At 72.3% G+C, this 56,109-nt stretch carries 56 protein-coding genes and 1 tRNA gene (2 of these 57 cut by a window edge); 23 read left to right on the forward strand and 34 right to left on the reverse strand.

The window, feature by feature from the left end; genetic code table 11:
- The 4 genes from BJK06_RS01785 to BJK06_RS01800 all read right to left on the reverse strand — a co-directional run.
- A protein-coding gene (locus tag BJK06_RS01785) for a sugar phosphate isomerase/epimerase family protein (protein ID WP_083294977.1) crosses the window boundary here: on the reverse strand, window positions 1-242 show its 5' portion. 682 nt of this gene lie to the left of the window's left edge; only the first 242 of its 924 coding nucleotides appear in the window; the start codon lies at window positions 240-242; its stop codon lies off the left edge, out of view.
- Window positions 239-1,450 carry a DUF993 family protein gene (locus BJK06_RS01790; RefSeq protein WP_070416466.1) on the reverse strand — a complete coding sequence of 404 codons (1,212 nt, stop codon included), beginning with the start codon at window positions 1,448-1,450 and terminating at the stop codon, window positions 239-241. The genes BJK06_RS01785 and BJK06_RS01790 overlap by 4 nt, the downstream gene beginning before the upstream one ends.
- On the reverse strand, window positions 1,447-2,631 hold the full coding sequence (locus tag BJK06_RS01795) for a Gfo/Idh/MocA family protein (protein ID WP_070419113.1): 1,185 nt from the start codon (window positions 2,629-2,631) through the stop codon (window positions 1,447-1,449). Before BJK06_RS01795 ends, BJK06_RS01790 begins: the two co-directional genes overlap by 4 nt.
- Before the next feature lie 346 nt (window positions 2,632-2,977).
- Complete coding sequence (locus BJK06_RS01800; RefSeq protein ID WP_070416467.1) at window positions 2,978-4,018, reverse strand: LacI family DNA-binding transcriptional regulator; 1,041 nt, start codon at window positions 4,016-4,018, stop codon at window positions 2,978-2,980.
- A 248-nt stretch (window positions 4,019-4,266) separates the two neighbouring features.
- Here BJK06_RS01800 and BJK06_RS01805 point away from each other — a divergent pair, with 248 nt between their 5' ends.
- The 6 genes from BJK06_RS01805 to BJK06_RS01830 all read left to right on the forward strand — a co-directional run bounded on the left by BJK06_RS01805 (window position 4,267) and on the right by BJK06_RS01830 (window position 11,666).
- On the forward strand, window positions 4,267-5,550 hold the full coding sequence (locus BJK06_RS01805; RefSeq protein ID WP_070419114.1) for an extracellular solute-binding protein: 1,284 nt from the start codon (window positions 4,267-4,269) through the stop codon (window positions 5,548-5,550).
- Between the two features lie 78 nt (window positions 5,551-5,628).
- Window positions 5,629-6,603 (forward strand): carbohydrate ABC transporter permease, encoded by a 975-nt coding sequence (locus BJK06_RS01810; RefSeq protein WP_219810648.1) that lies wholly within the window; start codon window positions 5,629-5,631, stop codon window positions 6,601-6,603.
- Entirely contained in the window at window positions 6,600-7,514 is a 915-nt protein-coding gene (locus BJK06_RS01815; protein ID WP_258027680.1) for a carbohydrate ABC transporter permease, read from the forward strand. Before BJK06_RS01810 ends, BJK06_RS01815 begins: the two co-directional genes overlap by 4 nt.
- Window positions 7,514-9,205 (forward strand): hypothetical protein, encoded by a 1,692-nt coding sequence (locus BJK06_RS01820; protein WP_070416468.1) that lies wholly within the window; start codon window positions 7,514-7,516, stop codon window positions 9,203-9,205. The genes BJK06_RS01815 and BJK06_RS01820 overlap by 1 nt, the downstream gene beginning before the upstream one ends.
- Window positions 9,202-11,184, forward strand: a complete 1,983-nt coding sequence (locus tag BJK06_RS01825) for a DUF6807 family protein (protein ID WP_070416469.1) — start codon at window positions 9,202-9,204, stop codon at window positions 11,182-11,184. Before BJK06_RS01820 ends, BJK06_RS01825 begins: the two co-directional genes overlap by 4 nt.
- Entirely contained in the window at window positions 11,181-11,666 is a 486-nt protein-coding gene (locus BJK06_RS01830; protein WP_070416470.1) for a tetratricopeptide repeat protein, read from the forward strand. The genes BJK06_RS01825 and BJK06_RS01830 overlap by 4 nt, the downstream gene beginning before the upstream one ends.
- Window positions 11,667-11,679: 13 nt before the next feature.
- Here the strand turns inward: BJK06_RS01830 and BJK06_RS01835 are convergent, their stop codons facing one another.
- Both BJK06_RS01835 and BJK06_RS01840 read right to left on the reverse strand, forming a co-directional pair.
- A complete protein-coding gene (locus BJK06_RS01835) occupies window positions 11,680-13,068 on the reverse strand; it encodes a serine/threonine-protein kinase (protein WP_070416471.1) in 1,389 nt (462 codons plus the stop codon).
- 76 nt (window positions 13,069-13,144) lie between these two features.
- Window positions 13,145-15,025, reverse strand: coding sequence for a family 43 glycosylhydrolase (locus BJK06_RS01840; RefSeq protein WP_083294978.1), 1,881 nt, complete (start codon window positions 15,023-15,025; stop codon window positions 13,145-13,147).
- A gap of 89 nt (window positions 15,026-15,114) precedes the next feature.
- Between BJK06_RS01840 and BJK06_RS01845 the strand changes: the two genes are divergently transcribed.
- Window positions 15,115-15,717 (forward strand): dihydrofolate reductase family protein, encoded by a 603-nt coding sequence (locus BJK06_RS01845; protein WP_070416472.1) that lies wholly within the window; start codon window positions 15,115-15,117, stop codon window positions 15,715-15,717.
- Here the strand turns inward: BJK06_RS01845 and BJK06_RS01850 are convergent, their stop codons facing one another.
- From BJK06_RS01850 to BJK06_RS01860, 3 genes are all read right to left on the reverse strand, one after another.
- The gene (locus BJK06_RS01850) at window positions 15,718-16,200 is read right to left on the reverse strand and encodes a hypothetical protein (RefSeq protein ID WP_070416473.1); all 483 of its coding nucleotides are present in this window, start codon (window positions 16,198-16,200) and stop codon (window positions 15,718-15,720) included. It lies immediately after the preceding gene.
- 70 nt (window positions 16,201-16,270) lie between these two features.
- Window positions 16,271-17,116 (reverse strand): ABC transporter permease, encoded by an 846-nt coding sequence (locus tag BJK06_RS01855; RefSeq protein ID WP_070416474.1) that lies wholly within the window; start codon window positions 17,114-17,116, stop codon window positions 16,271-16,273.
- Window positions 17,113-18,030, reverse strand: coding sequence for an ABC transporter ATP-binding protein (locus BJK06_RS01860; protein ID WP_070419118.1), 918 nt, complete (start codon window positions 18,028-18,030; stop codon window positions 17,113-17,115). The genes BJK06_RS01855 and BJK06_RS01860 overlap by 4 nt, the downstream gene beginning before the upstream one ends.
- Window positions 18,031-18,186: 156 nt before the next feature.
- On the opposite strand from BJK06_RS01860, the gene BJK06_RS01865 reads away from it, so the two are divergent.
- Window positions 18,187-18,735, forward strand: a complete 549-nt coding sequence (locus BJK06_RS01865; RefSeq protein WP_070416475.1) for a putative immunity protein — start codon at window positions 18,187-18,189, stop codon at window positions 18,733-18,735.
- Window positions 18,732-19,142, forward strand: a complete 411-nt coding sequence (gene arr, locus BJK06_RS01870; protein WP_070416476.1) for an NAD(+)--rifampin ADP-ribosyltransferase — start codon at window positions 18,732-18,734, stop codon at window positions 19,140-19,142. Before BJK06_RS01865 ends, arr begins: the two co-directional genes overlap by 4 nt.
- A 136-nt stretch (window positions 19,143-19,278) precedes the next feature.
- On the opposite strand, the gene BJK06_RS01875 is transcribed toward arr, so the two are convergent.
- Complete coding sequence (locus BJK06_RS01875; protein ID WP_083294979.1) at window positions 19,279-20,103, reverse strand: helix-turn-helix domain-containing protein; 825 nt, start codon at window positions 20,101-20,103, stop codon at window positions 19,279-19,281.
- A 106-nt stretch (window positions 20,104-20,209) separates the two neighbouring features.
- Here BJK06_RS01875 and melA point away from each other — a divergent pair, with 106 nt between their 5' ends.
- From melA to BJK06_RS01895, 4 genes are all read left to right on the forward strand, one after another.
- Entirely contained in the window at window positions 20,210-21,634 is a 1,425-nt protein-coding gene (gene melA / locus BJK06_RS01880) for an alpha-galactosidase (RefSeq protein WP_070416477.1), read from the forward strand.
- 127 nt (window positions 21,635-21,761) lie between these two features.
- On the forward strand, window positions 21,762-23,066 hold the full coding sequence (locus BJK06_RS01885) for a sugar ABC transporter substrate-binding protein (protein WP_070416478.1): 1,305 nt from the start codon (window positions 21,762-21,764) through the stop codon (window positions 23,064-23,066).
- Complete coding sequence (locus tag BJK06_RS01890; protein ID WP_070416479.1) at window positions 23,050-24,009, forward strand: carbohydrate ABC transporter permease; 960 nt, start codon at window positions 23,050-23,052, stop codon at window positions 24,007-24,009. The genes BJK06_RS01885 and BJK06_RS01890 overlap by 17 nt, the downstream gene beginning before the upstream one ends.
- Entirely contained in the window at window positions 24,009-24,887 is an 879-nt protein-coding gene (locus tag BJK06_RS01895) for a carbohydrate ABC transporter permease (protein WP_258027681.1), read from the forward strand. Before BJK06_RS01890 ends, BJK06_RS01895 begins: the two co-directional genes overlap by 1 nt.
- Before the next feature lie 42 nt (window positions 24,888-24,929).
- Here BJK06_RS01895 and BJK06_RS01900 read toward each other — a convergent pair whose 3' ends face one another.
- Complete coding sequence (locus tag BJK06_RS01900; protein ID WP_070416480.1) at window positions 24,930-25,562, reverse strand: TetR/AcrR family transcriptional regulator; 633 nt, start codon at window positions 25,560-25,562, stop codon at window positions 24,930-24,932.
- A 49-nt stretch (window positions 25,563-25,611) separates the two neighbouring features.
- On the opposite strand from BJK06_RS01900, the gene BJK06_RS01905 reads away from it, so the two are divergent.
- The gene (locus BJK06_RS01905) at window positions 25,612-26,568 is read left to right on the forward strand and encodes a zinc-binding dehydrogenase (RefSeq protein WP_070416481.1); all 957 of its coding nucleotides are present in this window, start codon (window positions 25,612-25,614) and stop codon (window positions 26,566-26,568) included.
- 70 nt (window positions 26,569-26,638) lie between these two features.
- Here the strand turns inward: BJK06_RS01905 and BJK06_RS01910 are convergent, their stop codons facing one another.
- Both BJK06_RS01910 and BJK06_RS01915 read right to left on the reverse strand, forming a co-directional pair.
- The gene (locus tag BJK06_RS01910; RefSeq protein ID WP_070419121.1) at window positions 26,639-26,851 is read right to left on the reverse strand and encodes a cold-shock protein; all 213 of its coding nucleotides are present in this window, start codon (window positions 26,849-26,851) and stop codon (window positions 26,639-26,641) included.
- A gap of 14 nt (window positions 26,852-26,865) precedes the next feature.
- Window positions 26,866-27,975, reverse strand: a complete 1,110-nt coding sequence (locus tag BJK06_RS01915) for an acyl-CoA desaturase (RefSeq protein WP_070416482.1) — start codon at window positions 27,973-27,975, stop codon at window positions 26,866-26,868.
- A gap of 167 nt (window positions 27,976-28,142) precedes the next feature.
- Between BJK06_RS01915 and BJK06_RS01920 the strand changes: the two genes are divergently transcribed.
- Window positions 28,143-29,180 carry an LLM class flavin-dependent oxidoreductase gene (locus BJK06_RS01920; protein ID WP_070416483.1) on the forward strand — a complete coding sequence of 346 codons (1,038 nt, stop codon included), beginning with the start codon at window positions 28,143-28,145 and terminating at the stop codon, window positions 29,178-29,180.
- Between the two features lie 39 nt (window positions 29,181-29,219).
- Here BJK06_RS01920 and BJK06_RS01925 read toward each other — a convergent pair whose 3' ends face one another.
- A complete protein-coding gene (locus BJK06_RS01925; protein ID WP_070416484.1) occupies window positions 29,220-29,969 on the reverse strand; it encodes an alpha/beta fold hydrolase in 750 nt (249 codons plus the stop codon).
- Between the two features lie 53 nt (window positions 29,970-30,022).
- Here BJK06_RS01925 and BJK06_RS01930 point away from each other — a divergent pair, with 53 nt between their 5' ends.
- Both BJK06_RS01930 and BJK06_RS01935 read left to right on the forward strand, forming a co-directional pair.
- Window positions 30,023-30,454 carry a MarR family winged helix-turn-helix transcriptional regulator gene (locus BJK06_RS01930; RefSeq protein ID WP_070416485.1) on the forward strand — a complete coding sequence of 144 codons (432 nt, stop codon included), beginning with the start codon at window positions 30,023-30,025 and terminating at the stop codon, window positions 30,452-30,454.
- Between the two features lie 111 nt (window positions 30,455-30,565).
- Window positions 30,566-31,165 (forward strand): GNAT family N-acetyltransferase, encoded by a 600-nt coding sequence (locus tag BJK06_RS01935; protein ID WP_070416486.1) that lies wholly within the window; start codon window positions 30,566-30,568, stop codon window positions 31,163-31,165.
- Window positions 31,166-31,304: 139 nt separating this feature from the next.
- Here BJK06_RS01935 and BJK06_RS01940 read toward each other — a convergent pair.
- Window positions 31,305-31,378 (reverse strand) — tRNA-Pro (locus tag BJK06_RS01940).
- Between the two features lie 188 nt (window positions 31,379-31,566).
- Between BJK06_RS01940 and BJK06_RS01945 the strand changes: the two genes are divergently transcribed.
- Complete coding sequence (locus BJK06_RS01945; RefSeq protein WP_070416487.1) at window positions 31,567-33,075, forward strand: hypothetical protein; 1,509 nt, start codon at window positions 31,567-31,569, stop codon at window positions 33,073-33,075.
- Window positions 33,076-33,198: 123 nt separating this feature from the next.
- The gene (locus BJK06_RS01950) at window positions 33,199-35,337 is read left to right on the forward strand and encodes an ATP-dependent DNA helicase RecQ (RefSeq protein WP_070416488.1); all 2,139 of its coding nucleotides are present in this window, start codon (window positions 33,199-33,201) and stop codon (window positions 35,335-35,337) included.
- Between the two features lie 8 nt (window positions 35,338-35,345).
- Here the strand turns inward: BJK06_RS01950 and BJK06_RS18415 are convergent, their stop codons facing one another.
- A complete protein-coding gene (locus tag BJK06_RS18415) occupies window positions 35,346-35,540 on the reverse strand; it encodes a hypothetical protein (RefSeq protein WP_156794732.1) in 195 nt (64 codons plus the stop codon).
- Between the two features lie 255 nt (window positions 35,541-35,795).
- Complete coding sequence (locus tag BJK06_RS01960) at window positions 35,796-36,665, reverse strand: oxidoreductase (RefSeq protein WP_070416490.1); 870 nt, start codon at window positions 36,663-36,665, stop codon at window positions 35,796-35,798.
- A 102-nt stretch (window positions 36,666-36,767) separates the two neighbouring features.
- On the opposite strand from BJK06_RS01960, the gene BJK06_RS01965 reads away from it, so the two are divergent.
- A complete protein-coding gene (locus BJK06_RS01965) occupies window positions 36,768-37,688 on the forward strand; it encodes a helix-turn-helix domain-containing protein (RefSeq protein WP_070416491.1) in 921 nt (306 codons plus the stop codon).
- 127 nt (window positions 37,689-37,815) lie between these two features.
- Here BJK06_RS01965 and BJK06_RS01970 read toward each other — a convergent pair whose 3' ends face one another.
- From BJK06_RS01970 to BJK06_RS18420, 6 genes are all read right to left on the reverse strand, one after another.
- A complete protein-coding gene (locus BJK06_RS01970) occupies window positions 37,816-38,355 on the reverse strand; it encodes a hypothetical protein (RefSeq protein WP_070416492.1) in 540 nt (179 codons plus the stop codon).
- A 99-nt stretch (window positions 38,356-38,454) separates the two neighbouring features.
- Window positions 38,455-39,108, reverse strand: coding sequence for a hypothetical protein (locus BJK06_RS01975; RefSeq protein WP_070416493.1), 654 nt, complete (start codon window positions 39,106-39,108; stop codon window positions 38,455-38,457).
- Window positions 39,109-39,128: 20 nt separating this feature from the next.
- Window positions 39,129-40,649, reverse strand: a complete 1,521-nt coding sequence (gene der / locus BJK06_RS01980) for a ribosome biogenesis GTPase Der (protein ID WP_070416494.1) — start codon at window positions 40,647-40,649, stop codon at window positions 39,129-39,131.
- 68 nt (window positions 40,650-40,717) lie between these two features.
- Entirely contained in the window at window positions 40,718-41,401 is a 684-nt protein-coding gene (cmk, locus tag BJK06_RS01985; RefSeq protein ID WP_267484435.1) for a (d)CMP kinase, read from the reverse strand.
- Between the two features lie 167 nt (window positions 41,402-41,568).
- Window positions 41,569-42,693, reverse strand: a complete 1,125-nt coding sequence (locus BJK06_RS01990) for a prephenate dehydrogenase (protein WP_070416495.1) — start codon at window positions 42,691-42,693, stop codon at window positions 41,569-41,571.
- 19 nt (window positions 42,694-42,712) lie between these two features.
- Window positions 42,713-43,468, reverse strand: coding sequence for a pseudouridine synthase (locus tag BJK06_RS18420; RefSeq protein ID WP_070419123.1), 756 nt, complete (start codon window positions 43,466-43,468; stop codon window positions 42,713-42,715).
- Window positions 43,469-43,702: 234 nt separating this feature from the next.
- Here BJK06_RS18420 and BJK06_RS18425 point away from each other — a divergent pair, with 234 nt between their 5' ends.
- Window positions 43,703-44,668 carry a hypothetical protein gene (locus tag BJK06_RS18425; protein ID WP_156794733.1) on the forward strand — a complete coding sequence of 322 codons (966 nt, stop codon included), beginning with the start codon at window positions 43,703-43,705 and terminating at the stop codon, window positions 44,666-44,668.
- Window positions 44,669-44,735: 67 nt separating this feature from the next.
- On the opposite strand, the gene scpB is transcribed toward BJK06_RS18425, so the two are convergent.
- The 9 genes from scpB to BJK06_RS02040 form a co-directional block, all read right to left on the reverse strand.
- Window positions 44,736-45,272: an SMC-Scp complex subunit ScpB gene (gene scpB, locus BJK06_RS02000; RefSeq protein ID WP_258027737.1), complete on the reverse strand. Its 537-nt coding sequence runs from the start codon at window positions 45,270-45,272 to the stop codon at window positions 44,736-44,738.
- Window positions 45,273-45,414: 142 nt separating this feature from the next.
- The gene (locus BJK06_RS02005) at window positions 45,415-46,155 is read right to left on the reverse strand and encodes a ScpA family protein (RefSeq protein ID WP_070419124.1); all 741 of its coding nucleotides are present in this window, start codon (window positions 46,153-46,155) and stop codon (window positions 45,415-45,417) included.
- A 187-nt stretch (window positions 46,156-46,342) separates the two neighbouring features.
- The gene (locus tag BJK06_RS02010) at window positions 46,343-47,221 is read right to left on the reverse strand and encodes a ParA family protein (RefSeq protein ID WP_070416496.1); all 879 of its coding nucleotides are present in this window, start codon (window positions 47,219-47,221) and stop codon (window positions 46,343-46,345) included.
- Window positions 47,222-47,310: 89 nt separating this feature from the next.
- The gene (locus BJK06_RS02015; protein ID WP_083294984.1) at window positions 47,311-48,147 is read right to left on the reverse strand and encodes an SseB family protein; all 837 of its coding nucleotides are present in this window, start codon (window positions 48,145-48,147) and stop codon (window positions 47,311-47,313) included.
- 4 nt (window positions 48,148-48,151) lie between these two features.
- Window positions 48,152-48,898, reverse strand: coding sequence for a bifunctional 1-(5-phosphoribosyl)-5-((5-phosphoribosylamino)methylideneamino)imidazole-4-carboxamide isomerase/phosphoribosylanthranilate isomerase PriA (priA, locus tag BJK06_RS02020; protein ID WP_070416497.1), 747 nt, complete (start codon window positions 48,896-48,898; stop codon window positions 48,152-48,154).
- Window positions 48,899-48,962: 64 nt separating this feature from the next.
- Window positions 48,963-49,604, reverse strand: coding sequence for an imidazole glycerol phosphate synthase subunit HisH (gene hisH / locus BJK06_RS02025; protein WP_070416498.1), 642 nt, complete (start codon window positions 49,602-49,604; stop codon window positions 48,963-48,965).
- Window positions 49,601-50,203, reverse strand: a complete 603-nt coding sequence (gene hisB / locus BJK06_RS02030; protein ID WP_070416499.1) for an imidazoleglycerol-phosphate dehydratase HisB — start codon at window positions 50,201-50,203, stop codon at window positions 49,601-49,603. Before hisB ends, hisH begins: the two co-directional genes overlap by 4 nt.
- The gene (locus tag BJK06_RS02035) at window positions 50,200-51,324 is read right to left on the reverse strand and encodes a histidinol-phosphate transaminase (RefSeq protein WP_070416500.1); all 1,125 of its coding nucleotides are present in this window, start codon (window positions 51,322-51,324) and stop codon (window positions 50,200-50,202) included. The genes hisB and BJK06_RS02035 overlap by 4 nt, the downstream gene beginning before the upstream one ends.
- A gap of 52 nt (window positions 51,325-51,376) precedes the next feature.
- Window positions 51,377-51,742 carry a LysM peptidoglycan-binding domain-containing protein gene (locus BJK06_RS02040; protein WP_070416501.1) on the reverse strand — a complete coding sequence of 122 codons (366 nt, stop codon included), beginning with the start codon at window positions 51,740-51,742 and terminating at the stop codon, window positions 51,377-51,379.
- A gap of 237 nt (window positions 51,743-51,979) precedes the next feature.
- Between BJK06_RS02040 and lexA the strand changes: the two genes are divergently transcribed.
- Window positions 51,980-52,624: a transcriptional repressor LexA gene (gene lexA, locus BJK06_RS02045; protein ID WP_070416502.1), complete on the forward strand. Its 645-nt coding sequence runs from the start codon at window positions 51,980-51,982 to the stop codon at window positions 52,622-52,624.
- Between the two features lie 198 nt (window positions 52,625-52,822).
- On the opposite strand, the gene hflX is transcribed toward lexA, so the two are convergent.
- The gene (hflX, locus tag BJK06_RS02050) at window positions 52,823-54,361 is read right to left on the reverse strand and encodes a GTPase HflX (RefSeq protein ID WP_070419127.1); all 1,539 of its coding nucleotides are present in this window, start codon (window positions 54,359-54,361) and stop codon (window positions 52,823-52,825) included.
- A 61-nt stretch (window positions 54,362-54,422) separates the two neighbouring features.
- Between hflX and BJK06_RS02055 the strand changes: the two genes are divergently transcribed.
- Window positions 54,423-55,037 (forward strand): class I SAM-dependent methyltransferase, encoded by a 615-nt coding sequence (locus BJK06_RS02055; RefSeq protein ID WP_070416503.1) that lies wholly within the window; start codon window positions 54,423-54,425, stop codon window positions 55,035-55,037.
- A gap of 372 nt (window positions 55,038-55,409) precedes the next feature.
- Here BJK06_RS02055 and dapF read toward each other — a convergent pair whose 3' ends face one another.
- Window positions 55,410-56,109: the 3' portion of a diaminopimelate epimerase gene (dapF, locus tag BJK06_RS02060; protein WP_070416504.1), read on the reverse strand. It continues 191 nt past the right edge of the window; only the last 700 of its 891 coding nucleotides appear in the window; its start codon lies beyond the right edge, outside the window — the gene reads right to left on this strand; it ends in the stop codon at window positions 55,410-55,412.

Below are 56,109 nucleotides of genomic sequence, written 5' to 3' on the forward strand. Positions count from 1 at the left end.
CAGTGCGAGGACACCCGGAGGCCGGAGTCGGCGACCATCCGCACGGCCTCGGGCAGCCCGACCTCGGCGACGGGCTCCCGCCACGTGCCGATCGCCTGGACGCCGGCGGCGCGGACGGTGTCGAGGGCGTCCCGGAGCGAGGCGTACTTGATCGTCGCCTGGTTGATCGAGAGCCGCGGATGCGGGGGTGCGGAGCCCGGGGCGGCCCCGGTCCGCGTGGCGCGGACGACGGGGGTGCTCACGCGACCACCCCGGAGAGCGGGCGGTCGGCGGGGGTCGAGCCGCGCCTCCTGGCCATCACGGGCACACCGGACACGGTGAGCAGGTCGTGCCACCGCGACGCCGCGAGCGACGGGTCCTCGAGCGCGCCGCAGGCGTTCGCGAGCCGGACGGTCTCGGACAGGTGCGGCAGGGAGCGGCCGGCGTGCTGACCGCCCACCATGGCGAAGGCACCCTGGTGGCCGTTCAGCCAGGCGAGGAAGGCGATGCCGGTCTTGTAGTGCCAGGTCGGGGCGCTGAAGACGTGGCGGGACAGGGCCTCGGTGGGGCCGAGCAGCGCGCGGAAGGCGGTCTCGTCGGGGAGTGCCCGGACGGCGGCGGAGGCGATCGGCGCCACGGCGGCGAACGCGCCGAGCAGGGCGTCGGAGTGCGTCCGATCGGTCCCGGCGACGAGGTCGACGTAGTGGAAGTCGTCGCCGGTGAACATCCGGACGCCGGCGGGCAGTTGGGAGCGGAGGGCGACCTCGGCCCGGGCGTCGAGCAGGCTCATCTTGATGCCGGCGACCTTCGACCCGGCGTCGCCCGTGATGTCGAGCACGGTGTCGGGGCCGTGCTGACCGCCGAAGTAGCCGGCGAGGGCGGGGTCGAACGCCTCCCCCAGCCAGTGCAGGACGACGGGGGCGCTCGCCCGCTCGATGACCCTGCGGTAGACGCGGCGGTAGACCGCGGGATCGCTGCCCGCCAGGCGCGCCAGGTGCCGGCTCGCCATGAGCACGACCCCCGCGCCGGCGTCCTCGGCGTGGTGGAGCTGCGCGACGTAGGCGTCGACGACCTGCTGCTCGGTGGCGACCTGGTCCGGGAGGTCGTCGGTGTTCACGCCGACGACGATGCGGCCGCCGACGGACTGCGCCTCGCGGGCGCTGCGGGTGATGAGCTCGCGCGTGGCGGCCGGGTCGAGCCCCATGTTCCGCTGCGCGGTGTCCATCGCGTCCGCGACGCCGAGGCCCCACGACCAGAGGTGGTGCCGGAAGGCGAGGGTGGCGTCCCAGTCGAGGTCCGCCGGTGCACCCGGCGTGTTGTCGGCGGCGGTGCGCGGGACGACGTGGGCGGCGGCGTACACGACGCGCTCGGTGAGCGGGGCGGTCGGCTTCGCGGTGGCCGCCACGGCCGGCTCGCGCAGGTCGACCCGGCTGGTCGTGCCGTCGGGCGCGAGCAGGGTCAGGGTGCTCATGCGCGTGCTCCGACGGTCTCGGCGCTGTCGCCCTGGAGGCGCGGCTCGGCCCCGGTGGGCAGGGTCAGCTCCGGCAGGTCGATGCGTCGTCCTTCGGAGCTCGAGCGCAGACCGGCCTCCGCGAGCGCCACGCCGCGGGCACCGGACAGCAGGTCGTAGGGGTGCGGGCGGCCGGCCACGAGGTCGCGCAGGAAGTCCTCCCACTGCGCGCGGAAGCCGTTGCCGAACACCTCGTTGTCGGGGACCTCGAGCCACTGCGCCCTGTAGTCGCGGTCGTCCCGCAGGTCGGGGTTCCACACCGGCTTCGGCGTCGCCGTCCGCGGCTGGATCCGACAGCCGAACAGTCCCGCGACGGCGCTGCCGTCGGTGCCGTCGACCTGGAACTCGACGAGCTCGTCACGGTCGACCCGGACCGCCCACGACGAGTTGATCTGCGCCGTGATGCCGCCGGCGAGGTCGAACACGCCGTAGGCCGCGTCGTCCGCGGTCGCCGCGTACCCGGCCCCCTGCTCGTCGGTGCGCTCGTCGATGTGCGTGACCGCGCGGGCGTACACCGACTCCACGCGGCCGAACAGCTGCTCGAGGACGTAGTTCCAGTGCGGGAACATGTCGACGACGATGCCGCCGCCGTCCTCGCGGCGGTAGTTCCAGCTCGGCCGCTGCGCGGTCTGCCAGTCCCCCTCGAACACCCAGTATCCGAACTCGCCGCGGACGGAGAGGATCCGGCCGAAGAACCCGGAGTCGAGGAGCCGGCGGAGCTTCCGGAGGCCGGGCAGGTAGAGCTTGTCGTGCACGACGCCGTTCGGCACGCCGGCGTCGGCGGCGAGGCGGGCGAGCTCGAGCGCCTCCTCGGATGTCTCCGCCGTGGGCTTCTCGGTGTAGACGGCCTTGCCGGCGGCGATCGCCTTCCGCAGGGCGTCGGCGCGGGCGCTCGTCACGGCGAAGTCGGCGAAGACGTCCCAGCGGGGATCGGCGAGGGCGGCGTCGAGGTCGGTCGTCCAGTGCGCGAGGCCGTGCCGGGTGGCGATCTCCTCGAGCTTCGCGGCGTTCCGGCCAACGAGGATCGGTTCGACCTGCAGCCTCGTGCCGTCCGGGAGCGGGAGCCCGCCGTCGTCGCGGATGGCCAGGATCGACCGCACGAGGTGCTGGCGGTAGCCCATGCGTCCGGTGACGCCGTTCATGATGATGCCGATGGTGCGCGTGGTCAACGCGTGCTCCCTTGCTCGCTGTGGCCCGCTCGCCACCGCGGTGGAAAGCGCTTGCCGGAACCGTACACCACGGCCCGTGCCGACCGCACGCGCGTGTTCGGGTGTGTGCGTTCGGGGCCGGGCGTGCGGCGCGGGGGCGTGGGGGGGGGCGTGCGGGGCGCGGGCCTGGGGCGTGGGCGCCCCGTGCCACTTCGTGAGCAGGAATGGTCGGGTCGCGCCACGGCACCCGACCGTTTCTGCTCACGATCCGGCCGACGGGGATGGGCCCGGGGGCGGGGACCGGCCCGGGCGCGGGGACGGGCGCGGGGCGCCCGGCCCGCTAGCGCGCCGTGCTCGCGCGCAGCACGACCTCGCCGTCGATGGCGCCGTCCGCCTCGAGCCCGAGGGCCCGCCGCACCGCCCGCTCCCCGATCTCCTCGAGGGGCAACCGCACCGTGCTCAGCGCCGGCACGACGTCGGCGAGCATCCGCACGTCGTCGAACCCCGCGACCCCGACGTCCACCCCCGGGACGAGCCCGCGCTCCCGGATCGCCGCGACCGCCCCCACCGCCATGAGGTCCGTGACCGCGAACACGCACCGCGGCAACGCCCCCGAGCCCGCCGCAGCCCGGTCGAGCAGCGACACCATCGCCCGGTACCCGCCGTCCCGCGTGAACTCCGACGGCACCACGGCGTCGTCAGGCACCCGGATCCCGTGGGCGGCGAGGCCCGCGACGAAGCCCTCGTAGCGCGCGTGCGCGGTGGCGAGCGACGGATCGCCGGCGAGCACCGCGAACGAGTCGTGCCCCTGTTCCACCAGGGCCCCGGCGAGCGCCGCAGCACCGCTGAGGTTCCGGATCACGAGTGGTTGCACTCCCGACACACCTGCCACGGCGCCGTCGAGGTCGGACACGAGCGCCGACACCCCCGCGCCGGCCGCGACGAGTCCGGAGACGGCCGACGCCAGCTCGGCGCCACCACCGAGGCGACGGCTCACCGCGAGCACCACGGCCCGCGGCCGGAGCCCCGCGACGACGCCGAGGACGGCCGCCTCGCGCGACGGGTCCCCTCCCGTCGACGTGATCGTGACGACGAGCCCGGCGTCGTCGGCGGCGCGGATGGCCCCGGCGGCGATGGCCGCGAAGTACGGATCGGCGATGTCGCCCACGACGAGCGCGAGCGTCGTGGTGGTCCCGCGGGCGACCGCCTGGGCCTGCACGTTGGCGGTGTACCGGAGCTCCTGGGCCGCGGCGTGGACGCGGTCGACCGACTCCTGCCGGACCTTCCGCACGCTGCCGTTGAGCGCGCGCGACGCGGTCGCGAGCGAGACGCCTGCCCGCGCAGCCACGTCGGCCAGGGTGACCGAGCTCCGTTCGGGCATGTCGCGCCTCCAGTCCGTCGGCTCCGCGCTGTGTGGCGAGGGCTGTCTGTGGCGAGGATAGCGATTTCCCGCCCGCCGGGGCGGAGCCGCGGCAACGGATCGAGCCGTCACGTCACAATGTCCAAACATTCTGCAGGAAAGCGCTTGCCAGAATCACCGGGCGTCGTGTAGACCTTGTCTCCTCGGCCGAGACACCCCGAACGCTCGCCCACGGCAGACGCCAGTGGTCCCGAACGAAAGCAGTGACGATGAAGTCATCCAAGAAGATGCTCGCGCTCGCCGGCGGCATCGCCGCACTGGCGCTCCTGAGCGGCTGCGCCTCCGGCAGCGGTTCCGGCGACGGCGGCAAGGTCGACCAGCTGACCTTCTGGCTCTCCACGTCGACGGCGCAGGAGAAGGGCTACCAGGACCTCGCGACCGACTACGAGAAGAAGACCGGCGTCACGGTCAAGATCGTGAACCTGCCGTACGACGGGCTGCAGACGAAGCTCCGCGAGTCGGCGCAGGCGAACTCGCTGCCCGACGTCGTGCGAGCCGCGGGCATCGACCCGATCTGGACCGGCAAGACCGTCGACCTGGCCTCGATCGTGGACGACGACGCGAACAAGATCGACAAGGACATCATCGCGAAGGACGACGACGGCAAGGTCACCTCGATCCCGTCCGACGTCACCGCGGCGGGCCTGTTCGTGAACAAGTCGCTGTTCGACAAGGCCGGCATCGCCTACCCGACGGACCCCGCGAAGGCCTGGACCTGGGACGAGTTCCTGCAGGCCGCCGACCAGGTGAAGGCGAAGACCGGCGCGAAGTACGACCTGGTGTTCGACTCCTCGCCGTCCCGCCTGCGCGCCTACATGTTCACCAAGGGCACCGACTTCATGCAGCAGGAGAAGGACGGCTCCTTCCCGACCGACGCGAAGACCGTCTCGGCGCTGCAGGACTTCGCCGACATGAACGACGACTCCACGATGCCGAAGTCGGTGTGGACGAGCGGGCAGGATCCGAACGCCCTGTTCAAGAGCGGCCAGGTCGTCGCCTACTTCTCGGGCGTCTGGCAGTCGTCGGACTTCGCGTCGAACATCACCGACTTCGACTGGGCCAGCGCCGCGACCCCGGCTGACCCGACGCACGCCACCGAGATCAACTACGGCGGCAACATCGTCGGCTTCGAGAACTCGGACGCCCGCGGGACCGCGGCGAAGAAGTTCATCGACTACATGTACGAGCCGACGAACTACGCCAAGCTCGTGACGACGAACGGCTTCCTGCCGGTGGAGTCCGGGCTGGACATCAGCTACCCGTTCGAGTCGCAGGCCGCCAAGGACTCCTTCGCGCTCTACCAGAAGGAGATCGACGCGGCGGACCCGATCTCGAGCTCCTACGCCAAGGAGAGCGCGAAGTGGGCGGTCGAGGGCAAGGAACTCGGCACCGACCCCACCACCGCCGAGGTCGGCAAGCTCATCAACGGGCAGCAGTCGGCCAAGAAGACCCTCGAGACGATCACGAAGTACTACGAAGAGCACGTCGGATGACGGATCGGGGTCGGGTGCACGCACCCGACCCCGACGCCGTCCCCCCGAGCAACACCGCGACGAACGAAGAGGATCATCGTGAGCATCCCCACCGCAGCCGGCGACGTGCAGACCGCCGTGCCCACCCCGGTGCCGCCCCGCCGGCCCGGCGCCGCGAAGACGGCGAAGCGCCGCCGCTCCGGCGTCAGCAAGCCCGTCCTCGCCCCGATCCTCTTCGTCAGCGTCAACGCGGTGCTGTTCGTCGTGTTCTTCGTGTGGCCCGCGGTCATCGGCCTCGGCTACTCGTTCACCGACTACAACGGTGTCGTCGCCCCGAAGTTCATCGGGCTCGAGAACTACTTCGAGCTGTTCGCCGACGACACCTTCTACGCGGCACTCCTCCGGACGTTCCTCTACGCGATCGTGGCGGTACCGCTCGGCTTCGTGCTCTCCCTGTCCATGGCGCTCATGCTCACGAGCCCCGCGGCGAAGGGCCGGAGCGTCGCCCGCATCGTCTTCTTCGTGCCGTGGCTCATCTCGCCGATCGTGACCGGCGTCATCTGGCGGTGGATGTTCGGCGAGAACTTCGGGCTCGCGAACTTCGTCATCGAGTCCTTCGGCGGCAAGGCCGTCCCGTGGCAGTCGAACGCGGACCTGTCGCTGCTCGTCGTGGTGTTCGCCACCGCGTGGGCCGGAGCCGCCTTCAACATGCTGCTGTTCGTGGCCGCGATCCGGAACGTGCCGCAGTCCTACTACGAGGCGGCGTCCCTCGACGGCGCCGGCGCCTGGCACCAGTTCCGCTACATCACGCTGCCGAGCATCGCACCGACGTCGTTCATCGTGGTCCTGCTGTCGTCGCTCGGCGCCTTCAAGGAGTTCGCGACGATCCAGGCACTCAACGGCGGCGGTCCCGGCACCGACAACAACCTGCTCGTGCAGTACATCTACACGAACGGGTTCCAGAACGCCCACATCGGCTACGCGAGCGCGGCGTCGATGGTCCTCATGCTCATCCTCATGGCCATCGCGCTCATCCAGCTGGCCGTGAACCGTCGGACGGAGGCCCGCCGATGACCGCCACCCTGCCCAGCGCCTCCGGCGCACCCGCGACCGACGTCACGTCGGGGACCACCAGGAACACGACCAGGAACAAGCGCCTCGACGGCCCGCCCCGCCCCAGGGCCATCGCCGCCACCGCCCTGCTCTGGGTCTTCATCATCGCGTTCGGCTTCCCCGTGCTCTGGTTCGTCCTGAGCGCGTTCAAGCCCGGCGGCGAGCTGTTCTCCTACCCGCTCACCCTGTTCCCGAAGACGTGGTCGGTCAGCGGCTTCACGGAGGCCTGGGCGAGCTACGACTTCGCCCGCTACTTCGGCAACACCGTGATCGTCGCACTGGTCACCACCGTCCTCACCGTGCTGGCGAGCGCGGCGACGGGGTACGCGCTGGCGAAGTACGACAACAGGTGGCTCAAGGTCTTCTTCGTCTGCATCCTCGCGACGACGATGCTCCCGACCGAGGTCATCCTCGCGCCGACGTTCATCGTGATCCGCGACCTCGGCATGTACGACTCGCTCGCCGGCATCATCGTGCCGTCGGTCATCACCGCGACCGGCATCTTCATGTTCCGGCAGTTCTTCCTCACCGTGCCGGACGACCTCGTCGAGGCCGCCCGCATCGACGGCGCGAGCGAGTTCGGCATCTTCTGGCGGATCATGCTGCCGATCTCCCGCCCGATCATGCTGACGCTCGCGATCTTCTCGTTCCAGTGGCGGTGGAACGACTACATCTGGCCGCTGCTCGTCCTCAACGACCCGCACCAGTTCACGATCCAGATCGCGCTGCAGAGCATCGTCGGCGCGGAGAACGTCAACTGGACGGTCCTGCTCGGCGCGTCGGTGATCTCGATCATCCCGCTCGTCCTCATCTACCTGGTCTTCCAGAAGTACGTGAACGGCGCGGACCTCAACGCGGGCCTCAAGGACTGATGGGCTTCCTCGACCTCGCCGGCACCGCGGCCGACGCCGACGCGGCCCGGCTCCGGCAGGCCACCGACGCCCCGGAGACGCTGCAGCACCGCGAACTCATGGCGCGCGCCCTCACCCTGGTCGGCGCGTGGGTCCGGAACGAGCGGACGGGAGGCGCGGCTCGCCCCACCGACGACGACCTCGCCACCGCGCACGGCTGGGTCCGGCACCTCGCCACCCGGCAGTCCCCCGGCGGCACGTTCGTCGGCGGCGACAACGTGCTCTCCCCACCCGACTCCGCGTTCACGGTGAACGACGTGTGCGACGCGCTCGAGCTCCTCGCGCCGTACCGTGCGACCGTGCCGACGGCCGCGGCGCTGGCCGACGACCTCGACGAGATCGTGCACCGCGCGACCCCGGCGTTGCTGACGGGTGGCGTGCACACCCCGAACCACCGGTGGGAGATCGCGGCCGCACTCGCCCGCGTCCACCGGCTCCACCCCGACCCGGCCCTCGTCGAGCGGATCGACGAGTGGCTCGCCGAGGGACCGGACATCGACGCCGACGGCCTGTGGTCCGAGCGCAGCCCGAACTACGCCGCGGCGGTCTCGTGCCCGTCCTTCCTCGTGCTGGCGTCGGTGCTGGGGCGACCCGAGCTGCTCGACCCGGTGCGCCGCTCGCTCGACGCGACACTCGCGCTGCTCCTGCCCGACGACACCGTCGAGACCGTGCAGTCCCGACGGCAGGACCAGTCGCGGCCGTTCGGGATCGGACCGTTCGCACCCCTGCTCTGGCACGTCGCGGTGCTCGACGGCCGAGCCGACCTCGCCGCCGTCGCCGCCCGGGCAGCGGTCGCCGACACCTGGCAGCCCGGCGCCGTGGCCGCACGGGCGATGACCGACCCGGTGCTCGAGCGGCCGCTGCCGGCGGGCGCACCGCTCCCCCGGGGCACCTCGACGTTCCGGGCGGCACGGCTCGTCCACGTCCGCGAGGCCGACCGCGACGTCGTGCTCTTCGCCGGCTCGGACGTCCCGGCGGCAGGACACGTCCGCTCCGGGCTCGCGAACAGCCCGACGTTCCTGCGGGTACTCGCCGGCGCCGTCGTCCTCACCGACGTCCGGCTCTCGCGGGAGTTCTTCGGCCTCGGCCCGTTCCGCCCGACGAGGCTCGAGGACCTCGGCGCCGGCCGGTTCCGGCTGACCGAACGCGTGTCGGCCGGCTACCACCAGCCGCTCGCACCCGAGCACCGGCTGGCCGACGGTGACTACGCGCTCGGCGACGAGGGGCGGTTCTCGGCGTCGATGGCGTTCGGCAGCCGGACCGCCGACGAGGTGGCGCTCACGACGACGGTCGACGTCGCCCTGACGGCCGACGCGGTCACGCTCGACATCGAGACCGCCGGGGCCGACGTCCCGTGGTCGCTCCAGCTGACGTTCCGCGACGGGGGTACGTTCTCCGGTGTGAGCACCGATGCCGCCACCGCCGAACGCGTCCTCCTCACGGGGACCGCTTCGTACCGCGTCGGCACCGACACCGTGACGTTCGGGCCGGGCAACGGCTCCGGCCCCGGGCAACCCGCGTTCTACGCGCCCGGTCAGGACTACGCGTTCCTCGGCGGGACGGACCGGCCGACGGGCTCGCACGTCCACGTCACCGGACGCGCGCCGGGCCGGACCCGTGTCGTGATCGGGACCCCGTCGGTGGGGTCGTGAGCACGGAGCGACCGGCGGCCGGAGACCCGAGCCGCACCGCGCCTCCCGGCATCGTCCTCGTCGGCGCACGCGGCTACGGTCTGCACCACCGGGCGACCATCGACCGGCTCGTCGGCCTCGGGGCCTGCACGCTGACGGCCGTCGTCGACCCGACCCTCGACGCCGACGAGGACGGCGGCGTGCCGGTCGTCCACGACGCCGCCGCAGCCCGCGCGACCGGCCCGGTCGACGTCGTCGTGGTCGCCGCTCCGATCGCCGCGCACCTCCCCCTCGCCCTCGCCGCCCTCGAGAGCGGCGCCGACGTCCTCCTCGAGAAGCCGCCGGTCACGACGCGCGGGGACCTGGCGACCCTGCTCGACGCCGAACGACGCAGCGGGCGCGTGGTCCAGGTGGGGTTCCAGAGCCTCGGGTCGCACGCGCTGCCCGCACTCCGTGACGGGTCGCTCGTCGGGACCGTCCGGTCCGCCTCGGCCGTCGGCACCTGGACGCGCGACCAGGCGTACTGGGACCGCTCCGCCTGGGCCGGCCGCCGCAGGGTGGACGGGGTCGACGTCCTCGACGGCGTCGTCACGAACCCGCTCGCCCACGCCGTGGCGACCGCCCTCGCGCTCGTCGGCTGCCGTCGAGCCGACGAGGTGGCGCGCGTCGAGGTCGAGCTGTACCGGGCGAACGCGATCGAGGGCGACGACACCTCGGCCGTCCGGGTCACGACGACCGCCGGACGCGAGGCGACCGCGGCGCTCACCCTGTGCGGGCCGACCGAGGTCCTCCCGAGCGTGCGGGTCCGTGGCACGACCGGGAGCGCGGTCCTCGGGTACACGACCGACGAGGTCACGATCGACGGGGTGACCCACGGCCTCGGGCGCACCGACCTGCTCGAGAACCTGCTCGCCCACCGGTCCCGTGGCGACGCGCTGCTCGTGCCGCTCGTGTCGACCGGCGCGTTCGTCGAGGTGCTCGAAGCCGTGCGGGCGACCGAACCGGTGCAGATCGACCACCCGTGGGTGACGTGGGACGGTGAGGGGCCTGCGCGTCGGCCACTCGTCACGGACGTCGAGGCGGTCGTCGACCGCGCGGCGGACCAGCGCGCGCTGTTCTCCGAGGTCGGCGCGCCCTGGGCGCACGCGGACCGCGACGAGGTGCTCGACGAGCTCGTCGTCGACGGCGTCGCGGTCGCGTCGGTCCTCGACGGCGCGGGGACGGTCCCGACGTCTTCGCCCCGCCCGTACCTGCACCCGGTGCGGACCCTCGGCGGCACGGTCGTGAGCGCCCACCACCCGCCGGACCACGACTGGCACTGCGGCGTCGGGTTCGCGATCCCCGACCTCGACGGCGTGAACTGCTGGGGCGGCCGGACGTACGTCCACGGCGAGGGCTACGTCTGGCGCGACGACCACGGCAGCGCCACGGTCGTGCACGCCGAGCACCACGGCCCCTCCCTGCGGCAGGAGGTCGTCTGGCGCGGTCCCGACGGCCACGTCGCCCTGCACGAGGACCGGGCCCTCGCCTGGCGGGCGGTCGACACCGGGTGGGAGCTCACGTGGTCGTCGTCGTTCCGCGTGCCGGGGGACGCGGTCGTCCGGCTCGGCGGCCCGGGCAGCAACGGTCGGGTCGGGGCCGGGTACGGCGGCTTCACCTGGCGCTTCCCGCCGTGCGCCGACATCGCGGTCCGGACGGCGACGGCCCGTGGCGAGGACGCGGTGCACGGGTCGGTCGCGCCGTGGGTCGAGTGGTCGGCGACGTTCGAGGGCGTCGGCGCCACGATCCGGTTCGAGGCCCTCGACCACGACGACCCGTGGTTCGTCCGCGCCGCCGAGTACCCCGCGGTCGGCTCGGCGCTCGCCTGGCGCACCCCGGTGCTCGTGCACCCCGGGGTGCCCCTCGTCCGGTCGTTCCGGGCGACGGTCGCGGACGGCCCGGTCCGGCACGGCCCGGGCGAGCACGGCCCGGACCGGTCCGCCAATACGCTGGTGGGATGAGCACCGAGGACTGGGAAGCCCGCGTCGCCGCACTCTGGGCCGACGACACCATCGACGACCAGGAGCGCATCGACCGCATGCGGGTCCTCGCCGACGCCGCACCCCACCCGGCGCTGGGCGCGTTCGAGCTCGGCGGGGCGAACGACTCCGGCGGCCACGAAGCCGAGGCCGACGTCCACTACACGGCCGCGACGGCGGCCGGGCTCGACACCGTGGACCCGACGAGGGCGGCGCAGATGGTCGTCCAGCACGCCTCGACGCTCCGCAACCTCGGCCGGGTCGACGAGGCGATCACGATGCTCCGCGACGCCCCCGAGCACCCGGCGACCGGCGCAGCGCCGAAGGTGTTCCTCGCACTCGCGCTGCACAGTGCCGGTCGCCACGACGAGGCGCTCCGGGTCGCGATCGAGGCGGTGGAGCCGACGCTCCCCCGGTACCACCGGTCGGTCCGGGCCTACGCGGCAGCCCTCACCGACGCCTGACCGCGACCACCCGTCAGGGTGCCAGCGGCAGCGCGTCGCTCGTCGTGCGGAGCGACTCCTGACGGATCTCGAGCTGGGTGACGGCGAGCGCGGCGAGGTCGTGCAGGTTCGCGAGGTCCGCCCCGGTCGTCTGGCGCGGCTTCGTGTCGAGCACCGCGAGCGTGCCGATCGGGGTGCCGTCGTGCTTCACCAGCGGGACGCTGACGTAGAACCGGATGCCGAGCGGGCCGGTGACGAGCGGGCTGTGCTGCATCTCGGGGTGCGTCTGGCCGTCCGGGATCACGACGGGCACCGGCACGGGGGCGAACCCGTTGCGGAAGTTGATGTGGCGCGCCGCGTCGTCGACACCGGGAGCGATGTACGACTGCGACCAGGCACGGTCCTCGTCGAGGACCTCGACCAGCGCGATCGGGGCGTCGAACAGTCTCGCGGCCATCGCCGTCGTGCGCTGCAGCGCCTGCTCGGGCAGGCTGTCGAGCGTCGCCGGGCGGGCACGGTCGGCGTGCGCAGCAGCCTCGGCCACGGGCGGCGCCTCGACGACGTGGTCGGCGGCGGTGGTCTCCGCGATGACGACGTCGCGGAGCATGGTCACGAGATCGGCGCCGGCCGGGCGCGCTGCCGGGTCCTGCGCGGTCATCGCCCGGAGCAGGACCTTCCAGTGCTCGGGCAGCGGCTCGGGCAGCACCGGGTCGCGGGACAACCGCGCGACCGCGGACTCGACGAGCGACCCCGGGAACTCCCGACGGCGGGTGAAGCACTGCAGCAGCACGAGCCCGAGCGAGTAGACGTCGCTCGGCGGACCGACCTCGCCGCCCCGCGCCTGCTCGGGGCTGAGGTAGGCGGCGGTCCCGGTGGTCACGCCGTCGGCCGTCAGCCGCTCGACACCGGCGGCGAGCGCGATGCCGAAGTCGGTCAGCCGGGCGCGTGCACGGTCGGAGTCGTTGCCGTAGTCGACGAGCAGGATGTTCGACGGCTTGATGTCGCGGTGCACGACACCGTGGCTGTGGATGTAGTGCAGCGCCTCGGCCATGTCGTAGCCGATCTCGGCGATGTGGCGGGAGGCGAGCGGGCCGACGGAGAGCCGGTCCTCGAGGTCCTGCCCGGCGACCAGCGCCATCACGAGGTACCGCTGGCGGGTGCCGTCGTGGCCGGTGACGACGCCGGTGTCGAGCAGGCTCACGAGGTTGTGGTGCTCGAGGGACGCCAGGACGCCGAGCTCGGCCTCCTGCCGGGCGACGTCGACGGTGCCGGCGTGGAACACCTTCACGGCGACGGGCCGGTGGAGGCTCTCGTCGACCCCGCGGTACACGACGGACATGCCGCCCTGGCCGATGGCGTGTTCGAGCCGGTACCGCCCGTCGAGCAGTGGGGCCGTGGACGCGGTGTCCTCGGTCGGACTCATCTGACCCTCGTTCTCGGTTCCGGCAGGCAACGATGCATCTTCGCATCCCGGCGGGGATCGTGTTCCGTCGACGCGCTCAGCGGCCCGTCGCCACCGTGCTCACCCGCAGGTCGTCGAAGGTGCTCGTGAAGCCCGTACCGCCGAGCGAGATCAGCCCGATCCGCGGCTCCGCCCCGAGGTCCGCCGTCCACGTCCCGCCGCGCACGAAGTGCCGTCCGTCGACACTGGTGTACGCGGTGTAGCGGTGCTCCCCGGCCACGAACCGGTGCACGATCCGCAGCGTGGTGGTGTCCCCGACCGGCCCGACGACCATGTTCCCGTAGGTCGGGGCACCGGCCGGCTGCCCGGAGACCTGCTTGCCGAACTCCGTCTGCCGGGTGTCGAAGATCGAGTTCGAGGTCAGGCGGACGTAGTCGCTGTCGCTCCCGTACACGATGAGCCCGCCCTGCACGTAGTTCACGCCGTCGCCGGTCGCCGGGGTGTCGACCGCGACGGTGGTCTCGGCCACCCAGTCGCCCCGGGGAGCCGGTTCGGACAGGACCGAGGCGAGCGGTGTCTGCGGCGGGTGGATGTCGGCGTCCTGCGTCCGCCACCGGAAGGCACCCCCGGCGACCGTCCACGTGGAGGCATCGGGCTCACGGGTCCAGCGGAGCGCCGGCGGCAGGGTCGTCCCGTCGAAGTCGGTGGACAGCGCACGGATCGTCCGACCGGGCACGTCGACCGGTGCGGCGGTGGCGCGGTACGTCGCCCGTTGACCGGGCTGCGCCACCGGCCCCGGTTGCACGCCGTCCGAGGGGCCGGCTCCGCCGCGGACCACGGGCCAGCCGTGCACCCAGTCGAGCGGGTCGATGAGCACGGGCCGCTTCGTGTAGGTGCCCTGGCCCGCGTAGTACGGGTCGTCCCGGTCGACGGCGTGGTAGACGATCCAGTCCTGTCCGGCGAGGTCGGTGACGACCGTGTTGTGCCCGGTGCCGACCCAGCGGTTGCCGTTCTGGGCGAGCAGGGGCGTGCCACCCACCCGGGTGCTCGTGATCCGCACGCCGTCCTGGTCGGTGAACGGGCCGAGCGGGCTGCGCGACCGGGCGACGAACACGCCGTACCCGGTCAGGGCGCCGTTGCAGCAGTTCGTCGCGGACCCCATGAAGTACCACCAGCCGTCGTGCCGCATCAGGTACGTGCCCTCGTAGCGATTGTCGATCGCGATCTGCCGCTCGGTCGAGGGGATCGAGCGCAGGCCGTCGCTGCTCAGCCGGCGGACGTTCACCCCGCCGAAGTAGCTGCCGAAGTACAGGTACGTGCTGCCGCGGTCGGTGATGACCTCGGGGTCGAACTCCCACCGCTGCCCGGTGCCGTTCGGTGCCGCCTGCGGTGCCACGACGGGTCCGCCGGAGTCCGTCCACGGTCCGGTCGGGCCCGGGCTCGTCGCGACGCCGACGGCCGATCCGCCGCCGGTCGGTGCCGTGCCGCTGGGGGTGTCCGACGCCGCGTAGTAGAGGTACCAGGTGCCCGGGCGCCCGTGCGTCCCGGCGCGGTACACGACGTCCGGCGCCCAGATGCCGTTCGCGTCGCCCACCCAGGCCGGCTTCGTGGGGAAGGCGTCGTCGACGTACGTCCAGTGCGTCAGGTCGGTCGACCGGTACGTCGGGACCCCGTGCTGCACGAGCGACCCGTCCGGGTTCTGCTCCGTCGCCGTGAGGGCGTCGGTCGTGCAGTAGAGGTACCAGTTCCGGTCGCGTCCCACCCCGCGCACGACGGTCGGGTCGGCGCAGCTCGCCGCGGTCTGGCCGTCCGGCAGCGTGAGCGTCATCGGGTTCTGGTGGGTCGGCGCGGCACCGCCCCGTGCGGACGTGGTCTCCGCGGCGACGGCGGGCGCACCGCCGGTACCGACCTGGAGGAACGTGGTCGCGAGTCCCGCGACCGTCGCGATCGCGAGGACTGCTCTGAGTGACCGGCGCACGATGGACCTGCTCTCGTCGTCGAGGAGCGTGCGGACGAGCGCGAGCGTACGCTCACGTCCACCGGCCCGTCCGACGAAGGAGTCGCGAGATGCCCGCACGGTTCGTGTACTGGATCAACGCCTCGCTCGACGGCTTCGTCGAGACCGAGGCCGGTGAGCACAGCGGCGTCGAGGGCCCGGAGTGGATCCGGATCGACGAGACCGTGCACCGCGAGTTCAACCGCCGCGCGCGGGCGATGACGCTGTCCGTCGAGGGCCGCATCGTCCACGACATGATGGACCCGTTCTGGCCCGACGCCCGCACCGACGAGTCCCTGCCCGCGTACATGCGCGAGTACGGCGAGATCTGGACCGAGCAGCCGAAGGTCCTGGTCTCCCGGTCGCGGACGGCGGCGGACCACAACACGCGGATCATCGGCCGCGACGAGGACGCGATCGACGAGCTCGCCCGCATCCGCGCCGAGTCCGACGGCGACGTCGGTGTCGGCGGTCCGAGCATCGCGACGCAGCTGCTCGACGCCGGACTCCTCGACGAGCTGATGGTCTTCACGCACCCGGCCGTCCTCGGGCGTGGGCGTCCGCTGTTCGACCCGCCGCCGTCGGGTGCGCGACCGCCGTTGGTCCTCGACCTGCTCGAGCAGCAGCGGTGGGACAACGGGGTGACGCTGCACCGGTACGACCTCCGGCGCTGATCAGCCGGCGGACGGTGCCGTCCCGACGATGACCAGCCGCCACGCGCTCGACCGGTCGCTGTCGAAGCCGTTGAACGCGACGGAGTCGACGTCCGTGCTCGCGAGCCGCGTCAGGCGGATCGGGTTCGGGCTGTCCCGGCAGGCCACGGGGTCGACGGTGAAGTCGCCGGATCCGCCCCGGGACTCGATGCGGACGATCCCCCGCATGTGCCCGTTGCCGAAGCACGAGAACTCGAGGTGGTCGATCGCCTTCGCGGCCGGGAACCGCAGCGTGACGCCGGTCCCGACCTCGGACGGGTCCTCGTCGCCGGGTTGGATGTCCGCGGTCAGCACGCCGAGGACGTCCGGGTCGGTCTCCGTCGCCGCCTCCTGTGCGCTCCGCCAGTCGGCGAGCGCCTCCTCGTCGACCGTCGGCGTCGCCGTGCAGCCGGCCAGCAGGAGCAGGACGGCGAGCGGCGGGACGATGAGGTGGGGGCGGTGCACGGTGCGAGCCTACGGAACGGGAGGCGCGGCGCCAGCTGGCACCGCGCCTCCAGTCCGGGGGATGGTGGCGTCAGACGTCGCGTCGGCGTGCCACCACGAGTGCGAGTGCGCCCACCACGGCCACCTCGGCCGCGAGCACGCCGAAGCCGCCCCAGCCGTTCAGGACGATGCCCTCCTGCGGCGCGGCGTCGCCGGCCGAGTAGGTGAACAGCTGCATCCCGGCCTGGTCGGGCAGGAACTTCGTGACGTCGAGGAGCCACTGCGCCTGCAGCACGCTCGCGATGAGCGACAGCAGGATCGGGACGACGAGCAGGAGCCCGAGCGTGATCGCGATCCCGCCGGCGCTCGACCGGACGAGGAGTCCGATGCCGTACGCGAGCAGGGCGAGGAGCGTGACGTACACCGAGGCGCCGAGCAGCGGCATGAACACCGACGGATCGGCGAGGTCGGCGTGCACGCCCTTGCCCGCCTGCAGCGCCGCCGAGGCGAACACCCCGATCCAGATCGACACCGCGCTGACGACGAAGGTGGTGACCGCGAGGACCGAGGCCTTCGCGAGGATCACACCCGTCCGGCGGGGGTCGGCGGTGAAGGTCGAGCGGACCTGACCGGTGCCGTACTCCCCCGTGATGATGAGCACGCCGAGCACCGCGACGACGAGTGCCGTCAGGGAGACACTGGCGGTGTTGATCGTCACGAGGGTGCCGTTCGCGGAGTCCTGGGCGACGGGCGTGCCGACGTCGAGGGCGTTGCCGATGAGCACGGCCATCGCGATCGTCACCACGACGAGGATCGCCAGGCACCAGATCGTGGAGCGGATGCTGCGGAGCTTGATCCACTCGCTGCGGACGAGCCGGCCGAAGCCGAGCCCGATCGTGGGCGGCAGGTCCGTCGGCGGCAGGGTCGTGGCGGTCATCGGGTGCCCTCCGATCGGTACTCGACGTCGTCCCGGGTGAGCGCCATGTAGGCCTCTTCCAGGCTGGCGCCCACGGGTGTGAGCTCGTGCAGCGGGACGCCGACCTGTGCGGCGATGTTCCCGACCGTGGTGGCGTCCGGGCCGACCACCATGAAGGTGCCGTCCTCGCGCGGGGTCACGGACGCGTTCGGGCCGATCGCCTGGAACAGCTGGTCGGGAGCCGGCGTCCGGACGACGACGCGGCTGCCGCCGGTGCCGCCGCCCGCGGCGACGAACTCCTGGATGGGGGCGTCGGCGAGGACCCGGCCGCGGCCGAGGACGACGACGCGGTCGGCCGTCTGCGCCATCTCGCTCATGAGGTGGCTGGACAGGAACACGGTGCGACCGTCGGCGGCCATGCGGCGGGCGAGCTGCCGCACCCAGAGCACGCCGTCCGGGTCGAGGCCGTTGACCGGCTCGTCGAGGATGAGCGTCTTCGGGTCGCCGAGCAGTGCCGCAGCGATGCCGAGTCGCTGCCCCATGCCGAGCGAGAACCCGCCGACGCGCTTCTTCGCGACGGAGTCGAGGCCGGTCATGTCGATGACCTCGTGCACGCGGGACTTCGGGATCCCGTGGGTCGCCGCGAGCGAGAGGAGGTGGTTGTAGGCGCTGCGGCCCTGGTGGACGGCCTTGGCCTCGAGCAGCGCCCCGACCTGCCGGAGCGGATCGCGGAAGGTCGTGTACGGCTGCCCGTTCACGGTCGCCCGCCCGGCCGTGGGGCGGTCGAGCCCCATGATCATGCGCATCGTGGTGGACTTCCCGGCGCCGTTCGGCCCGAGGAAGCCGGTCACGCTGCCCGGCCGCACGACGAACGAGACGTCGTCGACGGCGGTCTTCGGACCGTACTGTTTGGTGAGGTGCTCGACTTCGATCACGGCGGCCACGCTACGGGGACCTGGGAGTCGGCCGCGTCCACCCTGAGGGGGAGATGGGGTGGACCGCTCGGGGGACCCCCGACGAGTGCGGAGCGTGCCGGGCGTCGAGGCAGCCGCCGCCGGACCGGACTCGGGCCGACGTGGCACCGTGGAGGCATGCCGTCGCCGCAGTCGCTGACCGAGGCCGACCGGCGCATCGTTGCCGGGTGGGCGGCCGACTGCGCCGAGCGCGTCCTCCCGCTGTTCGAGCGTGAAGCCCCGACCGACGGCCGCGCCCGCGACGCCATCGAGCGGGCGCGGGCGTTCTCCCGCGGGGAGCTCGACGCCGCCGGGCAGATCCGTCGGCGCTTCGAGGCGGGCCGGGCCGCGAACGCCGTGACCCCGGCAGCTGCCGTCGCGGCGGCGCGTGCCGCAGCACAGGCGTGCGGCGTCGCGCACATGGGGGCACACGCACTGGGCGCTGCCGCGTACGCGGCGCGGGCTGCGGGACTGGCCGAGCCGTGCCTCCAGGACGCCGCGGCCCGCGAACGGGACCGACAGCTCGCGCTCGCGGGCGACGAGGTGCGCGACGCCCTCCGCCGCTTGCCGGCAATCGGGACGGACACGTCGGGGCCGCTCGGTCCGGGACTCCTCGCGCGGGGCGACCTCGGCGAGCACGTGCGAGCGCTGCAGCAGGCGATCGCCGGCGCTACCCTGACGCCGTGAGCGACACACTGGACGACGGGCCCTTCTTCCACGGGACCAAGGCGGACCTGCACGTCGGCGACCTGCTGACCGCCGGGTTCCGCTCGAACTACCGGCCCGAGGTCGTGATGAACCACGTGTACTTCACCGCGCTCCGGGACGGCGCCGGGCTCGCGGCCGAGCTCGCGGCGGGCGACGGACTCCCCCGGGTGTACGAGGTCGAGCCGACCGGCGCCTTCGAGGACGACCCGAACGTGACCGACAAGAAGTTCCCGGGCAACCCGACGCGCTCCTACCGCAGCACGGCGCCGCTCCGGATCACCGGCGAGGTGACGGACTGGCCGCGGTTGACGCCGGAGGCACTCCAGGCGTGGCGCGATCGGCTGGCGGCGCTGCGCGCGGACGAGCGGGGCGAGATCATCAACTGACCGCCGCGCCCTCGGACCGGGATTTCGCGCTGCGCGACAGTTCACGGGATCGGGGCGCCGTGAAGTGTCGGTCAGCGCGAAAACCCGCGCCCGCGCGCCCGCGCCAGAACCGACCCGCGCCCGCGCGAGCCCGCCGTCAGCGCGACCGCGCCCGGTACTCCCCCGGCGGCCCGCCGCACGCCCGGGCGAAGTGCGCGTAGAAGCTCGACTGCGACCCGAACCCCGCCGCGTGCGCGATCTCCGACGTCGTCATCGAGGTCGTCGCGAGCAACCGCTGTGCCTCGGCCACCCGGCACCGGGTGAGGTACTCGAGGATGGTCGTCCCGACGTCCTGCCGGAACACCGACATCGCGTAGTGCGGGTGCAGGTGCGCCGCCGCGGCGACGTCGGCCACCTCGATCGGCTCACGGAACCGGTCGACCACGAACCGCACCATGTCGATCACCCGGTGCATGGCGTCCGCGGTGCCGTGACCGCCGCCCGGGCGGAGGTCGACGGCGTCCCGGTGGTGCCGCAGCAGCCGTCGGACGAGCGCCTGGGCCTCGAGGTTCGCGATGGTCTCGGCGCCCTCGTCCGCGAAGTCCCGCTGCCACGAGCCGAGCATCGACTCGACGTCACGACCGGCGGCCTCGGTCGGCACGACGACCGGCCGGTTGAGCAGCATCGCGCCGAGGTCGTGGTCGGGCAGCCCCCACGCGAGCACCTCGCCGAGCGGGATGTGCACCCACCGGAACTCCCCCGTCCCCGTCCCGTCGCCGACGAGCTGGTGCGGGGTCCAGCCCCAGAAGAGCGCGATCTCGCCGGCGAGCACGCTGACCGGGGCGCCGCCGAAACGGTAGTCGAGGTGCCCGTCGAGCACGAGGTTGATCTCGAGGTCGTCGTGCCGGTGGGACGACGGCATGAGCGGCGCCGGGCCACGGTGGCTCCAGTACGCCGCTTCCATCGTCTCCACGTCGAGCACACCGCGAGCCTACGACAGCGACCCGAGGGCGCCCATCCGAGGATCCTGGAACCCCGCCGTCCGAAGCCGGAGGCCCGCACCCGCCCCCGCTTCCTACCGTCGTTGCATGACCAAGATCACCATCATCGGCGCCGGCGGCTTCGTCTTCCCGTTCCGCCTCATCGGCGACCTCGTCTCCTTCCCCGCACTGCAAGGCGCGACGCTGCACCTCATGGACCTCGACGCGGGCAGGGTCGCCCGCACCGCGAGCGCTGCCCGCGAGCTCGTCGCCCACCACGGCCTCGGCACCGAGGTCCTCGAGACCACCGACCGCCGCGAGGCCCTCGCCGGCGCAGACGTCGTCATCATCACGTTCCAGGTCGGCGGCGTGGAGTCGTACAGGTGGGACGTGGAGATCCCCCGGAAGTACGGCATCGACCAGGCCGTCGGCGACACCGTGGGACCCGGCGGCGTGTTCCGCTTCCTGCGCTCCGTGCGCGCCTACGAGGACATCGCCCGCGACGCGCTCGAGCTCTGCCCGGACGCCCAGTTCATCAACTACGCGAACCCGATGGCGATGGCCACGGCGTTCCTCAACGCGAAGGGCCTGCGCACGGTCGGCCTCTGCCACAGCGTGCAGGGCACCACGCGCATGCTCGCCCGGACCCTCGACGTGCCGTACGACGAGGTCGAGTACGTCAGCGCCGGCATCAACCACCAGGCCTGGATCCTCGAGTTCAAGCGGCGGAACGGCGAGGACCTGTACCCGCGCCTCCGCGAGGTGATGACCGCGAGGCACCGGCGCGGCGTCGCGGCGGCCGACCTGCACGACGACGACGGCGACCACAGCGAGGCGGCTGCGGCGGCGAGCAACTACGAGGGCGGCAACGAGCAGGTCCGCACACAGCTGATGCGGTCGTTCGGGTACTTCGAGACCGAGTCGAGCCACCACGCGAGCGAGTACGTGCCGTACTTCCGCAAGGACCCGGAGACGGTGCTCGAGTACATCCCGGAGCGCTGGGACTACTACGAGATCTGCCTCGCCCACGACGAGCAGGGCGACGTCGACCAGCAGCTCGAGAAGCTCAGGGCCGACCTCTCCCCGTCGGTCGAGTACGGCGCGAGCATCGTCAACGCGATCGTCACCGGCGTCCCCGCGGTGGTCTACGGCAACGTCCCGAACCGCACCGGCGTGATCGCCAACCTGCCGTCGGACGCCTGCGTCGAGGTCGCCTGCCTGGCCGACGGCAACGGCGTCACCCCGATCTCGTTCGGCGAACTCCCCCCGCAGCTCGCGGCGATCAACCGGACGAACACGAACGTGCAGACCCTGGCCGTCCGCGCGGCGCTGACCGGCAGCGTCGAGCACGTCCACCACGCGGTCGCGCTCGACCCCCTCACCGCGGCGCACCTCACGCTCGACCGGATCGCCGAGATGACCGACGAGCTGCTGCACGCGCACGCCGCGCTGCTCCCGGAGTCGCTGCGTCCGGCGACCGCGGCACCGGCCGCGCAGGGTGCCGTCCAGGAGGCGCGACCCGCCCTCGTCTGACCGCCCCGTCCGCCGACTGGGCCGGGTCCACCGCGCCACCCGGCCCCGTCACGGACGCACCCGGACCCCGGGACGTGCACCGCGCCTCCTGGACCACCACGGCACCACGACCTCGAAGGAGAGGACCATGCCGACCCGACCACCCACCCAGCTGGCCCGACGCGGGTTCCTCGCGCTGGCCGGCATCTCGATGGCCGGCGCACTCGCCGCCTGCGCCGGCCAGGGCACCGCTGCCCACGGCGGCACGAAGCACATCCGCCTGTCGACCTGGAACATCCCGACGGACATCACGAGCTACCAGCAGATCGCCGACGAGTTCGTCGCGGCGCACCCCGGCACGAGCGTCGCCGTCGAGGTCACCACGGGCCAGTTCCACCAGTGGTTCATCACCCGGCTCGCCGCGGACCTCGCGCCCGACGTCATCCGGATCACCCCGCAGCAGATCGGCCGGTACGCCGCGAACGGCAGCCTCGTCGACATCTCCGGCTCGATTCCGAAGGACTACCAGCAGGACTACAGCACGCCGTTCTGGGCGATCGGTGCCCGGGACGACGGTGTGTACGGCGTCTTCCAGCACACCGACAACTTCATCACCTACTACAACCGCGAGGTCATGGACCGGATCGGGGTCACCCCGCCGCAGAGCCTCGCGGACGCGTGGACGTGGGACGAGTTCCTCGACGTCGCGAAGGAGGTCAAGCAGGTCACCGGCAAGTACGCGTTCGGGTACGGCTGGTCCGCGCCGGAGACCGCCTACCGGTGGCTGCCGTTCGTCTACCAGAACGGGGGTGCGTTCCTCGGCGAGGACGGTGCCACCCCCTCGATGGACACCCCCGAGGCGATCGACGCCCTGGCGTTCGGACGCAAGTGGTACGCCGACGGCCTCGCCACCACCGGCAACCTGTCGAAGAGCGGCGGCGGGGACGTCTCCCGCAACCTGTTCCTGACCGGGCAGATCGGCATGATGCTCAACAACCCGGAGTCGATCGTGCAGCTCGACACCGACATGCGGGACAACTGGGGCACGGCGCCGATGATCCGGAACGTCGGTGAGGCGAGCGACCTCGGCGGCAACGCCCTCGCCGTCACGAAGTCGAGCAAGCACCCCGAGCTCGCGGCCGAACTCGTCGCGATGATCACCTCGCGGCCGAAGATGCAGCAGTTCTGCCACGACGGCAACTGGCTGCCCGCCCGCGAGTCCCTCGACGCGGCGGACATCGGGTACGCCGCGAACTCGGACACCATGCAGCGGTTCATCGACCAGGGGTCGACCATCCCGCTGTCGATGGTGAAGGCCGAGAGCGGGCAGTACTTCTCGTCGCTCAACGCGGTGTTCGCCGACTACCTCGACCTGTGCCTGCTCGGGCAGCTCAGCCCGAAGGAGGCCTCGAGCCAGATGATGGAGGCGATGCGCAGTGTCACTGCGAACTGAGACCGCGCCGGTCCGGACCACGGCGTCGACCGCCCCGCCGACCGGTGGGCTCCCCGTCGGTGGTGCCGCACGACGACGCCAGGGCCGGTTCGTCCCCTGGGTGTTCGTCGGCCCCGCGGCACTGCTGTTCCTCGGCTTCTCGCTCATCCCGATCGTGACCGCGATCGCCCTGAGCTTCCAGGACTCGAGCACCTCGCTCGGCGACGGCACCTGGGTCGGCGGGAAGAACTTCGTCGACATGGGTTCCGACCCGCTGATCGGCACGGCGCTGCGGAACACGCTCGTCTTCACGATCGGGACCGTCCCGACCGCGATGGCGATCGGCCTCGCCCTGGCGGTGGCGCTGAACCGACCGCTGCCCGGGCGTTCGGTGTTCCGTGCGCTCTTCTTCGTGCCGATGGTCGCCGCCGGCGTCGTGGTCGGCGTCATCATGTCGTGGATCTTCAACGGTGACTACGGCGTGGTGAACAACCTGCTCGAGGCGCTCGGTCTCGGCCGCGTCCCCTGGCTGACCGCGCCGGGCTGGGCGATGGCGACCCTGGTGATCGTCGTCGTGTGGACCCGGATCGGGTTCTGCATGGTGATCTACCTCGGTGCGCTGCAGTCCGTGCCCGCCGAGCTCAAGGAGGCAGCCGCGATCGACGGCGCCTCGCGGTGGGTGCGGTTCCGGACGATCACGTGGCCGCTCCTGCGACCGACGACGTCGATCCTGCTCATCCTCAACGTGGTGTTCTCGCTGCAGGCGTTCGACGTCATCTACGTGATGACCGGCGGCGGCCCCGGCTTCTCCACCACGGTGCTCATCCAGTACGTGTTCCGGTCCGCGTTCATCGACGCGCGGATGGGGTACGCCGCGGCGCTCGGGCTGGTGCTCGTCGCGATCCTGCTCGTGTTCACGCTGCTCCGGCAGCGGGCCAACAAGAAGGCTGAGGAGGCCATCTGATGGCACTGTCCGTTGCGGGGTCGACCCGCGCCTCCCGTCCGACCGCCGCGCGGCGGAAGCCGCGCCCGGGCCGCTGGGTGCTCGTCGCCGGACTCACCGCGCTGGCGATCCTGATGGTCTTCCCGCTGTACTGGATGGTCGTCTCCGCGCTCACCCCTGGCGGCCAGTCGCAGAGCGGCACGTTCTCGCTCTTCCCGACCCGGCCCACCTTCGAGAACTACACGCAGGTGTTCAGCACGCAGCCGGTCTGGCGGTGGCTCGGGAACTCCGCGCTCATCACCAGTGTCGGCACCGCGCTGAGCGTCGTCGTCTCGCTGATGGCCGGGTACGCCCTGGCGAAGTTCCGGTTCGTCGGGCGGGGGCTGCTCTACTCGGCGTTCCTCGTCACGATCATGATCCCGATCCAGGTCACCCTCGTGCCGAGCTTCCTCGTCGTCGCGAAGATCGGGCTCGTCGACTCCCCCTGGGCGGTCATCCTGCCGACGGTGTTCGACGTGGTCGGGATCTTCATCGCCCGGCAGTTCATGCTCGGGGTGCCGGACGCCCTGATGGAGGCCGCGCGGCTCGACGGCGCCGGCGAGTTCCAGACCTTCTTCCGGGTCGTGCTGCCGACCTGCGGTCCCCTCGTCGGGGTGCTCGTGATCCTCGGGTTCATGACGCGGTGGAACGACTTCCTCTGGCCGCTCGTCGTGCTGCAGGGCAACGAGAACCTCACGGTGCCGGTCGCGCTGTCGACGCTGACGAACAACCCGGCGTTCAGTTCGCCGTGGGGTGCCGTGATGGCGATCGCCACCGTCACGGTGCTGCCGCTGCTCGTGGTGTTCCTGGCGTTCCAGCGGCAGTTCGTGCAGGGCATCGCCTCGACGGGGATCAAGTAGGCCGCGGGCGCGCGGGCGTACCCGGTCGGGACGGCAGCACGGTCAGACCGCGGCGCGGAGCACGGCCCCCACGACGCGCGCGGGCTCCGGCAGCCGCTCGTTCGTGGCCGACGCCCGGAAGGAGTCGAGTGCGAGCGCGGCGAACCGCCGCGCGGCACCGAGTCGCTCGGCCGGGTCGTCCCCGCCCAGCCCCCGCGCCGCGAGCAGCACGAGGAGCAGGTCGTCGACGACGAAGTCGGGCCGCAACCGTCCCTCGGCCTTGGCTCGCAACGCCAGGCCCGCCATCGCGTGCAGGAGCTCGGCGCGGTGCCGTGCGAGCCGGTCGGACACCTGGCCCGCGGCGACGAGCGCATCGACGAAGCCCTGGTTGCGGGCGTTCAACTCGACGGTCCGCTCGACGACGGAACGCAGGCCCAGCCAGGGGTCCGGGTGCGCGGCACCCTCGAGGACGATGTTCCGGCAGAGCTCGAGCTCGTCGTCGAACGCTGCGTCGACGAGGTCCCGCCGGGTCGGGAACCGCCGGTAGAGCGTCGCCGGCCCGACCCCCGCGTGCCGGGCGATGTCCCGCATCGTCACGTCGAGGCCCCGCGCACCGAACAGCTCGCGCGCGGCCTGCAGCACGCGGTCGCGGTTCTCGCGTGCGTCGGATCGGAGGTGAGACGTCTCGTCGGTCATCGCTCCCACTTTAGTCAAGTGGACGCGGGCGTCCGTTAGCGTCGCGAGCATGCACGCAGTCACCATCCAGTCCTTCGGTCCGCCGGACGGCCTCGTCCCCACCGAGCTCCCCGAACCCGTCGCCGCGCCCGGCCAGGTCCTCGTCGACGTCGAGGCGATCGGCGTCGGCGGCGTGGACGCCGTCATCCGGCGCGGGACCATCGCGCGCGCCGGCCTCGAGCCCGGGTACGTCCCGGGCAGCGAGGTCGCCGGGCGCGTCGTCGCCGTCGGGGACGAGCGGGACGCCGACTGGCTCGGCCGTCGGGTCTGGGCGTTCACGGGCGTCGGTGGCGCGTACGCCGAACGGGTCGTCGCCGGCACCGGGGACCTCACACCGCTCGAGGACGGGTTCGACGCCGTGGACGCCGTCGCCCTGGGGTCGGCCGCCCCGGTCGCCCGGTTCGCGCTGGCGCACGCGCACCTCGCCCCGGGCGAACGGGTGCTGGTACGCGGAGCCGCCGGCAGCATCGGGATCGCCGCGGTCGAGCTCGCCGCACAGGCCGGTGCCGCGGCGGTCGCGGTGACGACGGGTTCGGCCGAGCGAGGCGACCGTCTGCGCGGGTTCGGCGCCACCCACGTGCTCGACCGACAGGGCGCGGGCGACGGGCCGGAGTCGTACGACGTGGTCATCGACGTCGTCGGCGGCCCCGCGATGCCCGCGTTCATCGACCGTCTGGCACCGAACGGTCGGCTGGTCCTCGTCGGCGCCGTGGCCGGCATGCCCCCGGCGGACTTCGGTGCGCACCTGCTCCGCGGCTTCCAGCAGTCGCGGTCGGTCGCGACCTTCAGTCTCGACTCCGTGCCGCGCGACGCCCTGGCGTCGACGCGGACGGAGCTCTTCCGCGCGGCCGCCGCGGGGACCCTGTCCCCGGTCGTCGACGCGGTGCTGCCGCTCGCAGACGCTGCGGAAGCGCACCGCCGCATGGACGACGGCGAGGTCTTCGGACGGATCGTCCTGACGCCCTGATCCCGGCCATGGACAGACGGGAGGCGCGGTGCCAGCTGGCACCGCGCCTCCCGTCCGTCACCTGGTGACGTCAGCCGCGGATCACGGAGATCTCGTCGGCCTGCGGACCCTTCTTGCCGGGGCCGACCACGTAGCGGACGTGGTCGGTGTCCTCGAGCGAGCGCAGGCCCGTCGACGCGACGATGCTGGAGAAGTGGGCGAACAGGTCGTCGGACCCGTCGTCCGGGGTGATGAAGCCGAACCCCTTGTTGTTGTCGAACCACTTGACGGTTCCGGTGGGCATCAGAGCCACCCCTCTCAGTGGATGCGCAGTTGCGCGACCATCGGGCAGGCGAACGGGTCACGAGCGGCGAGCCCGACCCGGTTGAGGTACCGGACGACGATGCCGTACGAGCGCAGCAGGGTGGTCTCGGTGTAGGGCACGTCGAGCGTGTCGCAGTGGTCGCGGACGAGCAGGCGGGCCTGCTTCAGCGCCGGACGCGGCATCGACGGGAACAGGTGGTGCTCCACCTGGTAGTTCAGGCCACCCATGAGGAACGAGACCCACCAGCCACCGCGGATGTTGCGGGAGGTGCGGACCTGGCGCGAGAAGAAGTCGACCTTGGCGTCGTGCGCGATGGTCGGCATGCCCTTGTGGTTCGGGGCGAACGAGGCGCCCATCATCACACCGAAGACGGCGAGCTGGACCCCGAGGAACGCGCACGCCATGCCGAAGGGCAGGAACCAGAACACGATCGTCAGGTAGATGCCGAAGCGGGCGACGAGCAGGCCGGCCTCGAGCCAGCGGTGCTTCACGTCGGCCTTCGTGCCGTTGCCCGTGACGATGCTCATCACGGCGTAGCGGTGCAGGTTCAGGCCCTCGAGCGTGAGGAGGGGGAAGAACAGCCAGCCCTGGAAGCGCATGAACGTCGTCATGAGCGGGCCCTTCACCGACGCGGCGTCCTCCGGCAGGAAGCGGATGCCGTCCGGCGCGATGTCCGGGTCCTTGCCGACGGTGTTCGGGTTGCCGTGGTGGCGGGTGTGCTTGTTCATCCACCACGAGTAGCTGAGGCCGACCATGAACGTGCCGAGCCAGCGGCCGGCGTGGTCGTTCCACTTCTGCGAGGCGAAGACCTGACGGTGCGCGGCCTCGTGCGAGAGGAACGCGAACTGCGTGAAGAGGACGCCGAGGGCTCCGGCGACGATGAGCTGGAACCACGAGTCGCCGAGGAACGCGAACGCGACCCAGGCGAGGGCGAGGGTGCCGATGAGGGTTCCGAACAGGGACCAGTAGAAACCGGTGCGGCGGCGCAGGAGGCCGTTGTCCTTCACCTGCGCCAGCAGCGCGGAGTAGGTCGAGGTGCCCTTGCGGGGACCTGTTGCGGGACGGGTGCGGGTGTAACCCGGTGCGAGCGGAGTGGTGGTCATGAGGACCGCCTTCCGGTACGGATCGGTCCTTCAACCAATGCGAGTGAGTTCACGCGTTTGCGCTTGGCGCGACACTAGGGGCGGAACATGCGTGTTCGCCTGGGAGTCCGGTTTGCGTCGGTCCGTCTGCCACGATCTTCCGTCGGTCCGTCTGCCACGATCGACGCATGCCTCTCGACGGACGCCCCCTCGAACGCCTCGGCTTCCTCACCATCGGGTCGTTCGACCCGGCACGGCCCCGACTCGGTCACGAGGAGACGCTCCGGGTCATCGAGCGCGCCGAGGCCCTGGGCTTCGACAGCGCGTGGTTGCGGCACCGGCACGTGCAGCACGGCATCTCCTCCCCCGTCGCGCTGATGGCAGCCGCCTCGCAGCGGACCTCCCGGATCGCGCTCGGGACCGCCGTCACACCGATCGGCGCCGAGAACCCGTTCCGGCTCGCCGAGGACCTGGCGACGGTCGACGTGCTCCTCGGCGCCCGTCTCAACCCCGGTTTCTCCTCCGGCACCCCGATGCACTACGACCTCTACCGGGACGCGCTGTACCCGGACACCGCCGAGCAGGAGGACTTCGGCGACGCCCGACTCCTGCGCTTCCGTGACCTCGTCCGGGGCGACCCGGTCGTCGAGGTCGCCGAGCAGCGCGGCATCGAGGAGTTCGCCACGACCGTGCAGCCGCAGAGCCCCGGCCTCGCCGACCGGCTCTGGTACGGCACGGGCAGCACGCGGTCAGCGGTGTGGGCGGCGCGGAACGGTTTCCACCTGCTCACCTCGAGCGTGACGCGGAGCGAGATCGGCACGGACTTCGCGACGAACCAGCGCGCCCAGGTCGACGCCTACCTCGAGGCGCACCCGTCCCCGGCGACCGCCCGCGTGTCGCAGGGCCTCGTCGTGATCCCCACCGACACGGCGACACCGGAGCAGGAGGCCCGGTACCGCGCCTACGTCGAGGGTCGGGCGGGTCGCGTCGGGGTGCCGATGGGGCCGGGGAAGCTGCTCTTCGCCGCCGACCTGGTCGGGACGTCGGCCGAGATCGCTGATCGTCTGCGCGCGGACGCCGGGTACCAGGTCGCCACGGAGGTCGCCTTCGCGCTGCCGTTCTCGTTCGAGGCGGAGGACTACGCGCAGATCATCACGGACATGGCGGAGCGGCTCGGGCCGGCGCTCGGGTGGGCGCGGGGGACCGTGGCGACCACCGGTCGCTGAGACCGCCGCGGAGCGCCCGGTCAACGCCCCGCGCGGTGTTCAGTGCGCGGCGAGGAAGGGGTCGAGGACCGCCCACGTCGCCGCGGGTGCCTCCAGGTGCGGAAGGTGCCCCGCCGCAGGGACGACATGGAACTCGGCACCCGGGACGGCAGCGGCGACGGCCCGCCCGTACGCCGGGGTGACGATGCCGTCGCTCTGGCCGAACACGACGAGGGTGGGGACCCGCACCGCGCCGAGCCGCCCGAGGAGCGTGGGATCGCTCATGGCCCGACCCGCGAGCACCGCCATCGTCCGTCCGTTCGACTGCTGGACGGCTCGCTGCTCGGGCGTGGCCGAAGCGGGATCGACGTACCCCCGGTCCGGGTCGTGCCACGCGGCCTCGGCGAGTCCGCGGGCGTCGAGCGCGAAGAAGTCCGCGATGGGCTCGCCGTCCACCACCGCACCGACGCCGTCGATGTCGACGACGGCGCCGAGCAGTCCGCTGGAGCGCTCGTCGGCCGCTGCCTGCACCGCCATCTCGAGGGCGATCCAGCCGCCGATCGAGGAGCCGATCACGACGACGTCACGCTGCCCCTCGGCGAGCAGGCGCTCGAGGTACGCGGTCGCGAGGGCGGCGATCGAGTCGAGGTCGTCAGGGCGCTCGGTGCCGTTCCACCCGGGGTGGGTGGGCGCGAGGACGTGGTGGTCGGCGGCGAGGTGACGGACGATCGGCTCGACGGTCTGCGGGCCGCCGCCGCCGTGCAGGACGAGCGCGACGCGGCCGTTCGTGTCCGGGAGGGTGAGATCCATGTCGGTCTACCTTTCTCAACATGTTTATCTAAGGATGCTGATACCGTAACACCATGTCGACCGATCTCGAAGCACTCGGACAAGCGATGAAGCGCGCCCAGTACCGGAACCACCGCAGGATGGACGCCGCTCTGGGCGAAGCCGGGGTGTCCCTGGTGCAGTGGGACGCGCTCCGGGCGATCGACCGGATGCCGGCGGCGTCCGGGCACGACCTCGCGGTCGCGACGTTCCAGAGCGACCAGTCGTTCGGCACGCTCGCGAACCGCCTGCTCGACCGCGGCCTGATCGCACGCTCGGCGGGGCGGGGCCGTCGGATCGAGCACGCGCTCACCGACGACGGCCGCGCGGCGTTGGCGGCCGGGCACCGCATCGCGGCGGTCGTGCTCGAGGACCTGTTCGCGCCGCTCGACGAGTCGGAGCGCACGGCGCTCGACCGCCTGCTCGACCGGCTCCTCGTGCACGAGCCCGCACCGGGAGCGGTGTGAGCGACCGCGTCGGGGCACATCCCGCGCCCGGGGGCTACCATCCGCTGCAGCAGAGCAGCCGTCGCCGCTGAGGGGTCCCGACGGGAGCTCGTCGGCCGGCAGGACTGGTGGATGACCATGACGACGGAGCACGTGATCAAACCGCTGACCCGCGCGACGTTCCCCGCGTGGCGGGCCCTCGCGGCGAAGCACAACGGCGTCTGGGGCGGGTGCTACTGCTCGTACTTCCACGGTGACACCGACACCACGGTGAAGAGCGAGTACGACCGGGTGACCTTCAAGGAGCGCCTCGTGGACGAAGGGGTCGCACACGCAGCCCTGGTGTTCGAGGGCGAGGACGCGATCGCCTGGTGCCAGTTCGGCAGCCCCGCGGAGCTGCCGAACATCTACCACCGCAAGCAGTACGACGTCGGCGAACCCGCACCGCCCCCGTGGCGCATCACGTGCTTCTTCGTCGACCGGGACCACCGGCGGTCCGGGGTCGCTCGCGAAGCGCTCGACGGTGCGCTGGGGTTGATCGCGGAGGCGGGCGGCGGCGAGGTCGTCTCGTTCCCGAATGAGCTCACTCCGGGCAAGCGGACCTCGTCGTCCTTCCTGCACAACGGCACGAGGGCGATGTTCGAGCAGGCGGGCTTCACGTTCGAGCGCCACATCGGCACGAGCAAGACCGTCATGCGGTTGACCGTCCCCCCGGCTCCGGTGGTCGGCTGACGGCAGCTCCACCGCCTTCCAGGAGGCACGGTGCGGGCCCGCCACGCGCCTCCGGTCCGATGACGTGGACGTCCGACCTGGTGGCTGCCGCGAACGACTGAAGCCCCGACGGAACCAGCGTTCCGTCGGGGCTTTCCGGTCGGGCTGACAGGATTTGAACCTGCGACCCCTTGACCCCCAGTCAAGTGCGCTACCAAGCTGCGCCACAGCCCGCGAGCCCCGAGGGACCCACGTCGCCCGCGTCCGACCGGAGCGCGGAGCAACCCGACAAGCATAGCGGACGCCGGCCCCCTCCCGCGCCACGCGGTGTCGTCCCGCGCGAGTCGTCCAGTGCGTCGCGGCTCCACACGACACCCGTCGGATTCCCAGGGTCCCCGCCGGCCGGCTCGTAGGGTGGCCCGATGCGTTCCGGTCCCACCTCCCGTGTCCTCCTCGCACTCGCAGCAGCCGGCCTGCTGCTCGGAGCCGCCGGGTGCACCGGGTCACAGACCGAGACACCCCGGCCGACCCTCGCGAAGGCGACGGCGGAGTCCGTGTCGGTCGCGGCCCAGTCCGACGCCGCCGAACGGTCCGTCCGGACGAGCCGCGCGCTGTTCGCGTCCGCTCCCGGAGCCGTCGTCGCGCCCGCCGACGACGCCGACGCCGTGCGGTCCGCGGCGAGCGCCGCCGAGGCGGCCCACGTCCCGGTCCTCCTCACCGGGAAGGACGAGTCGACGGGGAAGGGCGAGTCGACGGCGAAGGACGGGTCGCCGGCGGCGCACGAACTCGAGCGCCTCGGCGCCCGCTGGTACCAGGCCGAGGGCGACGTCGCGATCGACACCGACGTCCCCGAGCAGGACGCACCGGACGGCGGGGACGCGCCGGAGCCGAGCCGCGCCTCCAGGCAGGCCACCGTCGTCGTGGCGGACGCGACCGCCGACGCCGCATCCGTGGCGACCGCGAAGGCGGCGGGTGCCCGCGTCGTGACGATGCCGGACGGCGTGACGGACCCCGCGGCCGCGCCGGACGTCGTGACCGCACTGCACGAGCGGAGCGACCACCCGACGGTGCTGGTGGGGGCGGCGTTCGCCGACCTGCCGGACCCGGAGTGGACCGTGCGCGCCGCCGAGAACGGGTGGCAGCTGCCCGACGGCGGGCAACGGCCGTTCGACGGACACCGGTACGTGGCACTCTACGGTGCGCCGGGAGCGCCCGCGCTCGGCGTCCTCGGTGAGCAGGACCCGACGGCGACGGTGCAGCGCGCGAAGTCCGTCGCGGCGTCCTACAAGGGGCTCGGCGACGTGCCGATCACGCCCGCGATGGAGGTCATCGCGACCGTCGCCGCCGGGGACGCCGGCGCGGACGGGGACTACTCGACCGAGCTGCCCGTGTCGACGCTCGAGCCCTACGTCGATGCCGCGCACGACGCCGGGATGCCCGTGATCCTCGATCTCCAGCCGGGGCGCGCGGACTTCTTGTCGCAGGCGAAGCGGTACGAGTCGCTCCTGTCGAAGCCGGGCGTGTGGCTGGCGCTCGACCCCGAGTGGCGGCTCGGGCACGACCAGGTCCCGCTCGAGCAGATCGGGAGTGTGAAGGCCTCCGAGGTGAACGAGGTGTCCTCGTGGCTCGCGGACCTGGTCCGCTCGAAGGGGCTCCCCCCGAAGGCGTTCGTGCTCCACCAGTTCCGGCTGTCGATGATCCAGGACCGCGCGTCGCTCGAGCAGCACCCCGAGCTCGACATGCTCGTGCACGTCGACGGACAGGGATCGCAGCCGGACAAGCAGGCGACGTGGAAGGCGCTGCACGTCGGGGCGCCCGAGGGCATCCACTGGGGATGGAAGAACTTCTACGACGAGGACCAGCCGATGCTGACGCCGCAGCAGACCATGGCGGACGTGGCGCCGACACCGTCGCTGATCACGTACCAGTAGCGTTTTCCACAGACTGGCGCGCCCCGCTCGGCGGCGACGCGGAGCGTTGCGCGGGGCGCGCCGACCGAGCCTGCGAGGGAGGACGACCCGCGTTTCGTCGGTCGGTGCTGACAGCATGGGGTCATGTCTGTAGCCCCGTCACCTGCTCCGCCGTCCCCCGCGATCGCTGCGGAGGCGCAGGAGGCGCTGCACGCCCTGACCGGGCGGCCCGACGCGGTGTTCCACCCCGGGCAGCTCGAGGCGATCTCGGCGCTGGTCGAGCATCGGCAGCGCGCCCTCGTGGTGCAGCGCACCGGGTGGGGGAAGTCCGCCGTGTACTTCCTCGCGACCCTGCTGCTCCGGCGACGCGGGGGCGGCCCGACCGTGCTCGTGTCGCCGCTGCTCGCACTCATGCGCGACCAGGTCGCCGCGGCTGCCCGGGCCGGGGTGCGTGCGGTGTCGATCAACTCGGCGAACGCGCACGAGTGGGGTGAGACGCAGGCGGCGCTCGCCCGCGACGAGGTGGACGTCCTGCTCGTCTCCCCCGAGCGGCTCAACAACCCGAGGTTCCGCGACGAACAGCTGCCGACGCTCATCGCCCGCATGGGCATGCTCGTCGTCGACGAGGCGCACTGCATCTCCGACTGGGGGCACGACTTCCGGCCGGACTACCGCCGGCTGGCCGAGCTCATCCGGTCGCTCCCCCACGGCGTGCCCGTCCTCGCCACCACCGCGACGGCGAACGAGCGCGTGGTCGAGGACGTCGCCGAGCAGCTGACCGCCGGCCCCGACGACCCCGTGTTCACCATCCGCGGGTCCCTCGCGCGGGCCTCGCTGCGGCTCGGCGTGCTGTCGCTCCCCGACGCCCGACAGCGGCTCGGCTGGTTGCTCGCGCACCTCGGCGACCTGCCGGGCAGCGGCATCATCTACACGCTCACCGTCTCCGCGGCCGAGGACATCGCCCGGCTACTGCGCGACAACGGGTACTCGGTCCGCGCCTACACCGGGCGCACCGACACTGACGAGCGCGAGCAGCTCGAGCAGCAGCTCAAGGGCAACGAGCTGAAGGCCCTCGTCGCGACGAGTGCGCTCGGGATGGGGTTCGACAAGCCGGACCTGGGCTTCGTCGTCCACGTCGGGGCGCCGTCCTCCCCCGTGGCGTACTACCAGCAGATCGGTCGTGCCGGTCGCGCCACCGACAACGCCGACGTGCTCCTGCTGCCCGGGCGTGAAGACCAAGAGATCTGGCAGTACTTCGCGAGTGCCTCGATGCCGACCGAGTCCCGGGCGTCCGCGGTGCTGCACGCGCTGTCCCGTGACTTCGCGATGTCGACCGTCGCCCTCGAGGGACTGGTCGACATCAAGCGCTCCACCCTCGAACTCCTGCTCAAGGTGCTCGATGTCGACGGCGCCGTCCAGCGCGTCGCCGGCGGGTGGGTCGCCACGGGGCAGCCGTGGGAGTACGACGCGCCCCGCTACGAGCGGGTCGCCGCTGCCCGCGCTGCCGAGGCCGCGTCGATGCTCGACTACGAGTCCACGTCGCAGTGCCGCATGCAGCTCCTGCAGCAGGACCTCGACGACCCGTCCGCCGAACCGTGCGGTCGCTGCGACAACTGCACCGACGCCTGGTACCCGACGTCGGTGTCGTCGTCGGACGCCTCGGGTGCCGCCGCGGCACTCGACAAGGTCGGGGTCGAGATCGCCCCGCGCGCCCAGTGGCCGTCGGGCATGTCGTCGCTCGGCGTCCCCGTGCGCGGCAAGATCAGCGCTGACGAGCTCGTCCAGCCCGGACGCGCCGTCGCCCGACTCACCGACCTCGGGTGGGGTGGGCCGCTCCGTGCCCTCTTCGCACCGGGGGTCCCCGATGCCCCGATCTCGCGGGAGCTCGTCGACGGGTGCGTCCGTGCGCTCAAGGACTGGCCGTGGGAGACCCGTCCGACCGGGGTCGTCGCGATGTCGTCGCGGTCACGGCCCGAACTCGTCGGGTCGCTCGCGCAGGCACTGTCCTCGATCGGGCGACTGCAGTTCCTCGGCACGCTCGGCCGGAACGGTGGGACGCCGCGCGGCGACGGTGCGACGAACAGCGCCTACCGGTTGTCGGGGGTGTGGGACACGTTCGTGGTCGATCCTGCGCTCGGGGCCGCGCTGCAGTCGCACGAGGGGCCGGTGCTGCTCGTGGACGACCTCGTCGACAGTCGGTGGACGATGACCGTGGCGGGCCGCGAACTGCGGCGGGCGGGGGCGTCGGCCGTGTTGCCGTTCGCGTTGGCCACGGTCGCCTGAGCCGGTCGTCAGCCGTTCGGGTTGCTCAGGCCGTCGGCAACCCACTGCAGGAAGACGACGACGGCCACGTCGACCAGCAGCGTCCCGCCGGCCACGAACAACCCGGCCGCTGCGACGACGACCGCTGCCGGACGCGGCCCGGGCACCCGGAACAGGGCCACCACCGTGGCGAGGAGCGCGGCGAGCGAGACGATCCCCGTCACCACCCACCACGGTGGGAACCCCTCGGTGAACACGCGCGCCAGGCCGACCGCGTGTGCGACGCCGGCGATCAGTGCGACGGCCCCGGGCGCAGCCAGCCACCAGCTGCTCGCGCCGATCGTGCGGTCGCCGGACGAACGTGCTGTGATGTCGGACCTCCCCCGGCCGCCCCGATGGGCGCCGCCCCGGCGGTCATCGTCGCACACCGGAGGCGCGGTGCGGGCCGGCACCGCGCCTCCAGTCCGCCGGGGCGCGGCTCAGGCGCCGATCGCGTCCAGCTCGGCGAGCGCGTCGGCCGGCAGGGCGAAGCCCGCCGACGCGACGTTGTCGCGCAGGTGCGCGACAGACGAGGTCCCGGGGATGAGGAGCATGTTCGGCGAGCGCTGGAGCAGCCACGACAGCGCCACGGTCAGCCGCGACACTCCGAGCCGCTCCGCGACGGCGTCGAGCGCACCGGACTGCAGCGGCGAGAAGCCGCCGAGCGGGAAGTACGGCACGTAGGCGATGCCCTGCGCGGCCGTGCTGTCGACCATCGCGTCGTCCTCGCGGCGGGCGACGTTGTAGAAGTTCTGCACGCAGACGACGGGGGCGATCGACTGCGCCTCGGCGAGTTGCTCGGCGTTCACGGTCGACAGGCCGAGGTGCTTGATGAGGCCCTGCTGCCGGAGTTCGGCGAGGGCTTCGAACTGCGGCGCGAGGCTGCCCGGCTCCGGGGCGTCGAACCCGCCGACGCGGAGGTTCACCACGTCGAGCTGCTCGAGCCCCAGGTGCCGCAGGTTGTCGTGCACCTGCTCAACGAGCTCGTGCGGCTCGCGGGCGTGCGGCCACCCGCCGTCCGCATCGCGCCGGGCACCGACCTTCGTCACGATGTGCAGGCCGTCGGCGTACGGGTGGAGGGCCTCGCGGATGACCTCGTTCGTGACGTGCGGGCCGTAGAAGTCGGCCGTGTCGATGTGGGTGATCCCGAGCTCGACGACGGCGCGGAGGACTCGGATCGCCTCGTCGCGGTCGGTGGGCGGCCCGAAGACGCCGGGGCCCGCGAGCTGCATGGCGCCGTACCCGACGCGGGTGAGGTCGAGGTCGTCGGCGAGGCGGAAGGAACCGCCGGGGAGTGTGGTGTCGGTCATGTCCACCACGATGCTCCCGGTCCGCCGGGACGGACAGGTCCCCGTCGACCCTGGGACCACGGGGACCAGGATCGGACCGCGCCGGGTCCGTAGCATCGAGGGGTGAGCGACAACACCCTCGGCGAGTACCTCCGGGCGAGGCGTGCGCTCGTGCGCCCGGAGGACGCCGGGCTGCGCGTCACCGGTGTCCGACGCACGCCGGGGCTGCGCCGCGAGGAGGTGGCGACGCTCGCCGGGATCAGCGCGGACTACTACCTCCGTCTCGAACAGGGGCGTGACCGGAACCCGTCGGGGCAGGTGCTCGACGCGATCGCACGGGTGTTCGGCCTCGACGCCACGGCGACCGCGTACCTGCGGGGTCTGGCCAGCGCGTCCGGATCGAGTGCCGCTGCGCCCGACCGCGCCAGGGGATCCCGCGGAGGCCGGAGTGACCGGGTCCCGACCGGGACGCTGCAGTTGCTCGACGTCGTCGGGTTGCCCGCCTTCGTCGAGAACCGTGCGTTCGATGTGCTCGCCGCGAACCGGCTCGCGTCCGCGTTGGCGCCGGGGATGCGTGCCGGCGAGAACCGGCTGCGCACGATGTTCCTCGGCCACACCGAGCAGGGGCGCTACCCGGACTGGGAGCAGCAGATGGGCGGCATGGTGGCCGCGTTCCGGTCCTCCATCGGGACCCGTGTGGACGATCCGGCGATCACCTCGCTCGTCGGCGAACTGTCGCTCGGCAGCGAGGACTTCCGTCGGCTGTGGGCACGGCACGACGTCCGGCCGCTCGCCGGGGGCACCGTGCGGATGTGGCACCCGGAGGTGGGCGAGCTCGAGCTCCGGCGGGAGAAGCTCGGCATCGGCGGGACGGACGGGCAGCTGCTCGTGCTGCACCACGCCGAACCGGGGTCGCCCTCGGCGGGGGCGTTGGCGCTGCTCGGGAGCCTGGCCGCGGGGGCTGCGGGCGGCGCGGGCGGCGCGGCGGGCGACACGGCGGGCCGACTCGGAACGACATCGTCGACGTCGTACGACCTCGACTGAGTCGTTCCCCCGCGCGTGCAACGGTGCGCGTCCGCAACGAGCGACAAGACCGGTGTCGAACGACGTCGACGATGTCGCATCGGCTCTGCACCACCCAGCGCTCTCACCGCGCGCCGCCACCGCCCCCTCAGCCCGCCGCAGGCCCCGAGCGTCGCGCCGGCTTCGGGAACGCGGCCCGCATGTGGTCGGTCGTCAGCACGTCCCCGATGCCGATCATCAGCAGCGAGAACACGATCTGCTCGATGACCATCCAGAACGGGTAGAGCCCCGGGATCGCCGCGACCACGAGCGTCACGACCGGGAAGATCCGGCTGAACAACCGCAGCCGCTGGTACGCCCAGTAGTAGCCGAGCTGCGCCCGCCACGCGAACACGTAGAGCGTCAGCGTGATGAGCAGGACGACGGTCGCACGGAACCACACCGCCCACGGAACCGTCTGCCCGGCGTTCGTCAGGAGGATCGCCACGACGATCGCCGTCAGGCCGACGACGGTCTCGGCGACGAGCAGCCACCGGATCCACCGGAAGGAGCGGACGGTCTCGGGGTGGTCGAGCATGTCCTCGCGGATGACGTAGTCCGCCTGGCGGCCGCCGGCCAGTCGATCGAGGTGCAGACGGCACCACAGGCGGTCGGCGAGGGCACCGAGCCCGGCGTTCTGCTGCGTCACCCTCCCATGGTGCCGTATCCGGCGGCGCGATCCGGCACCGCACCACCCTGCCGTGTCCCGCGGCGCGAACCGGCACCGTGCCTCCAGACCGACGACGCCTCAGTCGGTCGGCAGGAGCGCGGCTCCCCCGAGGACCGCACCGGAGTCGGGGTCCAGCAGGACGAGCGAGCGGACCGGTTCCGGGATGCCGCGGGGTGCCTCGAGGTCGAAGGTGATCGTCCCGACGTCGGACGGGATCGTGCCGAGGTCGTCGTCGTCCTCGTGCCCCGTCCAGAGCCCGGGCCGCGCGCCGACGACCGTGCCCTCGGAGAGCACCACCCGGACCCCCGGCAGCTCCGTGTCGGAGGACGCCGCTCGGAGGTCCGTGATCCTGACGAGCAGGTGCTCCCCGGCGCGGGCGATCCGGACGTGTCCCGAGGCGGACCGGTCGTGTCCCGAGGCGATCCCGTCGATCGGAGCGATCGGGACGAGGTCGCCGGCCACCGGCGGGACGCGCCGCCACCACGGGTCGATGGGCGACCCGTCGGCATGGTCGTCGGTGGCGGGCTCGGGGACCGGGGCGCCGAGCGTGTTCGACGGGGACACGAGCGTGCCGCCCTGCAGACCCTGTTCGGCGAGCGGGGTCGTCGTCGCGACCGGCTCCGCAGCGTCGAGGCCACGCTCGGTCTGGATGACGCGCCAAGCGACCAGGACCGCGACGAGGGCGAGCAGAGCGACCGCTGCGAACAGCCATCGTCGACTCGCCCTCGTCATGTCGGATCTCCTGATCGACCTCAGCGCTTGCGGCGCTCGCGCACCCGCATGTTGACGTTGATCGGCGTGCCCGAGAAGCCCCAGACCTCGCGCAGTCGACGCGTGATGAAGCGTCGGTACTGCGGGTCGAGGAAGCCCGTCGTGAACAGCACGAACGTCGGCGGCTGGCTCGACGCCTGGGTCCCGAACAGGATGCGGGGCTGCTTGCCACCACGGACCGGGTGCGGGTGCTCCTGCACGAGCTCGGCGATGAAGGCGTTGACCTTGCCCGTCGGGATGCGGGTGTCCCACGAGTCGAGCGCGGTCTCGAGGGCCGGCACGAGCTTCTCGAGGTGGCGACCGGTGCGTGCGGAGATGTTGACGCGCGGGGCCCACGCCACGTGCGCGAGGTCCTGCTCGATCTCGCGCTCGAGGTAGCGACGGCGGTCGTCCTCGAGCAGGTCCCACTTGTTGTAGGCCAGCACCAGCGCACGACCGGACTCGAGGACGAGGTCGATGATGCGGAGGTCCTGCACGGAGATCGGCTCGGTGACGTCGAGGACGACCACGGCGACCTCGGCCTTCTCGAGCGCTGCCGTCGTACGGAGCGAGGCGTAGAAGTCGGCCCCCTGCTGCAGGTGCACGCGCTTGCGGATGCCGGCGGTGTCGACGAAGCGCCAGACACGGCCGCCGAGCTCGATCTGCTCGTCCACCGGGTCGCGGGTCGTCCCGGACAGCTCGTTGACGACGACGCGCTCTTCGCCGGCGGCCTTGTTCAGGAGCGAGCTCTTGCCGACGTTCGGACGGCCGAGGATCGCGACGCGACGGGGTCCGCCGACCTCCTGCTTGGCGACGGCCGAGGTGTCGGGGAGCGTCTTGATGATGAGGTCGAGGAGGTCGGCGACGCCACGACCGTGCAGCGCCGACACCGGGTAGGGCTGCCCCAGACCGAGGTTCCAGAGCTCGTAGGCGTCGAGGTCGCGCCGGTCGTCGTCCGACTTGTTCGCGACGACGATGACCGGACGGTCGGTGCCGCGGAGCATCTTCACGACGTGCTCGTCGGTGGCGGTGATGCCGACCGTGACGTCCACGACGAAGAGCACCGCGTCGGCGAGGTCGATCGCGACCTCGGCCTGGGCGGCGACGGAAGCGTTGATGCCCTTGGCGTCGGGTTCCCACCCGCCGGTGTCGACGAGGGTGAAGCGCTTGTCGTTCCACTCCGCCTTGTAGGCGACGCGGTCACGCGTGACACCGGGGGTGTCCTGCACGACGGCTTCGCGGCGACCGAGGATGCGGTTCACCAGCTGCGACTTGCCGACGTTCGGTCGCCCGACGATCGCGAGCACCGGGTACGCCGGCAGGTACGTGATGCCGTCCTCGCCGAGGTGCCCGGCTTCGAGCAGGGCGACGTCCTCTTCGTCGAGCTCGTAGTCCTCGAGCCCGGCGCGGAGCGCGTTCGCCCGCTGCTCGGCCTCGGCTTCGTCGAGCCCGGCGATCCGCTCGCCGAGGGCGTCGTCGTACTCGGGGAAGTCGTCGTGTTCTGGGTTGTCCAGCTGCGCCATGTGGGTGTCCTTGCCGGCGACCCTTCGGCCGCGTGTTGTCAGTGCGTGGCCGCGCGTGGCCCTGGTGGTCAGTGCCCGGTCGCGCGGGCCAGGTCGACGACCGCTTGCACGGTCTGGTCGAAGTCGAGGTCGGTGGAGTCGAGCGTCGTGACGCCGTCGGCGGCGTTCATGAAGTCGACGACCTTCGCGTCCGCCGCGTCGCGACGAGCGAGTGCGGCGGAGGTCTCGGCGGCCGACTGGGTGGTGACCTCAGCCGAGCGCCGAGCCATTCTAACGGACTCGTCGGCCGTGAGGAGGATCCGGACTTCGGCATCGGGCGCGACGACCGTGGTGATGTCACGCCCCTCGGTGATGATGCCCCGACCCTCGGCCTTGCGCATCACGTTCCGGAAGAGCTGCACGAGCCGCTGCCGGACCTCGGGCAGCTTCGCGATGTGGGCGACCGCGGCGGTGACCTCGGGCGTGCGGATCGCGTCGGTGACGTCGGTGCCGTTCACCTGGACGAAGTAGGCGTCCGGGTCGGTGCCGATCTCGTAGTCGAAGGTGTCCCAGCTCGCCAGGACCGCGGCGGCGTCGTCGAGGTCGACCTGCTGCTGCAGGGCGTGCCAGGCGAGCGCACGGTAGGCGGCGCCGGTGTCCTGGTAGCCGAAGCCGAGCGCGCGCGCCGCGGCACGGGACACGCTCGACTTGCCGCTGCCCGCGGGACCGTCGACCGCGATCACGAACTTCGCGACGAAGGCGCCGTCCGGCAGTCCGGCCGGCAGGGGGTCGCGCGTCGAACCGGGCTCGCCGCCGCCCTGCCCGTCGAGACCGCCACCCGCACCGCCGGCGCCGCCGATCGGGCCGGGCTGGTCGCCGGGCGTGGGCAGCCCCGTGTCGGGTCCGTCCGGTCCACCGGTCACGCCGGAGTCGTCGTTGTTCAGGCCCATGCTGCTGCGATCCTCCATCCGCGACCCTCGAGTTCGTCGACGAGTCGCTGTTCCTGCTCGGGCACGACCGACACCTCGACGATGCCGATCTGCGCGCCCGGTGAGTGCTCGAGGCGCATGTCCTCGAGGTTGATGCCGATCTCCCCGATGAACGTGAGGAGCGCGGCGATCTGGCCCGGGGTGTCGTCGACGAGGACGACCACCTGGGCGAAGCGCTTGGTGGTGCCGTGCTTGCCCGGCAGCCGTTCGACGCCGCGGTTGCCCGCGGCGATGGTCTCGGCGAGGGCGCGGGGCGAACCGGGGGCGGTCGGGTCGTCGAGTGCGGCGAGCACCCGGTCGAGGTCGTCGCGGAGGTCCGCGAGCACCGGCCGGATGCGCGACGCGTTCGCACCGATGATCTGCACCCACAACCCCGGGTCGCTCGCGGCGATGCGGGTCACGTCGCGGACGCCGCCGCCCGCGAGACCGAGCGAGCCGTCGGGGGCGTCCCGCAGCCGGGAGGCCATCAACGTGGACACCAGCTGCGGCGCGTGCGAGACGTACGCCACCGCGAGGTCGTGCGACTCCGGTTCCATCGGGACCACGGTCGCGCCGACGTCGAGCGCCAGGTCTTCCACCACCGCGGCACGCTGGTACGTGATGTCGTCGTGCCCGGCGATGACCCACGGCTGCCCGAGGAAGAGATCGGCGCGCGCAGCGGTCGGCCCGCTGCGTTCGCGGCCCGCCATGGGGTGCGAGCCGATGTAGCGCGAGACATCGGCGCCGGCTGCCCGGAGCGAGGCGAGCGGCCCCGACTTCACGCTCGCCACGTCGGTGACGACGGCACCGGGGAAGGCAGCGAGCTCGCGCTCGACCACCGTCGCGACGACGTCCGGCGGGACGGCCGCCACGACGAGTTCCGGACGGTCACCGGGAGTCGGTCGACGCCCGGCGCCGTAGTCGACGGCGAGCGCCAGGGCTGCGGGCGAGACGTCGTCGAGGACGACCTCGACACCCTTCTCACGCAGCGCCAGGCCGATGGACGCACCGAGCAGGCCCGCGCCGACGATCCGCACGGGTCCCCGGAGCCGCCGGTCGATGGCCGGTTCGGCGAGCGGGGTGGTGGCGTCGGTCACCCCGCAAGCCTACCGATCGTCAGTCCGAGGACTCTTCGCCGTCCGAGGCCTGGGGAGAACCCTTCGCCTCACGGGCGATGCGGAGGAGCGAACCGAGCTCGACCGTCGACAGCTCCCGGGTCTTGCCGATCGGCAGGGACCCCAGGTGCAGCGGCCCGAACGACCGCCGGACCAGTTCGAGGACGGGGTGGTCGACCTCGTCGAGCATGCGGCGCACGATCCGGTTGCGACCGGAGTGCAGCGTGATCTCGACGAGCGACTCCCCCCGCGACGACTCGAGCAGGCGGACCTTGTCGGCCGCGATCGGACCGTCCTCGAGCTCCACACCGTCGAGCAGCCGCTGCACCGTCGCGGGGTTCACGTTGCCGCGCACCTTCGCGATGTACGTTTTCGTCACCCCGAACGACGGGTGCGCCAGGACGTGCGCGAGGTCCCCGTCGTTCGTCAGCACGAGCAGCCCGGACGTCTCGGTGTCGAGCCGCCCGACGTTGAACAGGCGCTCCTCGTACCGGTCGACGTACTCGGACAGGTCACGACGTCCACGCTCGTCCTGCAGGCTCGAGACCATGCCGGTCGGCTTGTTGAGCAGCACGTAGCGGCGCGAGCTGTCGATCTGCACCGGGACGCCGTCCACCGCGATCTGGTCGGTCTCGGGATCGACACGCCGGCCGAGCGCGTCGACGACCTCGCCGTTGACCGTCACGCGGCCCTCGACGATCAGGTTCTCCGCGACGCGGCGAGATGCCACGCCCGCAGCGGCGATCACCTTCTGCAGGCGCTCCCCCTCTGCCTGGAGGCGCGGCGCGGCCCCGGCGGTCGCCGTCCCGTCCGCCGCGTCCCAGTCCGGGATGATCGGGCGCTCGGGCGTGCCCTCGAGCGGCTGGCCCTGCTGGTCGCGGGCCCCCTCGGGCTGCGGGGTGGTGCGGCGGTCGGTGCCGCGCGGGCCGGTGTTCCGGGGCCGGTCGCCGTTGCGCGCCGTGGTGGTTCCGCCGACGTAGCGTCGGCCGTTGTGCCACACCGTGCTGGGTCGGCCGTCCGGGGCACGGCGGTCCTCGCGGGCCGGGTCGCGGCGGCGGTCGTCGTCGCGACGGGGAGCGTCACGACGGTCGTCACGCCGATCGTCACGGCCGCGGTACCCACCGGACGCGGGGCGCTCGTCACGACCCCGGTACCCGCCGCGGTCGTCGTCACGGCGGTTGAACCCGCCGCGGTCGCTGGCGCGGCGGTCGTCCTCGCGGCCGACGAACCGACCCCGGTCTCCCCCGCGGTCGTCACGCCCCCGGTACCCACCGCCGGACGCCGGACGCTCGTCGCGGCCGCGGTACCCTCCACGGTCATCGTCACGGCGCGGGGCATCCCGGCGGTCGTCACGACCCCGGTACCCGCCGCCGGACGCCGGACGCTCGTCACGCCCGCGGTACCCACCACCGGACGCCGGACGCTCGTCACGCCCGCGGTAGCCTCCACGGTCGTCGTCACGGCGCGGGGCATCCCGGCGGTCGTCACGACCCCGGTACCCACCACCGGACGCCGGACGGTCGTCGCGGCCGCGGTAGCCACCGCGGTCATCGTCACGGCGCGGAGCATCACGGCGGTCGTCACGACCCCGGTACCCACCAGCGGACGACGGACGCTCGTCACGGCCGCGGTATCCACCGCCGCTCGACGGACGGTCATCACGGCCGCGGTACCCGCCGCCGCTCGACGGACGGTCATCACGACCGCGGTACCCGCCGCCGGTCGACGGACGGTCGTCACGGCCGCGGTAGCCCCCGCGGTCTTCGTCACGCCGGCCGGACCCCGCACGGTCGTCACGACCCCGGTACCCGCCACCGGCAGACGGGCGCTCGTCACGGCCCCGGTACCCACCGGAAGCAGGACGCTCGTCCCGCCCGCGGTAGCCTCCGCGCTCGTCGCGACCAGCGCTCTCGGACCGGCCACCCGCACGGCCGGAGCCTGCGGTGCGGTCGCGTGACGCACCTCCAGGACGACCCGCGCCGTCCCGGCCCGCGCCGCCTCGTGGACCGCCTCGTCGTTCTTCCTCATACGCGGCCATCGGGGATCCCTTCGTTCTGCTCGAAGCCGCCGGCACCGTCGTCCAGGAGGGGCGAGATGAGCGGCAGCTCGTCGAGCGAGTTGATGCCGAGCTGCTGCAGGAGCAGGTCGGACGTGACGTAGTTGATGGCGCCGGTCTCGGCGTCGGTGAACGACTCCTCGATGAGGCCGCGCGCGACGAGCGTGCGGACGACGCCGTCGACGTTGACGGCGCGGATCGAGGCGATCTGCGACCGGGTGATCGGCTGCTTGTACGCGACGACCGCGAGGGTCTCGAGCGCCGCCTGCGACAGGCGGGAGGGGCGTTCGGCCTCGACGAACTGCTCGACGACGTCGTCGAGGTCCTGCCGGACGTAGAAGCGCCAGCCGCCGCCGACCTCGCGGAGTTCGAACCCGCGTCGGATCGTGCCGTCGACCCCGTCGAAGTCCGCCACGAGACGCTCGATGGCCTGCCGGACGACCGGGACGGGAGCCCCCACGGCCGCGCCGAGGGACACGAGCGACTGGGGTTCGTCGGCGATCATGAGGATCGCCTCGAGCTGTCGGTCGACGGGGATCTCCGGCCGGGCGCCACGCTCGTGCGCCTCGTGGATCTCGCGCTCGATCGCGCGGGCGTCGGCCATCTCGTCGGCGCCGCCGGGTTCGGCACTGGACGTGTCGTGCACGTCATCCGTCATAGTCGGCTCCCAAGTTGGCGAGGCTCTCGTCGGACCAGTCGTCGGCGGTCCAGCGCAGCGTCAGCTCCCCGAGCGGTTCGAACTGTTCGAACGAGATGGATGCGTTCCGGTACAGCTCCAGGATCGCGAGGAAGCGAGCCACCACGATACCCGTCTCCGAGACGCCGGCGACCAGTTCGCGGAACGAGACGTCCTCGTCGGCACGCGTGCGGAGGATCGAGACGACGATCGCGGCCTGCTCCCGGATGCTGACGAGCGGGGCGTGCAGGTGGTCGAGTCCGACCGTCGGGAGCTCCCGCGGCGCGAACGCCAGGGTCGCCAGCGCGGCGAAGTCCTGCACCGACAGGGTCCAGACGAGCTCGGGGGTCCGGGCGCGGAACCGCTCCTCGAGCCGGACGCTCCGCACGTGGCGTCGGGACTCGGTCAGCCAGCGGGAGCCGAACCAGTCGGCGGCCTGCTTGAACGCCCGGTACTGCAGCAGTCGGGCGAACAGGAGGTCGCGGGCCTCGAGCAGGGCGACGTCCTCGGCGTCGACGAGCTCGCCCTGCGGCAGGAGCCCGGCGATCTTGAGGTCGAGCAGCGTGGCGGCGACGACGAGGAACTCGCTGGCCTCGTCCAGTTCGTCCTGGGACTCGGCCTGGCGCACGTACTCGATGAACTCGCCCGTCACGGCGCCGAGGGAGACCTCGGTGATGTCGAGCTCGTGCTTCGTGATGAGCGAGAGGAGCAGGTCGAACGGGCCGTCGAAGTTGCGGAGCCGGACTCGGAAGCCGGCCGCGGTCTGCGTGCCGGCGTGGGCCGGCTGTCCCGCAGGTCCGGGGGCCGGCTGCCCGGCTGGTCCGGGGGCCGGCTGCCCGGCTGGTCCGGGAGCCGGCTGCCCGGCTGGTCCGGGGGCCGGCTGCCCGGCAGGTCCGGGGTCAGGCGACGGCGCCACGCTCGACGAGCTCCCTGGCGAGCTGCCGGTACGCGTGTGCGGCCGCGTGGTCCGGCGCGGTCTGCGTGATCGGCCGCGCCGAGACCGTGGCGTCCGGGAACTTCACGGTCCGGCCGATGACGGTGTCGAGCACGCGGTCGTCGAAGGTGTCCACGACGCGCTCCATGACCTCGCGCGAGTGCAGCGTGCGCGAGTCGTACATCGTCGCGAGGATCCCGTCGAGCTGCAGCGCCGGGTTGAGGCGGTCGCGCACCTTGTCGATCGTCTCGATGAGCAGCGCCACACCACGCAGGGCGAAGAACTCGCACTCGAGCGGGATGAGGACGCCGTGCGCCGCCGTCAGGGCGTTCACGGTCAGCAGCCCGAGCGACGGCTGGCAGTCGACGAGGATCACGTCGTAGTCGTTCGCGACCTTCCGGAGCACGCTCGCGAGGATCTGCTCGCGCGCGACCTCGTTCACGAGGTGCACCTCGGCCGCGGAGAGGTCGATGTTCGCGGGGATCACGTCGAGGTAGGGCGTGTTCGTCGGCTGGATGACCTGGTTCGGGTCCTTGATCGACCCCATCAGCAGGTCGTAGACGGTGGGGATGTCGTGGGTCCGCACGCCGAGGCCGGCCGACAGCGCGCCCTGCGGGTCGAAGTCCACCGCGAGGACCTTGCGCCCGTACTCCGCCAGCGCCGCGCCGAGGTTGATCGACGTCGTGGTCTTGCCGACGCCGCCCTTCTGGTTGCACAGCGCGATGATGCGAGCGGGACCGTGGCCGTCGAGCTCCTCGGGCACCGCGAACTGCCGGACGGGCCGTCCGGTCGGACCGTAGGTGGTCTCGCCGGTTCCGGGGGTGGTCGTCGGGTTCGTGCTCACCCCGTCATCGTAGCGGCGACCGGCCGCCGGGCCGGGCCGCACCGCCGGGCCGGGCCGCACCGCCGCAGGTCGGGGCCAGGAGGCGCGACTCACGCTGGGCGCAGCGCCACCCGCATGCTGTCCACGCGTTCCGCGATGACGGCGTCCGCCGTCCAGCGCTGCTGCAGGCGCCCCACGAGCTCCTGCACCTGCGTCTGGTCGAGTCCGGGGTGGAGCGCCAGCCCCACCGTCAGTTCCGCACCGGCGAACCGTCCGAGCGGGTCCCCCGGGGCCAGCTCGACCCGCGCCACCGCACGCTCCCCCACGACGGAGTCGGCGAAGGCCCGCGCCACTTCCGGGTCCTCGAAGCAGGGCGTCCACGGCAGGTCCTGCCCGATCGCCCACACCGCAGGGCGACGGAGCACGAACTCGGTCGGCGCCGTCGGGTCGAGGACCACGAGCTGGGTGTCCTCACTCGCCGCGGCCATGGCCACGCGGCGGGAGTCCGCTGGAACCGGTCGGGCGTCCGCGTCCCAGGAGCGCATCGCCTCGACGGAGGTGAACGCGGGCATGACGCTGCGACCGTCCGGGCCGGCGACCGTCACGATGGAGAGCTCCTGCGTCTTGTCGACGAGCTTGCCGGCGTCGGTGTGCCCGATGTCTCCGGCCTCGGCGATGAGCGGGATGAGCAGCCGTGCGGTGCGGAGCGCGTCGACGACCGCCCGCTGCGACCCCCCGTCCGGCAGCGCCGTGATCGCGGCGACGACGGCCGGGTCGGCCAGACCGTCGTCGTCGTCGAACGTCGTGTCGTGCTGGTCGAACGTGCGCCCGGCCCAGGCGAAGCCCGCGGAGTCCGCCGCCCCACCGGGGGTGTGCGCGTCGTCCGGATGCCCGTCGCCCGCGGGCCCGTCGGGTCCGGTGCCGCGACCGTTCGAGATGCCCGCCACGCGCCTACTCCGAGGCGATGTCGAGCGCGGCCGGGAGCGTGAACGCCCCCGAGTAGAGCGCCTTGCCGATGATCGCGCCCTCGAGTCCGTGCGGCACGAGCTCGCGCAGTGCACGGAGGTCGTCGAGCGTCGAGATCCCGCCGGAGGCCACGACGGGCTGTTCGGTACGGTCGCAGACCTCGCGGAGGAGGTCGACGTTCGGGCCCTGCAGGGTGCCGTCCTTCGTCACGTCGGTCACGACGTAGCGGGCGCAGCCGGCTTCCTCGAGGCGGTCGAGGACTTCCCACAGGTCGCCGGCGTCCTCCGTCCAACCCCGGCTGGCGAGCGTCGTGCCGCGCACGTCGAGCCCGACGGCGATCTGCTCGCCGTACGTCCGGATCACGCGGGCCGCCCACTCCGGGTCCTCGAGCGCGGCGGTGCCGAGGTTCACGCGTGCGGCACCGGTCGCGAGGGCTGCCTCGAGCGAGGCGTCGTCGCGGATGCCGCCCGAGAGCTCGACGGCGACGCCCTCGACCTCGCGGATGGCGTGCGCGATGACCTTGCGGTTGTCACCGCGGCCGAACGCTGCGTCGAGGTCGACGAGGTGGATCCACTCGGCACCCTGGTCACGCCACGTCCGGGCTGCCGACACCGGGTCGCCGTAGGAGGTCTCGCTGCCGGCCTCGCCCTGGGTGAGGCGCACCGCCTGGCCGTCGACGACGTCCACGGCGGGCAGCAGGACGAGGGGCGGGGTGGTGGAGAGCTCGGTCATGGTCCTGTCTTCGTTGCGGGGGTTCGTCGGGCGCGTCGTCGTTCGCGACGTGTCGCCGCGGGTCTCAGAGCGACTGCACCCAGTTGCGGAGCAGTCGGATGCCCGGCTCGCCGGACTTCTCGGGGTGGAACTGGGTGGCGGTGAGCGGACCGTTCTCGACCGCGGCGACGAACCGCTGCCCGTGCTCGGCCCAGGTCAGGCGCGGTGCGCGGAACGGCCCGTACGCCTCGAGCGGGAAGTCGGTCACGCCGTAGGAGTGCACGAAGTAGAAGCGCTCGTCGTGCAGGCCCTCGAACAACACCGAGTCCGCAGGAGCGTCGACCGTGTTCCACCCCATGTGGGGCAGGACGTCGGCCTGGATCTGCTCGACCGTGCCCGGCCACTGACCGAGCCCCTCGACGTCGGCACCGCGCTCGATGCCGCGCGAGAAGAGCACCTGCATGCCGACGCAGATCCCGAGGACCGGACGGCCGCCGGCGAGACGGTGGTCGACGATCTCGCCGCCCCGGACGCCCTCGAGCTGCTCGACCACGGCTCCGAACGCCCCGACGCCGGGGACCAGCAGTCCGTCGGCCCGGAGCGCCGCCTGCTTGTCCGACGTCAGGGTGACGTCGGCGCCGGCGCGTTCGAGGGCCTTGGCGGCGGAGTGGACGTTGCCCGACCCGTAGTCGAGGACGACGACGTTCGGCTTCGCCCCCGCGGTCACAGCGAGCCCTTGGTGGACGGGATGCCGTCCACGCGAGGGTCGAGTTCGACCGCCGTGCGCATCGCCCGTGCGAACGCCTTGAACTCGGCTTCGGCGATGTGGTGCGGGTCGCGGCCCTCGAGCACGCGGACGTGCACCGTGATGCCGGCGTTGAAGGTGATCGCCTCGAACACGTGGCGGACCATCGAGCCGGTGAAGTGGCCGCCGATCCGGTGGAACTCGAAGCCCGCGGGCTCGCCGGAGTGCACGAGGAACGGCCGGCCGGAGACGTCGACCACGGCCTGGGCGAGCGCTTCGTCGAGCGGCACGAGGGCGTCCCCGTACCGACCGATGCCGGCACGGTCACCGAGGGCCTGCTTGAGCGCCTGGCCGAGCACGATGCCGGTGTCCTCGACGGTGTGGTGGACGTCGATGTGGGTGTCGCCGGTCGACCGAACGCGGAGGTCGATGAGCGAGTGCTTGCTGAACGCCGTCAGCATGTGGTCGAAGAACGGCACGCTCGTCGAGATGTCGGACGTGCCGGTGCCGTCGAGGTCGAGTTCGAGCTCGATGCTCGACTCGCTCGTGCTCCGGCTGATCGTGGCGGTGCGCGCGGTCATGCTGCAACCCTAACCGGCGGCTGATCGGCGGCGACGCGGCGCATGGCGTCGAGGAACACGGTGGTCTCCTCCTCCGTGCCGGCGCTCACCCGCAGGTGGTTCGGGATGCCGAGGTCGCGCACGATCACGTCCTGCTCGAGCAGCGCTTCGAACGCGGCGTGCGGGTCGGCGACGCCGCCGAACAGGACGAAGTTCGACCACGTCTCGTACGTGCGGTAGCCCATCGCCCGGAGTTCGGTCACCATGCGGTCGCGCTGCTGCGTGATGTCGTCGACCATCGCGAGCATCGCGGGGGCGTGCCGGAGCGCCGCCACCGCTGCCGCCTGGGTCAGTGCGGAGAGGTGGTACGGCAGCCGGACGAGTCGGATCGCGTCGATGACGGCCGGGTGGGCGGCCATGTAGCCCACGCGGGCACCGGCGAACGCGAACGCCTTGCTCATCGTGCGGGACACGATGAGACGCTCCCGCCCGGGCAGCAGCGTGAGGGCGCTCGGGGCGTCGGCGGGCATGAACTCGGCGTAGGCCTCGTCGACCATCACGATGCCGTCGGTCGCGGCGTAGGCGGCTTCGATCGTCTCGATCGGGAGCGGCGTACCCGTGGGGTTGTTCGGCCCGCAGAGGAACACGATGTCCGGCTGGTGCTCACGGATGGCGGCCACCACCGTCTCGGGCGCGATGCGGAACTCGTCGTCGCGCTGCGCCGGGATCCAGGTCGTGCCGGTGCCCGACGCGAGGATCGAGTGCATCGAGTAGGTCGGGGGGAACCCGAGCACGGTGCGACCCGGCCCACCGAAGGCCTGGAGCAGCTGCTGGAGTACCTCGTTCGAGCCGTTGGCCGCCCAGATCTGCTCCGGACCGAGCGCCTGCCCCGGCGCGAGGTCGCGCTGGAGGTAGTCCGCGAGTGACTGCCGCAGCTCGGTGAACTCACGGTCGGGGTAGCGGTTCACGGTCGTCAGCGCCTGGCGGATCGACGACACGATGTCCTCGGCGACGTCGGCCGGGACCGGATGCGTGTTCTCGTTGACGTTGAGCTGCACGCGCACGTGCTTCTGCGGGGCGCCGTACGGGCTCTGCCCGCGCAGGTCGTCTCGGATCGGGAGGTCTTCGAGCGTGAATGCCACCGATCCATCGTAGGCCGCTCGAACGGTCTGGTGACCGGCCGTCCGGACGGTGCTAGTGCGCGGCGGTGTACTGCGCCGGGATCGAGATCTCCTGCCCGGCCTGCAGCCCGGAGCCGTCGAGCGCGTTCAGGCTGACGACGTCCTGCACGAAGTCGCGCGGGTCGGCGTTCGGGGCGGTCTCTTCCGCCAGCTGCCAGAGCGTCTCGCCCGGCTGGATGGTCACGGTCTCGAAGTGGGCGTGCGACTCGGTGTTGCCGGCCGATGCCTGTCCGCCGTTCAGCACGGCGAGTGCCACACCGATCAGCAGCGGGATCGCGGCGAGCGTCGTCAGGACGACCCGGCCGCGACGCGTGAGGCGCAGGCGCGTACGCACGGCGGGCGCGGTGCGCTGGATGTCAGCGATGGCGATGGTGCTCATGTCGTTCTTGCCTTCCCGTTCGGGTGAACCGAAGTCCTGTACCGAACATAGTTTCGAATGACGAGCCGCACAAGTCCTGCGCGGAGATTTCTGGGGGGTTTTCTGCCGACACGCTCGAACAGGTGTTTGTCCGGCGATGACCGGTCGGATACTGTTTCGATCGACTGGGACAAGTCAAGCGGGCACCACCGACATTCCCGCGGGCACGGTCCCGGCACCGACGAAGGGCGAGACGACGTGGCGGACGAACTGCGGGGCCAGAAGCCGCTGACGGCGAAGCAGCAGGCGATCCTCGACGCGATCCGTGCGTCGATCGCCAGCCGGGGCTACCCGCCGAGCATGCGTGAGATCGGTGACGCCGCGGGCTTGTCCTCGCTGTCGAGCGTCTCGCACCAGCTCGGCCAGCTCGAGCTCGGCGGGTGGATCCGCCGCGACCCGAACCGCCCGCGTGCGCTCGAGGTCCTCGTCGACGAGCCGACCCCCGACGTCGAGGGCCCGGACGTCGACGCGACGACGCTCGTCCCGCTCGTCGGTCGGATCGCCGCCGGTGTGCCGATCACGGCCGAGCAGCACGTCGACGAGATCGTGCCGCTCCCCCGGCAGCTCGTCGGCACGGGTGACCTCTTCATGCTCAAGGTCGTGGGCGAGTCGATGATCGACGCCGCGATCTGCGACGGCGACTGGGTGGTCGTCCGGTCGCAGCAGACGGCCGAGAACGGTGACATCGTCGCCGCCATGCTCGACGAGGAAGCGACCGTGAAGGTCTTCCGCCAGCGGGACGGCCACACGTGGCTGCTCCCCCGCAACACCGCGTTCGAGCCGATCCTCGGCGACGCGGCCACCGTGCTCGGCAAGGTCGTGGCGGTCCTCCGCTCGATCTGAGCCGCCGCACCTCCTGACGGCGAACGCCCCCTCGCACCGCGCGAGGGGGCGTTCGTACTGTGCGAGGTTCCGACCACCGTGACGGGCTCGCGGGCCCGCACCGTGCCCGGGACCTCGCACGGTGCGGAAGGCGACGGGCGAGGCGGGCGTTCGCCGCGCCTCCTGGACCGCACGCCGCGCGTCAGCGCAGGGCGCGCCTCAGGACGCGACGGGCGCGACCACGAACGGGTCCAGCTCCGCGACCTGCCGCTGGAACACGCGCACCCGCAGGCGCGTGCCGTCCTCGACGTAGTCGACGGTCTCGACCGCGCCTGCGTCGTGCAGCGACGACACCAGGTCACCGCGGTCGTACGGGACCACCACGGTGAGCTCGACGTCGGGTTCGGGGAGACGGGCCTCGATCACGTCGAGGAGGTCCTGGATGCCCTCGCCCGTGCGCGCCGAGACGAACACCGCGTCCGGCACGAGGCCGACCAGCACGAGCCGCTGCGACTCGTCGATGAGGTCGGCCTTGTTGAAGGCGACGATCTCGGGGATCTCGCGGGCGCCGACATCGCCGATGACCTCGCGCACGGTCGCCAGCTGGGCGGCCGGGTCGGGGTGCGAGCCGTCGACCACGTGCACGATGACGTCGGCCTCGCCGACCTCTTCGAGGGTGGAGCGGAACGCCTCGACGAGCTGGTGCGGCAGGTTGCGCACGAAGCCGACGGTGTCGACGAAGGTGAACTCGCGGCCCTTCGCGCTCTCGGTCCGGCGGACCGTGGCGTCCAGCGTCGCGAAGAGCTGGTTCTGGACGAGCACGCCCGCGCTCGTCAGCCGGTTCAGCAACGAGGACTTGCCCGCGTTGGTGTACCCGGCGATCGCGACGCTCGGGACGTCGTTGCGGTGTCGGTCGGCCCGCTTCGCCTCGCGCGCAGGGCGGAACCCGGCGATCTGGCGACGGAGCTTCGACATCCGGGTGTGGATGCGACGACGGTCGAGCTCGATCTTCGTCTCACCGGGACCACGCGAACCCATGCCCGCACCGCCGGAGACCTGGCCACCGGCCTGGCGGGACATCGACTCACCCCACCCGCGGAGTCGCGGCAGGAGGTACTCGAGCTGGGCGAGTTCGACCTGCGCCTTGCCCTCGCGGCTCTTGGCGTGCTGGCTGAAGATGTCGAGGATCACGGCCGTCCGGTCGATCACCTTGACCTTCACCACGTCCTCGAGCGCGCGGCGCTGGGACGGGGCGAGTTCTGTGTCGGCGATGACCGTGTCGGCGCCGGTGGCCTTGACGACCATCGCGAGCTCTTCGGCCTTGCCCTTGCCGAGGTACGTGGAGGGGTCGGGGTTCGGCCGGCGCTGCAGGAGCCCGTCGAGCACCACGGCACCCGCGGTTTCTGCGAGGGCGGCGAGCTCACGCAGGGAGTTCTCGGCGTCCGAGGCGTCGCCGTGCGGGTAAACCCCGATCAGGACGACCTGCTCGAGCCGGAGCTGCCGGTACTCGACCTCGGTGACGTCCTCGAGTTCGGTGGAGAGGCCGCCGACGCGGCGGAGGGCAGCCCGGTCTTCGCGGTCGTACTGGTCGCCGTCGCCCGTCCAGGCGTGGTCGTCGACCGATCGGGTCTGGATCGCCTGCGCGGGGGCGAAGATCGAGGAGCTCGCGCGGGAGTCGGCGTTGCGCAGGACCCGCTCGACGACACCAGCAGCGCTGTCGTCGGTGGTCTCTGCGTCTCGGTTCGTGGTGTCCGTCATCTTCTCCACAGGGTACCGCTCGGGGCCTCGGGACACACGGGGTTGCCGGTACGGTTCATCCATGGCGAACGACCACTACTTCTCCGCGAACCCGTCGTCGGACACCCGCGAACGCCAGATCCACGTCACCCTCGCCGGTCGCCCGCTCACGCTGACCACCGCCGCGGGGGTCTTCAGCCCGGACGGGCTCGACCGTGGCACGCGAGTGCTGCTCGGCTCGGTGCCGCCGCCCTCGCACGAGGGGGCACTGCTCGACGTCGGCTGCGGCTGGGGTCCGATCGCCATCACCATGGCCCTCGACTCCCCCGCCGCCCAGGTGTGGGGCGTCGACGTGAACGAGCGGGTGCTCGGTCTCGCCCGGGCGAACGCTGCTGCTGCGGGGGCCGACAACGTCACCGTCGCACTGCCGGACGAGGTACCAGCCGACCTGCGGTTCCGGACGATCTGGTCGAACCCGCCGATCCGGGTCGGCAAGGACGAGCTGCACCAGATCCTGCTGACGTGGCTGCCCCGGCTCGAGGTCGGTGGGGACGCGTGGTTGGTCGTGTCGAAGGACCTCGGGGGCGATTCGCTGCAGCGGTGGTTGCAGGAGTCGCTCGACGCGGGGTTCCACGTGTCGCGGGCGTCGACGGACAAGGGGTTCCGGGTGCTGCGGGTGCACCGCGCAGCCGAGTAGGCGCCGCGGGCCGCGTGCCGCGTGCCGCCGGCGCCGTCGCGCGAAGCGCGCGGTCCGATTGGAACCATGATTCCGACATCGAACCAGCGCGAGCACGCGGTTCGATGTCGGGAACGTGGTTCGAAGCGTCACACGACCGGCCAGCGCGGCCAGCGCGCCGCGACCGGCCAGCGCGCAGCGTGCCGCAGCCAGCCAGCGCGGCCAGCGCGCCGCGGCCGGCCAGCGCGCAGCGCGGCCAGCGCGGCCAGCGCGCCGCAGTCGGCCAGCGCGACCGACCCGCCCGTCCGCACCACAGCAGTGGCCAGGAGGCGCGACCCACGTGACGAGCGTCGGCGCGCCGAGCCGCGCCTCCTGGCCGGAGCCCAGCCCGGGTCAGACCGTCAGGTCACCCGAGAACACGAGTTCCGCCGGCCCGGACAACGCGACGTGCTCGCCGTCCTCCGCCGCGAAGATGCGCACCGTGACGACCCCACCCGGCACGCGCACGCGCCACGTGTCCGGCGCACCGTTGCCCGCCCAGTACCGCGTCGCGAGGGCCGCGGCGACGGCGCCCGTGCCGCACGACAGGGTCTCGCCGCTGCCGCGCTCGTGGACGCGCATCGTGATCTGACCGACGCCGTCCTGCACAAGCGGGTCGCCCGGCAGCACGAACTCGACGTTCGCGCCGGCCGCGGGCACCGGATCGAGCACCGGCACGTACGTGAGGTCGACCTCGGCGAGTTCGTCCTCGGTCGCGACGGCGACCACCACGTGGGGGTTGCCGACGTCGATGCCGAGCCCGGGGCGTGCTCCGTCGAGGTTCTTCGCCCGCACGAGCACATCGTCCGCGCCACCGCCCTCGATGCCGAGCCCCCAGCGTCCGAGGTCGGCGGAGAAGCCGTTGGTCGTCCGCTGGATGTCGACGAGGCCCTTGCGGCTACCGACCGTCAGGGTCTCGCCGGGGGTCAGGTCGACGAGCCCGGACTCCGTGAGGTAACGCGCGAACACGCGGATGCCGTTCCCGCACATCTCGGCGACCGTGCCGTCGGCGTTGTGGTAGTCCATGAACCAGGTCGCCGCGGGGTCCTCGGCG

The organism is Curtobacterium sp. BH-2-1-1 (assembly GCF_001806325.1).
In the GTDB taxonomy this organism is placed as follows: domain Bacteria; phylum Actinomycetota; class Actinomycetes; order Actinomycetales; family Microbacteriaceae; genus Curtobacterium.

Excerpts from the sequence above, each read along its gene's own strand:
- BJK06_RS01795 (WP_070419113.1), bottom strand. The coding sequence starts at position 2,631 with ATGAACGGCGTCACCGGACGCATGGGCTACCGCCAGCACCTCGTGCGG.
- BJK06_RS01820 (WP_070416468.1), top strand. The coding sequence starts at position 7,514 with ATGGGCTTCCTCGACCTCGCCGGCACCGCGGCCGACGCCGACGCGGCC.
- BJK06_RS01805 (WP_070419114.1), top strand. The coding sequence starts at position 4,267 with ATGAAGTCATCCAAGAAGATGCTCGCGCTCGCCGGCGGCATCGCCGCA.
- BJK06_RS01935 (WP_070416486.1), top strand. The coding sequence starts at position 30,566 with ATGACCATGACGACGGAGCACGTGATCAAACCGCTGACCCGCGCGACG.
- hflX (WP_070419127.1), bottom strand. The coding sequence starts at position 54,361 with ATGACGGACACCACGAACCGAGACGCAGAGACCACCGACGACAGCGCT.
- BJK06_RS01895 (WP_258027681.1), top strand. The coding sequence starts at position 24,009 with ATGGCACTGTCCGTTGCGGGGTCGACCCGCGCCTCCCGTCCGACCGCC.
- hisB (WP_070416499.1), bottom strand. The coding sequence starts at position 50,203 with ATGACCGCGCGCACCGCCACGATCAGCCGGAGCACGAGCGAGTCGAGC.
- BJK06_RS01790 (WP_070416466.1), bottom strand. The coding sequence starts at position 1,450 with ATGAGCACCCTGACCCTGCTCGCGCCCGACGGCACGACCAGCCGGGTC.
- BJK06_RS01800 (WP_070416467.1), bottom strand. The coding sequence starts at position 4,018 with ATGCCCGAACGGAGCTCGGTCACCCTGGCCGACGTGGCTGCGCGGGCA.
- BJK06_RS01915 (WP_070416482.1), bottom strand. The coding sequence starts at position 27,975 with ATGACCACCACTCCGCTCGCACCGGGTTACACCCGCACCCGTCCCGCA.
- BJK06_RS01855 (WP_070416474.1), bottom strand. The coding sequence starts at position 17,116 with ATGACCGCCACGACCCTGCCGCCGACGGACCTGCCGCCCACGATCGGG.
- BJK06_RS01905 (WP_070416481.1), top strand. The coding sequence starts at position 25,612 with ATGCACGCAGTCACCATCCAGTCCTTCGGTCCGCCGGACGGCCTCGTC.
- BJK06_RS01920 (WP_070416483.1), top strand. The coding sequence starts at position 28,143 with ATGCCTCTCGACGGACGCCCCCTCGAACGCCTCGGCTTCCTCACCATC.
- BJK06_RS01815 (WP_258027680.1), top strand. The coding sequence starts at position 6,600 with ATGACCGCCACCCTGCCCAGCGCCTCCGGCGCACCCGCGACCGACGTC.
- BJK06_RS02055 (WP_070416503.1), top strand. The coding sequence starts at position 54,423 with ATGGCGAACGACCACTACTTCTCCGCGAACCCGTCGTCGGACACCCGC.
- der (WP_070416494.1), bottom strand. The coding sequence starts at position 40,649 with ATGGCGCAGCTGGACAACCCAGAACACGACGACTTCCCCGAGTACGAC.
- BJK06_RS01830 (WP_070416470.1), top strand. The coding sequence starts at position 11,181 with ATGAGCACCGAGGACTGGGAAGCCCGCGTCGCCGCACTCTGGGCCGAC.
- BJK06_RS01960 (WP_070416490.1), bottom strand. The coding sequence starts at position 36,665 with ATGACCGACACCACACTCCCCGGCGGTTCCTTCCGCCTCGCCGACGAC.
- priA (WP_070416497.1), bottom strand. The coding sequence starts at position 48,898 with ATGACCGAGCTCTCCACCACCCCGCCCCTCGTCCTGCTGCCCGCCGTG.
- melA (WP_070416477.1), top strand. The coding sequence starts at position 20,210 with ATGACCAAGATCACCATCATCGGCGCCGGCGGCTTCGTCTTCCCGTTC.
- BJK06_RS01845 (WP_070416472.1), top strand. The coding sequence starts at position 15,115 with ATGCCCGCACGGTTCGTGTACTGGATCAACGCCTCGCTCGACGGCTTC.
- BJK06_RS01885 (WP_070416478.1), top strand. The coding sequence starts at position 21,762 with ATGCCGACCCGACCACCCACCCAGCTGGCCCGACGCGGGTTCCTCGCG.
- BJK06_RS01835 (WP_070416471.1), bottom strand. The coding sequence starts at position 13,068 with ATGAGTCCGACCGAGGACACCGCGTCCACGGCCCCACTGCTCGACGGG.
- BJK06_RS01945 (WP_070416487.1), top strand. The coding sequence starts at position 31,567 with ATGCGTTCCGGTCCCACCTCCCGTGTCCTCCTCGCACTCGCAGCAGCC.
- BJK06_RS02040 (WP_070416501.1), bottom strand. The coding sequence starts at position 51,742 with ATGAGCACCATCGCCATCGCTGACATCCAGCGCACCGCGCCCGCCGTG.
- BJK06_RS01865 (WP_070416475.1), top strand. The coding sequence starts at position 18,187 with ATGCCGTCGCCGCAGTCGCTGACCGAGGCCGACCGGCGCATCGTTGCC.
- BJK06_RS01925 (WP_070416484.1), bottom strand. The coding sequence starts at position 29,969 with ATGGATCTCACCCTCCCGGACACGAACGGCCGCGTCGCGCTCGTCCTG.
- BJK06_RS01900 (WP_070416480.1), bottom strand. The coding sequence starts at position 25,562 with ATGACCGACGAGACGTCTCACCTCCGATCCGACGCACGCGAGAACCGC.
- BJK06_RS01950 (WP_070416488.1), top strand. The coding sequence starts at position 33,199 with ATGTCTGTAGCCCCGTCACCTGCTCCGCCGTCCCCCGCGATCGCTGCG.
- BJK06_RS01910 (WP_070419121.1), bottom strand. The coding sequence starts at position 26,851 with ATGCCCACCGGAACCGTCAAGTGGTTCGACAACAACAAGGGGTTCGGC.
- scpB (WP_258027737.1), bottom strand. The coding sequence starts at position 45,272 with ATGATCGCCGACGAACCCCAGTCGCTCGTGTCCCTCGGCGCGGCCGTG.
- BJK06_RS01930 (WP_070416485.1), top strand. The coding sequence starts at position 30,023 with ATGTCGACCGATCTCGAAGCACTCGGACAAGCGATGAAGCGCGCCCAG.
- BJK06_RS01975 (WP_070416493.1), bottom strand. The coding sequence starts at position 39,108 with ATGACGAGGGCGAGTCGACGATGGCTGTTCGCAGCGGTCGCTCTGCTC.